Source organism: Serratia sp. B501 (genome assembly GCF_051172315.1).
Taxonomy (GTDB): domain Bacteria; phylum Pseudomonadota; class Gammaproteobacteria; order Enterobacterales; family Enterobacteriaceae; genus Serratia; species Serratia ureilytica.
Genome location: NZ_JBPIZB010000001.1, coordinates 55,225 through 108,625, shown reverse-complemented (window position 1 = coordinate 108,625; position 53,401 = coordinate 55,225). Strand labels below are relative to the sequence as shown.

At 56.8% G+C, this 53,401-nt stretch carries 69 protein-coding genes and 3 tRNA genes (2 of these 72 running past the window's edge); 50 read left to right on the top strand and 22 right to left on the bottom strand.

Annotated features, from left to right (window positions below; translation table 11 throughout):
* The 4 genes from proP to ACSBQV_RS00635 form a co-directional block, all read left to right on the top strand.
* Positions 1-704: the end of a glycine betaine/L-proline transporter ProP gene (gene proP, locus ACSBQV_RS00650; RefSeq protein ID WP_025302375.1), read on the top strand. Its footprint begins 799 nt before the window's first position; the window shows 704 of its 1,503 coding nt (coding positions 800-1,503); its start codon lies off the left edge, out of view; its stop codon occupies positions 702-704.
* A 98-nt stretch (positions 705-802) separates the two neighbouring features.
* On the top strand, positions 803-1,729 hold the full coding sequence (locus tag ACSBQV_RS00645) for a LysR family transcriptional regulator (RefSeq protein ID WP_099782726.1): 927 nt from the start codon (positions 803-805) through the stop codon (positions 1,727-1,729).
* A gap of 108 nt (positions 1,730-1,837) precedes the next feature.
* Complete coding sequence (locus ACSBQV_RS00640) at positions 1,838-3,463, top strand: GMC family oxidoreductase (protein WP_099782728.1); 1,626 nt, start codon at positions 1,838-1,840, stop codon at positions 3,461-3,463.
* Positions 3,464-3,715: 252 nt separating this feature from the next.
* Entirely contained in the window at positions 3,716-3,985 is a 270-nt protein-coding gene (locus tag ACSBQV_RS00635) for a hypothetical protein (RefSeq protein ID WP_033642645.1), read from the top strand.
* Positions 3,986-4,040: 55 nt separating this feature from the next.
* Here ACSBQV_RS00635 and ACSBQV_RS00630 read toward each other — a convergent pair whose 3' ends face one another.
* The 3 genes from ACSBQV_RS00630 to ACSBQV_RS00620 all read right to left on the bottom strand — a co-directional run bounded on the left by ACSBQV_RS00630 (position 4,041) and on the right by ACSBQV_RS00620 (position 5,434).
* Entirely contained in the window at positions 4,041-4,592 is a 552-nt protein-coding gene (locus ACSBQV_RS00630) for a hypothetical protein (RefSeq protein ID WP_033642644.1), read from the bottom strand.
* Positions 4,558-4,839, bottom strand: a complete 282-nt coding sequence (locus ACSBQV_RS00625; protein ID WP_033642643.1) for a hypothetical protein — start codon at positions 4,837-4,839, stop codon at positions 4,558-4,560. The genes ACSBQV_RS00630 and ACSBQV_RS00625 overlap by 35 nt, the downstream gene beginning before the upstream one ends.
* A gap of 142 nt (positions 4,840-4,981) precedes the next feature.
* Positions 4,982-5,434, bottom strand: a complete 453-nt coding sequence (locus ACSBQV_RS00620; RefSeq protein ID WP_047026312.1) for a PaaI family thioesterase — start codon at positions 5,432-5,434, stop codon at positions 4,982-4,984.
* Positions 5,435-5,671: 237 nt separating this feature from the next.
* On the opposite strand from ACSBQV_RS00620, the gene ACSBQV_RS00615 reads away from it, so the two are divergent.
* The gene (locus ACSBQV_RS00615; protein ID WP_033642641.1) at positions 5,672-7,012 is read left to right on the top strand and encodes an anaerobic C4-dicarboxylate transporter; all 1,341 of its coding nucleotides are present in this window, start codon (positions 5,672-5,674) and stop codon (positions 7,010-7,012) included.
* Positions 7,013-7,301: 289 nt separating this feature from the next.
* On the opposite strand, the gene ACSBQV_RS00610 is transcribed toward ACSBQV_RS00615, so the two are convergent.
* From ACSBQV_RS00610 to ACSBQV_RS00600, 3 genes are read right to left on the bottom strand one after another with little or no spacing between them, the layout of a single operon-like run.
* Entirely contained in the window at positions 7,302-8,348 is a 1,047-nt protein-coding gene (locus tag ACSBQV_RS00610; RefSeq protein ID WP_421087742.1) for a phage integrase, read from the bottom strand.
* Positions 8,338-8,760, bottom strand: coding sequence for a hypothetical protein (locus ACSBQV_RS00605; protein WP_434991404.1), 423 nt, complete (start codon positions 8,758-8,760; stop codon positions 8,338-8,340). Before ACSBQV_RS00605 ends, ACSBQV_RS00610 begins: the two co-directional genes overlap by 11 nt.
* Positions 8,757-9,125, bottom strand: coding sequence for a helix-turn-helix domain-containing protein (locus tag ACSBQV_RS00600; RefSeq protein WP_033654151.1), 369 nt, complete (start codon positions 9,123-9,125; stop codon positions 8,757-8,759). The genes ACSBQV_RS00605 and ACSBQV_RS00600 overlap by 4 nt, the downstream gene beginning before the upstream one ends.
* A gap of 60 nt (positions 9,126-9,185) precedes the next feature.
* Here ACSBQV_RS00600 and ACSBQV_RS00595 point away from each other — a divergent pair, with 60 nt between their 5' ends.
* The 16 genes from ACSBQV_RS00595 (at position 9,186) to ACSBQV_RS00520 (ending at position 18,018) form a co-directional block, all read left to right on the top strand.
* Positions 9,186-9,377 carry a hypothetical protein gene (locus ACSBQV_RS00595; protein ID WP_033654152.1) on the top strand — a complete coding sequence of 64 codons (192 nt, stop codon included), beginning with the start codon at positions 9,186-9,188 and terminating at the stop codon, positions 9,375-9,377.
* 11 nt (positions 9,378-9,388) lie between these two features.
* A complete protein-coding gene (locus ACSBQV_RS00590; protein ID WP_033654153.1) occupies positions 9,389-9,592 on the top strand; it encodes a hypothetical protein in 204 nt (67 codons plus the stop codon).
* A 9-nt stretch (positions 9,593-9,601) separates the two neighbouring features.
* The gene (locus ACSBQV_RS00585) at positions 9,602-9,814 is read left to right on the top strand and encodes a hypothetical protein (protein WP_072055815.1); all 213 of its coding nucleotides are present in this window, start codon (positions 9,602-9,604) and stop codon (positions 9,812-9,814) included.
* A complete protein-coding gene (locus ACSBQV_RS00580; RefSeq protein ID WP_197764807.1) occupies positions 9,811-10,083 on the top strand; it encodes a hypothetical protein in 273 nt (90 codons plus the stop codon). The genes ACSBQV_RS00585 and ACSBQV_RS00580 overlap by 4 nt, the downstream gene beginning before the upstream one ends.
* A gap of 286 nt (positions 10,084-10,369) precedes the next feature.
* A complete protein-coding gene (locus ACSBQV_RS00575; protein WP_033654155.1) occupies positions 10,370-10,567 on the top strand; it encodes a hypothetical protein in 198 nt (65 codons plus the stop codon).
* The gene (locus ACSBQV_RS00570) at positions 10,564-10,704 is read left to right on the top strand and encodes a hypothetical protein (protein WP_161801555.1); all 141 of its coding nucleotides are present in this window, start codon (positions 10,564-10,566) and stop codon (positions 10,702-10,704) included. Before ACSBQV_RS00575 ends, ACSBQV_RS00570 begins: the two co-directional genes overlap by 4 nt.
* Positions 10,705-10,713: 9 nt before the next feature.
* On the top strand, positions 10,714-10,932 hold the full coding sequence (locus ACSBQV_RS00565; protein WP_395756287.1) for a TraR/DksA family transcriptional regulator: 219 nt from the start codon (positions 10,714-10,716) through the stop codon (positions 10,930-10,932).
* Between the two features lie 3 nt (positions 10,933-10,935).
* Positions 10,936-11,787, top strand: a complete 852-nt coding sequence (locus tag ACSBQV_RS00560; RefSeq protein ID WP_434991403.1) for a 3'-5' exonuclease — start codon at positions 10,936-10,938, stop codon at positions 11,785-11,787.
* Positions 11,784-12,617: a Dam family site-specific DNA-(adenine-N6)-methyltransferase gene (locus tag ACSBQV_RS00555; RefSeq protein WP_434991402.1), complete on the top strand. Its 834-nt coding sequence runs from the start codon at positions 11,784-11,786 to the stop codon at positions 12,615-12,617. The genes ACSBQV_RS00560 and ACSBQV_RS00555 overlap by 4 nt, the downstream gene beginning before the upstream one ends.
* 5 nt (positions 12,618-12,622) lie before the next feature.
* Positions 12,623-12,877, top strand: coding sequence for a hypothetical protein (locus ACSBQV_RS00550; protein ID WP_434991401.1), 255 nt, complete (start codon positions 12,623-12,625; stop codon positions 12,875-12,877).
* Between the two features lie 9 nt (positions 12,878-12,886).
* Positions 12,887-13,069: a hypothetical protein gene (locus ACSBQV_RS00545; protein ID WP_434991400.1), complete on the top strand. Its 183-nt coding sequence runs from the start codon at positions 12,887-12,889 to the stop codon at positions 13,067-13,069.
* The gene (locus tag ACSBQV_RS00540) at positions 13,066-13,842 is read left to right on the top strand and encodes a hypothetical protein (protein ID WP_434991399.1); all 777 of its coding nucleotides are present in this window, start codon (positions 13,066-13,068) and stop codon (positions 13,840-13,842) included. Before ACSBQV_RS00545 ends, ACSBQV_RS00540 begins: the two co-directional genes overlap by 4 nt.
* Positions 13,835-14,752, top strand: a complete 918-nt coding sequence (locus ACSBQV_RS00535) for a DNA cytosine methyltransferase (RefSeq protein WP_434991398.1) — start codon at positions 13,835-13,837, stop codon at positions 14,750-14,752. Before ACSBQV_RS00540 ends, ACSBQV_RS00535 begins: the two co-directional genes overlap by 8 nt.
* The gene (locus ACSBQV_RS00530) at positions 14,749-15,147 is read left to right on the top strand and encodes a hypothetical protein (RefSeq protein WP_434991397.1); all 399 of its coding nucleotides are present in this window, start codon (positions 14,749-14,751) and stop codon (positions 15,145-15,147) included. The genes ACSBQV_RS00535 and ACSBQV_RS00530 overlap by 4 nt, the downstream gene beginning before the upstream one ends.
* A 38-nt stretch (positions 15,148-15,185) precedes the next feature.
* Entirely contained in the window at positions 15,186-17,672 is a 2,487-nt protein-coding gene (locus ACSBQV_RS00525; protein ID WP_434991429.1) for a replication endonuclease, read from the top strand.
* Position 17,673: 1 nt separating this feature from the next.
* Positions 17,674-18,018, top strand: coding sequence for a hypothetical protein (locus ACSBQV_RS00520; protein WP_434991396.1), 345 nt, complete (start codon positions 17,674-17,676; stop codon positions 18,016-18,018).
* 705 nt (positions 18,019-18,723) lie between these two features.
* On the opposite strand, the gene ACSBQV_RS00515 is transcribed toward ACSBQV_RS00520, so the two are convergent.
* Together ACSBQV_RS00515 and ACSBQV_RS00510 are read right to left on the bottom strand one after the other, a co-directional pair.
* Positions 18,724-19,761: a phage portal protein gene (locus ACSBQV_RS00515; protein ID WP_434991395.1), complete on the bottom strand. Its 1,038-nt coding sequence runs from the start codon at positions 19,759-19,761 to the stop codon at positions 18,724-18,726.
* Positions 19,762-21,531 carry a terminase large subunit domain-containing protein gene (locus tag ACSBQV_RS00510; protein WP_197835447.1) on the bottom strand — a complete coding sequence of 590 codons (1,770 nt, stop codon included), beginning with the start codon at positions 21,529-21,531 and terminating at the stop codon, positions 19,762-19,764.
* 187 nt (positions 21,532-21,718) lie between these two features.
* Between ACSBQV_RS00510 and ACSBQV_RS00505 the strand changes: the two genes are divergently transcribed.
* The 25 genes from ACSBQV_RS00505 (at position 21,719) to ACSBQV_RS00385 (ending at position 40,922) form a co-directional block, all read left to right on the top strand.
* Positions 21,719-22,519, top strand: coding sequence for a GPO family capsid scaffolding protein (locus ACSBQV_RS00505; protein ID WP_434991394.1), 801 nt, complete (start codon positions 21,719-21,721; stop codon positions 22,517-22,519).
* A 60-nt stretch (positions 22,520-22,579) separates the two neighbouring features.
* The gene (locus tag ACSBQV_RS00500; protein WP_434991393.1) at positions 22,580-23,674 is read left to right on the top strand and encodes a phage major capsid protein, P2 family; all 1,095 of its coding nucleotides are present in this window, start codon (positions 22,580-22,582) and stop codon (positions 23,672-23,674) included.
* A gap of 3 nt (positions 23,675-23,677) precedes the next feature.
* Positions 23,678-24,334 (top strand): phage terminase small subunit, encoded by a 657-nt coding sequence (gpM, locus tag ACSBQV_RS00495; RefSeq protein WP_060428442.1) that lies wholly within the window; start codon positions 23,678-23,680, stop codon positions 24,332-24,334.
* Positions 24,335-24,425: 91 nt separating this feature from the next.
* Entirely contained in the window at positions 24,426-24,947 is a 522-nt protein-coding gene (locus ACSBQV_RS00490; protein ID WP_080431102.1) for a head completion/stabilization protein, read from the top strand.
* Entirely contained in the window at positions 24,947-25,150 is a 204-nt protein-coding gene (locus tag ACSBQV_RS00485) for a tail protein X (RefSeq protein ID WP_033654167.1), read from the top strand. Before ACSBQV_RS00490 ends, ACSBQV_RS00485 begins: the two co-directional genes overlap by 1 nt.
* A gap of 23 nt (positions 25,151-25,173) precedes the next feature.
* Entirely contained in the window at positions 25,174-25,440 is a 267-nt protein-coding gene (locus ACSBQV_RS00480) for a phage holin (RefSeq protein WP_099817110.1), read from the top strand.
* The gene (locus tag ACSBQV_RS00475; protein ID WP_099817109.1) at positions 25,440-25,925 is read left to right on the top strand and encodes a lysozyme; all 486 of its coding nucleotides are present in this window, start codon (positions 25,440-25,442) and stop codon (positions 25,923-25,925) included. Before ACSBQV_RS00480 ends, ACSBQV_RS00475 begins: the two co-directional genes overlap by 1 nt.
* A complete protein-coding gene (locus ACSBQV_RS00470) occupies positions 25,922-26,359 on the top strand; it encodes a lysis protein (protein WP_434991392.1) in 438 nt (145 codons plus the stop codon). Before ACSBQV_RS00475 ends, ACSBQV_RS00470 begins: the two co-directional genes overlap by 4 nt.
* An 8-nt stretch (positions 26,360-26,367) precedes the next feature.
* On the top strand, positions 26,368-26,835 hold the full coding sequence (locus ACSBQV_RS00465; protein ID WP_308341351.1) for a phage tail protein: 468 nt from the start codon (positions 26,368-26,370) through the stop codon (positions 26,833-26,835).
* Positions 26,823-27,278 (top strand): phage virion morphogenesis protein, encoded by a 456-nt coding sequence (locus tag ACSBQV_RS00460; RefSeq protein ID WP_060428432.1) that lies wholly within the window; start codon positions 26,823-26,825, stop codon positions 27,276-27,278. The genes ACSBQV_RS00465 and ACSBQV_RS00460 overlap by 13 nt, the downstream gene beginning before the upstream one ends.
* Before the next feature lie 81 nt (positions 27,279-27,359).
* Entirely contained in the window at positions 27,360-27,998 is a 639-nt protein-coding gene (locus ACSBQV_RS00455; RefSeq protein WP_434991391.1) for a phage baseplate assembly protein V, read from the top strand.
* Positions 27,995-28,342: a GPW/gp25 family protein gene (locus ACSBQV_RS00450; RefSeq protein ID WP_049187581.1), complete on the top strand. Its 348-nt coding sequence runs from the start codon at positions 27,995-27,997 to the stop codon at positions 28,340-28,342. The genes ACSBQV_RS00455 and ACSBQV_RS00450 overlap by 4 nt, the downstream gene beginning before the upstream one ends.
* Positions 28,342-29,250 carry a baseplate assembly protein gene (locus tag ACSBQV_RS00445; RefSeq protein WP_049187580.1) on the top strand — a complete coding sequence of 303 codons (909 nt, stop codon included), beginning with the start codon at positions 28,342-28,344 and terminating at the stop codon, positions 29,248-29,250. The genes ACSBQV_RS00450 and ACSBQV_RS00445 overlap by 1 nt, the downstream gene beginning before the upstream one ends.
* On the top strand, positions 29,243-29,860 hold the full coding sequence (locus tag ACSBQV_RS00440) for a phage tail protein I (protein ID WP_308385966.1): 618 nt from the start codon (positions 29,243-29,245) through the stop codon (positions 29,858-29,860). Before ACSBQV_RS00445 ends, ACSBQV_RS00440 begins: the two co-directional genes overlap by 8 nt.
* On the top strand, positions 29,844-31,868 hold the full coding sequence (locus ACSBQV_RS00435; RefSeq protein ID WP_434991390.1) for a hypothetical protein: 2,025 nt from the start codon (positions 29,844-29,846) through the stop codon (positions 31,866-31,868). Before ACSBQV_RS00440 ends, ACSBQV_RS00435 begins: the two co-directional genes overlap by 17 nt.
* A 4-nt stretch (positions 31,869-31,872) precedes the next feature.
* Entirely contained in the window at positions 31,873-32,688 is an 816-nt protein-coding gene (locus ACSBQV_RS00430; RefSeq protein ID WP_434991389.1) for a hypothetical protein, read from the top strand.
* A 10-nt stretch (positions 32,689-32,698) separates the two neighbouring features.
* Positions 32,699-33,742, top strand: coding sequence for a phage tail-collar fiber domain-containing protein (locus tag ACSBQV_RS00425; protein ID WP_434991388.1), 1,044 nt, complete (start codon positions 32,699-32,701; stop codon positions 33,740-33,742).
* A gap of 178 nt (positions 33,743-33,920) precedes the next feature.
* A complete protein-coding gene (locus tag ACSBQV_RS00420; protein ID WP_166729800.1) occupies positions 33,921-35,093 on the top strand; it encodes a phage tail sheath protein in 1,173 nt (390 codons plus the stop codon).
* A gap of 10 nt (positions 35,094-35,103) precedes the next feature.
* Entirely contained in the window at positions 35,104-35,619 is a 516-nt protein-coding gene (locus ACSBQV_RS00415; protein ID WP_033654182.1) for a phage major tail tube protein, read from the top strand.
* A gap of 71 nt (positions 35,620-35,690) precedes the next feature.
* A complete protein-coding gene (locus ACSBQV_RS00410; RefSeq protein WP_434991387.1) occupies positions 35,691-36,017 on the top strand; it encodes a phage tail assembly protein in 327 nt (108 codons plus the stop codon).
* A gap of 11 nt (positions 36,018-36,028) precedes the next feature.
* Positions 36,029-36,151, top strand: a complete 123-nt coding sequence (locus ACSBQV_RS00405; RefSeq protein WP_072008420.1) for a GpE family phage tail protein — start codon at positions 36,029-36,031, stop codon at positions 36,149-36,151.
* Positions 36,144-39,062 (top strand): phage tail tape measure protein, encoded by a 2,919-nt coding sequence (locus ACSBQV_RS00400; RefSeq protein ID WP_434991386.1) that lies wholly within the window; start codon positions 36,144-36,146, stop codon positions 39,060-39,062. The genes ACSBQV_RS00405 and ACSBQV_RS00400 overlap by 8 nt, the downstream gene beginning before the upstream one ends.
* 11 nt (positions 39,063-39,073) lie before the next feature.
* Positions 39,074-39,538, top strand: coding sequence for a phage tail protein (locus ACSBQV_RS00395; protein ID WP_033654183.1), 465 nt, complete (start codon positions 39,074-39,076; stop codon positions 39,536-39,538).
* The gene (locus ACSBQV_RS00390) at positions 39,535-40,626 is read left to right on the top strand and encodes a phage late control D family protein (protein WP_434991385.1); all 1,092 of its coding nucleotides are present in this window, start codon (positions 39,535-39,537) and stop codon (positions 40,624-40,626) included. Before ACSBQV_RS00395 ends, ACSBQV_RS00390 begins: the two co-directional genes overlap by 4 nt.
* A gap of 74 nt (positions 40,627-40,700) precedes the next feature.
* A complete protein-coding gene (locus tag ACSBQV_RS00385; RefSeq protein ID WP_072008418.1) occupies positions 40,701-40,922 on the top strand; it encodes an ogr/Delta-like zinc finger family protein in 222 nt (73 codons plus the stop codon).
* On the opposite strand, the gene ACSBQV_RS00380 is transcribed toward ACSBQV_RS00385, so the two are convergent.
* The 8 genes from ACSBQV_RS00380 to uvrY form a co-directional block, all read right to left on the bottom strand.
* Positions 40,864-41,007, bottom strand: coding sequence for a hypothetical protein (locus ACSBQV_RS00380; RefSeq protein ID WP_162489630.1), 144 nt, complete (start codon positions 41,005-41,007; stop codon positions 40,864-40,866). The two genes, ACSBQV_RS00385 and ACSBQV_RS00380, sit on opposite strands and share 59 nt — an antisense overlap.
* 87 nt (positions 41,008-41,094) lie before the next feature.
* Positions 41,095-41,180 (bottom strand) — tRNA-Leu (locus ACSBQV_RS00375).
* 10 nt (positions 41,181-41,190) lie between these two features.
* Positions 41,191-41,264 (bottom strand) — tRNA-Cys (locus ACSBQV_RS00370).
* Positions 41,265-41,615: 351 nt separating this feature from the next.
* On the bottom strand, positions 41,616-42,068 hold the full coding sequence (locus ACSBQV_RS00365) for a hypothetical protein (RefSeq protein WP_047026313.1): 453 nt from the start codon (positions 42,066-42,068) through the stop codon (positions 41,616-41,618).
* A 357-nt stretch (positions 42,069-42,425) separates the two neighbouring features.
* Positions 42,426-42,501, bottom strand: a tRNA-Gly gene (locus tag ACSBQV_RS00360).
* A 144-nt stretch (positions 42,502-42,645) separates the two neighbouring features.
* Positions 42,646-43,194: a CDP-diacylglycerol--glycerol-3-phosphate 3-phosphatidyltransferase gene (pgsA, locus tag ACSBQV_RS00355; RefSeq protein ID WP_033642639.1), complete on the bottom strand. Its 549-nt coding sequence runs from the start codon at positions 43,192-43,194 to the stop codon at positions 42,646-42,648.
* Positions 43,195-43,252: 58 nt separating this feature from the next.
* Complete coding sequence (gene uvrC, locus ACSBQV_RS00350; protein WP_071883544.1) at positions 43,253-45,085, bottom strand: excinuclease ABC subunit UvrC; 1,833 nt, start codon at positions 45,083-45,085, stop codon at positions 43,253-43,255.
* Positions 45,078-45,734 (bottom strand): UvrY/SirA/GacA family response regulator transcription factor, encoded by a 657-nt coding sequence (gene uvrY, locus ACSBQV_RS00345; protein ID WP_004927947.1) that lies wholly within the window; start codon positions 45,732-45,734, stop codon positions 45,078-45,080. The genes uvrC and uvrY overlap by 8 nt, the downstream gene beginning before the upstream one ends.
* A gap of 694 nt (positions 45,735-46,428) precedes the next feature.
* On the opposite strand from uvrY, the gene ACSBQV_RS00340 reads away from it, so the two are divergent.
* Together ACSBQV_RS00340 and ACSBQV_RS00335 are read left to right on the top strand one after the other, a co-directional pair.
* Positions 46,429-46,653, top strand: coding sequence for a DUF2594 family protein (locus ACSBQV_RS00340; protein ID WP_004927950.1), 225 nt, complete (start codon positions 46,429-46,431; stop codon positions 46,651-46,653).
* A gap of 129 nt (positions 46,654-46,782) precedes the next feature.
* Positions 46,783-47,124 carry a GlpM family protein gene (locus tag ACSBQV_RS00335; RefSeq protein WP_025302360.1) on the top strand — a complete coding sequence of 114 codons (342 nt, stop codon included), beginning with the start codon at positions 46,783-46,785 and terminating at the stop codon, positions 47,122-47,124.
* Between the two features lie 17 nt (positions 47,125-47,141).
* Here ACSBQV_RS00335 and ACSBQV_RS00330 read toward each other — a convergent pair whose 3' ends face one another.
* Positions 47,142-47,573: a hypothetical protein gene (locus ACSBQV_RS00330; RefSeq protein WP_033642636.1), complete on the bottom strand. Its 432-nt coding sequence runs from the start codon at positions 47,571-47,573 to the stop codon at positions 47,142-47,144.
* A 174-nt stretch (positions 47,574-47,747) separates the two neighbouring features.
* On the bottom strand, positions 47,748-48,062 hold the full coding sequence (locus ACSBQV_RS00325) for a hypothetical protein (RefSeq protein ID WP_033642635.1): 315 nt from the start codon (positions 48,060-48,062) through the stop codon (positions 47,748-47,750).
* 542 nt (positions 48,063-48,604) lie between these two features.
* Here ACSBQV_RS00325 and ACSBQV_RS00320 point away from each other — a divergent pair.
* Entirely contained in the window at positions 48,605-48,964 is a 360-nt protein-coding gene (locus ACSBQV_RS00320; protein WP_033642634.1) for a hypothetical protein, read from the top strand.
* 47 nt (positions 48,965-49,011) lie between these two features.
* On the opposite strand, the gene ACSBQV_RS00315 is transcribed toward ACSBQV_RS00320, so the two are convergent.
* The 4 genes from ACSBQV_RS00315 to ACSBQV_RS00300 are packed head-to-tail and all read right to left on the bottom strand — an operon-like array spanning position 49,012 to position 52,601.
* A complete protein-coding gene (locus ACSBQV_RS00315) occupies positions 49,012-50,280 on the bottom strand; it encodes an NAD(P)/FAD-dependent oxidoreductase (RefSeq protein ID WP_099782732.1) in 1,269 nt (422 codons plus the stop codon).
* On the bottom strand, positions 50,273-50,533 hold the full coding sequence (locus tag ACSBQV_RS00310) for a (2Fe-2S)-binding protein (RefSeq protein WP_033642632.1): 261 nt from the start codon (positions 50,531-50,533) through the stop codon (positions 50,273-50,275). The genes ACSBQV_RS00315 and ACSBQV_RS00310 overlap by 8 nt, the downstream gene beginning before the upstream one ends.
* On the bottom strand, positions 50,530-51,654 hold the full coding sequence (locus tag ACSBQV_RS00305) for an NAD(P)/FAD-dependent oxidoreductase (RefSeq protein ID WP_099782734.1): 1,125 nt from the start codon (positions 51,652-51,654) through the stop codon (positions 50,530-50,532). The genes ACSBQV_RS00310 and ACSBQV_RS00305 overlap by 4 nt, the downstream gene beginning before the upstream one ends.
* The gene (locus tag ACSBQV_RS00300) at positions 51,654-52,601 is read right to left on the bottom strand and encodes a 4-hydroxyproline epimerase (RefSeq protein WP_033642630.1); all 948 of its coding nucleotides are present in this window, start codon (positions 52,599-52,601) and stop codon (positions 51,654-51,656) included. Before ACSBQV_RS00300 ends, ACSBQV_RS00305 begins: the two co-directional genes overlap by 1 nt.
* A gap of 387 nt (positions 52,602-52,988) precedes the next feature.
* Between ACSBQV_RS00300 and ACSBQV_RS00295 the strand changes: the two genes are divergently transcribed.
* On the top strand, positions 52,989-53,401 hold the start of the coding sequence (locus ACSBQV_RS00295) for an AraC family transcriptional regulator (protein WP_099782736.1). The gene runs 442 nt beyond the window's last position; 413 of the gene's 855 nt are visible here — the first part of the coding sequence; the start codon lies at positions 52,989-52,991; its stop codon lies off the right edge, out of view.

The window sequence follows — 53,401 nt, the reverse complement described above, 5'->3', positions numbered from 1 at the left end:
GTATCGTGATTTCCACCAACGTGACCTATTACATGCTGCTGACTTACATGCCGAGCTACCTGTCGCATAACCTGCACTACTCGGAAGATCACGGCGTTCTAATCATCATCGCCATCATGATCGGCATGCTGTTCGTGCAGCCGGTGATCGGCCTGACCAGTGACCGCATCGGCCGTAAGCCGTTTATCATCGGCGGCAGCATCGGCCTGTTGGCGTTGGCGATCCCGTGCTTCATTCTGATCAACAGCAACGTCATCGGCCTGATTTTCGTCGGCCTGCTGGTGCTGGCGGTGCTGCTCAACTCCTTCACCGGGGTGATGGCCTCCATCCTGCCGGCGATGTTCCCGACGCACATTCGCTACAGCGCGCTGGCGATTTCGTTCAACATTTCGGTATTGATCGCCGGTGCGACGCCGACCGTTGCCGCCTGGCTGGTGGAAGCAACCGGCAACCTGTACATGCCGGCCTACTACCTGATGGTTGTTGCGGTGATCGGTCTTATCACCGGTCTGTACATGAAAGAAACCGCCAACAAGCCGCTACGCGGCGCGACGCCGGCCGCCTCTGACCGCTCCGAGGCAAAAGAGCTGCTGCAGGAAACCTACGACAACATCGAACAGAAAGTCGAGGACATCAACGCGCAGATCGCCGAACTGGAAAAGAAAAAACAGATCCTGATCGACCAGCACCCCAAACTGGACTGATTCGCTCTGACAAGCAAAAACCACCCGCCCGGGTGGTTTTTTTTGCCTGGCGTGCACAGAGTGGTAACTTGACCCGGCGGATGCCGAAGGAGAGATGAATGAATCAGTTTCAGGAGATGGCGACCTATATCGCCGTGGTCGAGGCCGCCAACATCAGCGCCGCCGCCCGCCGCTTGGGCACCACCAAGTCGGTGGTCAGCAGACGCATCCAGCAGTTGGAGACGCGCCTTGGGACTGTGCTGTTCGAACGCGGGAAAACGCTTGGGCTGACCGACGCCGGCCACCTGTTCTATCAGCGCGCCGTTCTCATATTAAGCGAAGTGAGCGATGCCGAAGAGTCGGTGCGAACACTGCACGGCCAACTGCAGGGCCCATTGCGGTTAACCGCGCCGATGGCGTTCAGCATCCGCTATCTGGCGCCGCTGTTATCCGCCTTTATGGAACAATACCCGAACCTCAATCTGGACGTGGAGTACAGCGATCGCCTGGCCAATCTGAATCAGGAAAATTTCGACGTCGCCATCCGTATCGGCGCCTTGGCGGATTCCGACCTGATCGCGCAGCGCATCTGCGCCAACCGTCACTTGATTTGCGCCAGCCCAGCCTATCTTGCGCGTCAAGGCACGCCGACGCACCCGCAACATCTGCAACAGCATCAGGGGTTGCTGTATATTCACCGCGAGCCGACCGGCATGCTGCAACTCCCCATCGAAGGCGAGATCCGATCGTTTCGTATCGGCAGACGCCTGCGCACCGATAATGCTTTTCACCTGCTGGCGGCGGCGAAAGCCGGTTTGGGCCTCGCCATCCTGCCCGCATTTATCGCCGCCGACGCGATACGCGCAGGGGAACTGCGCATTGTGCTGGCCGCCTATTCACCCGACGGCGGCGACATTTCCGCCGTCTATCGCCGTTCAAAACGCGCATCCCCCAAGATCAAGGCGCTGGTGGACTTTCTGAGTGAGCACATTGGCCCTACGCCCAGTTGGGAAACCGCGCTGTCCCCTTTCCTGACGTCAACCTGAAAGGTTCGCAGAACGCGAACAGCAGGTTCGAATTTCGCCCGCTTGTCGCTTTTATCTCCGGGTTTTAGTCTGCAGAACACACCTTCCGCCCGCTCTGGAGACTACGCCATGAAAGACCTGTCACGCCGTCAGCTGATATCCCAAACGCTGGCCGTTTCTGCCGCCGCCACGCTCAGCGCTTGCGCATCAAGTTCCGCGTCGGCGGCGCAAACACAACCGGCCCAACGCGCCAGCGAGCCATCCACCTTCGACGTGATCATCGTCGGCGGCGGTTCCGCCGGCGCGGTGATGGCGGCTCGCCTCAGCGAAAACCCAACGCGCCGGGTCCTGCTGATAGAGGCCGGACACAGTTACGCGCCCTACGATTATCCGCGCCTCATCGCGAACAGCGACGTGCTCGGCGCCAATGGCGACCCGGAATTCGAATGGGGATACCGGACAGAACCCGGCTATGTCAGCCACGCGATCGGCGCCATCCGCGGTAAAGTCCTGGGTGGCAGTTCAGGCGTCAACGGCGCCGTGGCGATCCGCGCCCGCCCGGAAGATTTCAAACGCTGGGATCTGCCGGGATGGCGCTATCAGGATCTGCTGCCCTCCTTCAAAAAACTGGAGACTCGTCATGGCCTGCACGACCGCGCAATCCATGGCGATAGCGGTCCTTTCCCCGTCGTGCAACTCACATTGGATGACATCACGCCAATGCAACGCGCTTTCGTCGCCGCCACGCGCGCCAACGGCTATGACGCCATCGACGATTTTGACGGCCCTTCAGCGAATGGCGTCGGCCCCTACCCGATGAATATTGTCAACGCTGTGCGCGTTAACACCGGCATGGCCTATCTGGATGAGAAAACGCGCGCCAGAGACAATCTCATCCTGCGTGCCGATACGCTGGTCGACCGCGTGATATTTGACGGACAGCGCGCGATCGGCGTTCGCCTGGCCAGTGGCGAAGAAATCCATGCCGCTGAAGTGATCCTGAGCGCCGGAACCTACGGCAGCGCCGCCGTTTTGATGCGATCCGGCATTGCGCCTGCGCAACAGTCGAAGCGTCTGGGGATCCCCGTCGTTGCCGATTTGCCCGTCGGTGAAAACCTGGTCGATCACCCTTTTTATTACAATGCCTACGCAGCCCGCCCCGACGTCATCGGCAGCCAATCGCCGGTTATCGGCGCCAAGCTGTGGACCCGCAGCAGCCGGGCGGAACCGGGGGAGCTCGATCTGCACATTACCGCGACGCATCTGTTCCCACATGACCAAAGCCCCACCGGCGTCGGTTTTGTCCTGGCGGTGGCGCTGACCCGGCCGCAATCCACCGGACGCATCTGGCTGGAAAGCCGCGATCCAATGGCAGCCCCTCACATTGACCTTAACTTCCTGGCGCAAGAGAGCGACCGTGTTCGCTTGCTGGAGGGGGTTAAACTGGCGCGAAAAATAGGGCAAACCGCCCCGCTGTCTACACTTATCCACAGCGAGCTTGCGCCCGCCGCAGACAGCGACGAGGCCATTCTGGCCTCGATGACGGCGACGTTGGATACCTATCATCACCCGACCTCCTCCGCGCCGATGGGGAATGCCGGCGACCCGAAGACGGTCGTTGACCTTCAGGGCCGCGTGCACGGCGTGCACGGGCTTCGGGTTGTCGACGCCTCCATTTTCCCCGACGTGCCCTCCGTCGCCACTAATGTGACGACGATCGCCACCGCCGAGCATATCGCCCGCCACTATGCCTGACCGTTTGGCGGCAAGATAGGCTGTTGAAACCCGGCCGGTCACCCTGATGGCCGGCCTTCGCCATTCCGCAGCGGCGCGCTCTTCAACATCGGCGATCTCAGCCTTACCATTTCGCGCCTGTTTCACTGGTTCGAAAGCCAGCGTGGATAGCCTGGGTTCGCGATAACGCAGGCGGCGAGCAAACATCGGCTATGATTGATAGACGTTACGTCATTTTCCGAGATTGTCGCTCGCGATAAAGAGGACCGCATCATGACCGACTATGTGTTCTACAATCAGATCCTGACCCGACTGGCCGCCAATCATCCCGGCACGCTGGATGAGAAAACTTACGAACTGTGGAAGCAGGACGCCACCAGCCCGCACGCCTTCGCAGATCCCTTCGCCTATCTCAAAACCAAGGGGCTGATACAGGCCTACGTGATGAGCGACATCGACGAGAACAACTATGATATCGATCCGCACCAAACGCGGATCACCGCCGCCGGTCTCGACTTCATCCGCAGCGGCGGGTTCAAATAAGACGCAAAAACCGCCCAACGGCGGTTTTTTTACCCTAAAAAGCGTCCGGACCGTTTCAGGCGGGGAAAGGCCGATAAAAAATACGCAGCACTTCACTGTCGCCCTGGCGTAGAAAACCGCCTTCCGGCTGCCAGCGCAGATCGCGCGCCAGATTGAGATTTTCCCAGCCGACCGCGCCTCCCACGCCGATGCAAAGATTTTTATTGCCTGCGGCAAATCCCGCGCCGGTGCCGATCATGGCATGCAGCAATCGGGGCGAGGCCGCGTCGCGCATGGAGAATATCCCGATAAAACATCCCTGCGGGGCGCGCAGCATATCCGCCATGGTGCGGATCTCGGTATCGTCGGGGCTGACGAAATGTTTGTACTGCTTATCGAACACCGTCAGCCACAGCTGCTTGTATTTCGCCTTACTGAGCGCGCCGGAACGGTGGGCGCACAGCACCACCGCATCCCAACACATCTCCCCGCTGAGCGAAAGATACTCTTCCGTATTCTCCTGCGGCTTATCGGCATAATGCCGCGCAAATTCAGCGGCATTCAGATGCGGCGGCACGGCCTGTTTGGCGACGTCACTCTTGTAGCGCTTGAAATTCAACCAATGCATGGGAAGTCTCCTCTTCACCCGATAGATTAATAAATCCGCAGCCGTGAATGAGACGAGCCATCAAATCCAGCGCGTCGTCGGCAACGGCGGTGTCGTCGTCGTTCAGCCCCTGTTCCACCGCCCGCTCAATGGCGCTCATCACCGACGTCGCGCTGGTTTCTTCCCCTTGCGCTACCACGTCCAATACGGCCCTGCCGATCGCCAGACAAAGCTCATGATCAAACTCAACCTCTTTATACGGCTGCATACTCACCCCGATAAATTTTTACCCAAGAATACTAGACCACAATGACGCATCGCGCCTGCGGCCGTATCGCGGCGATCGGTGCAGCCGACAGAGAAATGCATCAGGCCCCGGATGGAAGAACCGGGGCCTGATAAATGGCAGGTTATTGTGGCGGCTGTTCGGTAGGGCGAATGATAAAGCAAGTGGCGGTTGCCGAAGCCAGCAGTTTCCCTTCCGCCGTTTTGAGCGTGCCTTCCGCGAAAGCGACGTTTTTCGACGCATAGACCAGACGCCCCTCGGCGATCAGATCAATCTCCTTCGGCACCGGGCGCAACATTTTCACCTGCAGATCGACGGTGCCATAACCCGTCCCTGCGCCCAGCGTACTGTGCACCGCGCAACCGGTCACCGAGTCCAAAACGGTGGCGGCGAAGCCGCCATGAACGCCGCCCAGCGGGTTAAGGTGGCGTTCGTCGGCCCGCGCCACGATGCGGATATATCCCTCTTCAACCGCGGCCGGTTTCATGGGCACCGTTTCAGCGATCGAAGCCGGTGGAATTTTGCCGGCCATCGCTGCCTGTAATAACGCCAGCCCCGTCATTTTTGTCGGATCCATAACTCTCTCCTCTGGTGGTAAATCCGTCATATAGGAGAGGTCTGACCTCTTGGCTTGCTTTTTCGTGCTAATGCCGCTTTCCACCCGCTCTCCATATTCTTTGAATGTGACCGACATCACTCTTTAAGGTTAATAACCACAATTTATTAATGCCTTTAGATTTAAAACAACTTTCTGCTGTAAACGCCGCCGGAAACTGAACGCAGTTAAGTTCAACATTATTAAGGCGTATCTATCATGGATTTCTTTCTGCAATTAGCGGTTATATTGGCATGCCTGCTGTATGGGGCGCGTAAGGGCGGCATTGCGCTGGGGTTGCTGGGCGGTATCGGTTTGATGATCCTGGTGTTCGGCTTTCACCTGCAGCCCGGCAAACCGCCGGTAGACGTGATGCTGGTGATCATCGCGGTGGTGGCGGCCTCCGCCACCCTGCAGGCCTCAGGCGGGTTGGACGTCATGCTTCAGATCGCCGAGCGGATGCTGCGGCGCAACCCGCGATATGTCTCGATCATCGCGCCGTTCGTCACCTGCATTCTCACTATCCTGTGCGGCACCGGCCATGTGGTGTACACCATCTTGCCGATCATCTATGACGTGGCGATCAAAAATAACATCCGCCCGGAACGGCCAATGGCAGCCAGCTCGATCGGCGCGCAGATGGGCATTATCGCCAGCCCGGTCTCGGTGGCGGTCGTTTCACTGGTGGCGATGCTCAGCAGCTACACCTTCAATGGCCGCCATCTGGAATTCCTCGATCTGCTGTCGATCACCATTCCTTCCACCCTGTGCGGCATTCTGGCGATCGGTATCTTCAGCTGGTTCCGCGGCAAAGACCTGGACAAAGATCCCGAGTTCCAGAAATTTATCTCGGTGCCGGAGAACCATCGCTACGTCTATGGCGACGCCGCCACCCTGCTGGACCGGGTATTGCCGCGCAGCAACTGGATCGCCATGTGGATTTTCCTCGCCACTATCGCCCTGGTGGCGGTGCTGGGGGCCTTTTCCGACCTGCGGCCCAGCTTCGGTGGCAAGCCACTTTCCATGGTCCTGGTGATCCAGATGTGCATGCTGATGGCCGGGGCGCTGATCGTCATCATTACCCGCACCAACCCGGCGTCTATCTCTAAAAACGAGGTGTTCCGTTCCGGCATGATTGCCATCGTGGCGGTGTATGGCGTCGCCTGGATGGCGGAAACCATGTTCGGCGCGCACCTGACGCAGATAGAAGCCACGCTGGGCGTGCTGGTGAAAGAGTACCCCTGGGCCTATGCGCTGATCCTGCTGCTGGTGTCGAAATTCGTCAATTCGCAGGCTGCCGCGCTGGCGGCGCTGGTGCCGGTGGCGCTGGCGATCGGCGTCAACCCGGCCTATATCGTCGCTTCGGCGCCGGCCTGCTACGGTTATTATATTTTGCCGACCTACCCCAGCGATCTGGCGGCAATTCAGTTCGACCGCTCCGGCACCACCCGCATCGGCCGCTTCGTGATCAACCACAGCTTCATTCTACCGGGCCTGATCGGCGTCAGCGTCTCCTGCGTCTTCGGCTGGATCCTCGCCGCGGCGTTCGGTTTCTTATGATCTGTACTGTGGAGCCCTGCGGGGCTCCCTGCAGGCAGGGGGGCGGCATGACAAGAAAGGAAAAAAATGCAGGCGTAATGCGAATTTCAGGCACAAAAAAACCGCCTCTCGGCGGTCTACGACATTACTACTTATTGCTTTGATTATTCGGTATTTTCGTTCCCTGGTACCCGGGGCGGGACTTGAACCCGCACAGCCATAAGCCGAGGGATTTTAAAAAGCTAGTATATGCTTTTAGTTTCAATAAGTTAAGTTTAATCAGTAGGTTAGAAATGCGCATCGTTGAGCATTATGACGCGTTGTGCGCTTCTGCTGCCATTAATTCAGGCCCTTTTTCGCCAGAAATCTTATCAAATGGATTCAACGTCAACGCTGCCTCAAGGTGATCGGGGGCGAAGTGTGCATATCGCATTGTCATCATAATCGTGCTGTGACCGAGTATCTGTTGAAGCACCAAAATATTGCCGCCCCCCATCATGAAATGGCTTGCGAACGTGTGCCGCAGAACGTGAGTACGCTGACCCGTTGGTAACTCGATGCCAGCCCGTTTAAGCGCGTGCTTAAACGCATCATATGATGTGCTGAAAAGCGCCCCTCGCGTTTTCGGCAGCAAATCCTGCAACCGTTTTGATATTGGAACCGTTCTGTTTTTGTTGCTTTTCGTGTTGATGAAAGACACGCGGCCAGGCAGAACCTGAGATTGCCGCATTGATTCAGCCTCACCCCAGCGTGCACCGGTTGCCAAACAGAGACGAACAATGATACCCAGGCTTTTATTATCCGACTCATCACAAGCTGCCAGCAGGCGCTTAATTTCGTCGGGGTAAAGGAAAGATAATTCCTGATCACCCTCCTTAAATTGGCGAATGCCATCCAAGGGGTTATTGCCTTCCCATTCCCCCAATCGCTTCAACTCGGAAAACACTGCGTGCAGATATGATTGCTCTCGGTTTACCGTTGCCTCTTTAATAGCCTTACGCCCCTTTGCCAGCCATTCACCAGCAAGCCGGCGTTCGCGATATACAGCAAACATATTCTTATCGACTTCATGCGCCAACGGATCGCCAAGACGTTCGCAGATAGCTTGCAGCTTCGAAAGCCGAGACTCACCGGAAGTCAACGTTTTGCCGTGCATGTCATACCAGCGCTGGATCAGATCGGCCAATTTGACCGCGCCATCACCAACTTCAACAGCTTTCTTATTTGCCAAAAGGCGGCGCTCGTAGGAAAGCGCCTCCCCTTTAGTGGCGAACTGCTTTCTAATGCGCTTTCCATCACGTCCGTAAGGGAAACACTGGCATAACCATTTGCCTGATGGAAGTTTGCTAACTGCCATTAGTATTTACCCACTTCATCATGATCATGAGCATCATCGCTGTCGATTTAACGGTTTGGTTAGCGAACATCTTTTCATTTTCCGCCTTATTCGGTTCTGGCTTAAAAGCGGAATCTAATTGTTTTACTAACTCAGCCGCATAAGGCTTGAAATCATCAACCGATTTCATTTTTCGGCTTATGTCATCTGATAATAAATTTTTGCTGTATAGCCCTGCAATAAAGTCAGCACAGGTTGCAAGTTTATTTTGCTGTGATGCTTTTTGCCACGTGAGAGCGTTAGCCTCATGCAGTGTTCCACCTTGATACCAACTGTTAGCAAATGCAGCGTTTGAACCAATCGCCATAATTGCCACGAAAACAAAGAAACCATATTTAAAAAAACATGCTGCCCGAGCATTAATTAATTTCATTGTCCCTCTACCTTTTTATTTGGTTTTGAATGCGCGAACGAATCGCCAACCGCCTGTATATTTAACCGTGCCGAGTCATCCATTGCTCGATAGTTATCAACTAGCTTTTGTTCTTCTGTTGATATATTTGATTCGGGGGTTTTTACCCCGGTCAATATATAGGCAACGTCTATCCCAAAATGGCTGTTAAGCAGCGCAAGAGTAACGGCGTCGGGCATGGTTTCCCCTCTCTCGTATTTACCCCAGGTGCGGGTAGATATGCCAAATGTGGAGGCGATGGACTCTTGGCTGTTACCTGATTTTTCCCTTTCTTCGCGCAGACGGCTACCGATCAGGAACAATAATTCCTCTTTCCCGGTTGACATAGGAACATTTCTTCCTTAGATTGTGTTGTACAGGAACTTAGTGGATCACAATATAACACTATGAAACAAGCCAATCATGCGCCGCGCTCACGTTTGCCTGGCGGAATTGCTGCAAAAAACCCGATCCCTATGCGCTTATCAGATGCAGAGCGCGCGGAGTTGGAAGCCATCGCAGCAAAAGAAAGTCGTTCGATTTCAAGCATGGCGCGCCTGGTGTATCTGCGCGGCATTGAATCCATCCAGGCGGAATGACGGGGTAAATCATGGCGAACACCACGATAAACATCACCGTTCCTACAGGTTATGTCGCTCTGGAAGCATACGCCGAAATGACAAAAATCCCGATCGGCACCTGCCGGCGGATGGTTAGGGATGGCCGGATAATCATTCGTCCGAAAGCGAACCCAAAGGACAAGATCGAGGTAAACCTTGTCGCCATGCTGAAAGACGCAATAGCCAACAGTTGAGGCAGAAACATGCAACCAATTGAACACGCTATAACCAAAATAAGCCGCAATTCTTCACGCTATCGCGGCTTTGTTATCACTTATCGTCCGCGCACTATCGTTAACCCAATAGCCAGATATGAAGTAAGCCAAGGCGATCAGTCTTATGGCTTATTCGATGCGCAAGCACAGGCGACTGGCTATATAGACCAACTTTACTCACAGCACCAGGCGGCAGCATGAAACAAGCATATATCACTTTAGTGGGCGACCTTCTGGCGCAGTACCACGCAAAAGCCAACAACATCAACGCCGCCACGGCGATTGCGCCAGCTGTACGAGCTGTTTCGCTGAACGATTACGCATACCGTCTGTGCATCGGCCTGACCGGTCTGCTGAGTACAGCGGAAGCCGCCGGCCACGCCCCGGACGCCGCCGTTATCGACAGTCTGATCATGCGCTGCAACAACGGCGATATTCCTCACCCGCGAGCGGTTGAACAGTCCGCATGAGCCGGGAAAGCCCGGCCCTATCTGAGAGCGCACCCTCCCATCAACGTGTGGGGGATTGGCGTCCGGGGTGTGCTCCCAGATAGGAAATGAAACCCGGTTGCGTCCTTACAAAAGAATGGGCTGCTTAGATCGGGCGATTACCTTCTCATGCGCCGGGCATGGCTAAAACCCGGCATATATTTCAGTGGGCACATTCAGCGCTTACTGAAATATATCCACCACCCGAAATAAAAAATGCCGCCTTTTTGGTGGCGGGTTTCCTACATCCTGAATTCAGGGGGTTTTTATGAACGAAGCCGAATTAATGAAGTTGCTTGCAGATGCCCGCTGCGTTTCACGGCTGCAACTTCTGGAGTTGTTGAGCACGAGGATTGAACGCCTTGAGGCCGACAACGCCACCCGCGATCAAATCCTTTCCATGCTGAAAAGCTGGATTTCCGCCCGCCAAAAGATCGGCACTCAACAAGAAGGTGCCGCGAAATGAACACCTTCATTGCTGTAATCGCAGTCTGGTTTGTCCTCGCCTTTGCGGTCGTGGGCTGGTTCGCATACCGCCAGTGCAAATGCTGCCGGGAGTTTAATCAACAGTGCATGCCGCCTGAATTGCGCAATTACGACTAAGGACGCCCAATGGCCGATCAAATCGACATGGCACAGGAACGGCATCAGCTAATCCTTGACGCCCAAATCAAAAACGCCCGCCCGCAACCTTGCGGGCCTTCTGCATTTCACTGCGAGGAATGCGGAGCACCTATCCCTGAGCAGCGCCGCTGCCTGATTCATGGCGTCAGCACCTGCGTGCACTGCCAGGCCACCAGAGAAGCAAAATCACGCCATTTCAAGGGGTAAAACATGACACCACAACAGCAAGCGCAGCAATGGTTGCGCGAAAACTGCCTGATTCTGGACACCGAAACCACCGGTCTTGGAGAAGATGCCGAGATCGTAGAAGTCACCATCATCGACACGGACGGCCAGGTTCTGCTGAACACGCTGGTAAAACCGCGAAGCGTGATCCCTGCCTCCGCGACAGCCATTCACGGCATTACAAACGAAATGGTAGCGACTGCGCCATCCTGGCCGCATGTGTGCCGCAGTCTTTACGACATTATCAGCGGGCGCAAAGTCGTGATTTACAACAGTGACTTCGACACCCGGATTCTTGATCAGACCAATGATGATTGGGGGATCACGATTCACTTTAAAATCGAGCGACCAACGTTTGAATGCGCAATGCTGGCCTACGCCGAATTCTACGGCCAGAACAGCGAGCGCGGCGGGTACAAATGGCAAAAGCTGACCGCCGCCGCTGAACAGCAAGACGTCATTATCGAAGGAACGCCGCATCGCGCTCTTTCTGACTGCCTGACCACTCTCGGCGTGATTAAGGCAATGGCAGCCGGAGGTGTTCGCCGCGCATCGCACGGAATAACGGCACAGAAAGCTGTCGATATCCTTAACGGGTTATTTCAGGTAGACCCAGATGCGATCACAGCTCTGGTTGATAATCGCGTTAAGTGCTCTGAATATTTCGCCAAAAAGACAGCGGCAACGGTAGGTATCTGCGACAGCACCTATATCATCGGCATGATTGGCGTCATCAATGCGCTGATTGCCCCTGAAGTGATAGCAGCAATTTATGATGGTAATGAGCTGAAGGGTTTCGCTGTAGCTGATGTCGTTTTTGCAGGCGGTGACGCATGAACCGCCCAGCGCTGAAATGGCTGGGCAGCAAGGCCAGCATAATAGACACGCTGCGCCAGCACCTGCCAGCCGGAAAGCGGCTGGTTGAACCGTTCGTCGGCAGTGGCGCGGTGTTTCTCAACACCGACTATGAAAGCTATCTGCTGTGCGATATCAACAGCGATCTGATCAACTTCCACAACGTCGCCAAAAACCTGCCGGACGTCCTGATCCGCGAAGCGCGCAACCTGTTCACGGAGCACGCCAGCGAAGCCGGATATTACGCTGTACGCGCCGATTTCAATCTGGGATGCGACAGTAATTTCCTGTACCGCGCCGCACAATTTCTTTACCTGAACCGCCACGGCTTCAATGGCGTTTGCCGCTACAACCTGCGCGGCGAGTTTAATGTGCCGTTCGGTCATCGAAAAGCACCCTATTTCCCCGAAGACGAGATCCGAGCTTTCTCTGAGAAGGCGCGGGCAACAAAAGCGATTTTCCTGTGCTGCACATTCCAGGAAGCGATCAGGATGGCACAGGCCGGCGACGTGATTTATTGCGATCCGCCCTACATCCCGGCCAGCGCCACCGCCAATTTCACAAGCTACCACACTGACGGCTTTACCAGCGAACAGCAGAGAAAGCTGGCGCGCATGCTGCGCATTGCGGCAAAACGCGGCCGCCACGTCGTAGCCTCGAACAGCGAAACCGACGCCGCGCGGGAGCTGTATTCCGATTTCATCATCACAACCGCCACCGCACGCCGTTCTGTCAGCGCCAAAGCTGCCAGCCGCGCAACAGCTGGCGAGATCATCGCAACTATGAAGGCATCAACCGTAGAGGGGGGATGAGTAGGATGGCAAAGCTGAACAAGAAAGAGCGCGCCTGGCTTGACGAGCTGCAAGAGATTCTGAACCGCTGCCCGTCCGAGCGTCTGGGATTCTTCACCATCGGCGACCCGCGCATATACGTCTATGACCGTAGCAAGGATAAGGAAATTGACGCCCATCAGGATCGCAATGGGCGCGAGTTCTGCCATAGCGTTAATGCGCTGAATGCTGGTTTCTGCGACCTGGATTTCCCAGCCGCCATTCACTCTACAGCCGGTTAAGGGGGAAGCATGACACGTCTGATTAACTTCATCGGGAAATGGCTTCTCATTGCAGCTGTAATTCTCGGCCTCAAGCAACTGCTAATTTTTTCTGGCTTGGCCCCTGTCGAGCCAACCTTGTCCGAGTTAATGAAACCAGAGCCTGCGCCGATTGTGTTCACGATTCAGGACTATAGGAGCAACCAGAAATGACACTAACGACTGAGCAATTGAGAGCACGCGCTAAGATCTGGCGCAAAAAAGCAGTAGATGCGAAGTGGCAATCCGTGAGCATCGCGCAGGACATGCTGCTGAATGCTGAGGCATTTGACGAGCTGGCGGATAACCGGGAGGCGCGGCCGGTGTATCAGTACCGCATGCGAAACCCGTACAACGGCCAGGTGACAGATTGGGAAACCATCAAGCCTGAAAAGGTAGATTTCATCCTGAAGGAAACCATTGCGGCCAACGTTGAGTTTCGAATCATTGCCGCCCCGCCAGCGCCAGCCAATGCAAAAGCTACGGGCTATTTCTTACGCTATCGCGTGGAATGGCATACCCCGTCGAAGTGGTCAGCGTGGGCCGAAATTGATGAAGCCACATACGATAAAGCCGTCAAAATAATCGCTACGGGCGAGGCCGACGCAGGGCGGTTCTATGAGGCTCGCATTCTGTACGATGCGCCGCCAGCGCCAGCAGTGCCGCCGGAGGTGTCGCCTGCCGACATTCCGCAAGAACACAATATCAACACGTACTCCGGCATTACGTGGGCAGCATCATGGAACGCCTGCCGCGCCGCAATGCTGGCTCAATCTGTAAGTCGCGGTTACAAGTTTGTTCCGGTAGAACCGACAGAAGACATGATCGCCGCTGCCATGAACTGCGACGACGTGACATTCACCAACCCAGAAACCTTCTGCGTTAACTTCGGCAACATCTACGCCGCCATGCTGGCGGCAGCACCAGAGGGCCGCTCAAATGATTAAAGTGAGTGATCTCTTTGCCGGCCTGGGTGGTTCATCTACCGGCGCAGAAATGGCGGGTGCTGAAGTGGTTTGGGCCGGCAATCACTGGCCGGCCGCCGTCGAAGCCCATAAGGCGAATCATCCCGGCGCAATCCACGTTTGCCAAGACCTGCACCAGGCTGACTGGTCATTGATGCCTCAGCACGATCTGATGATGGCCTCGCCGTGCTGCCAAGGCCACAGCAAAGCACGCGGCAAGAAGGCAGGAAACCCGCAGCACGACGCCAGCCGTTCCACGGCGTGGGCGGTGGTATCTGCTGCCGAATTCCACAGAATGCCGAAAGTCATCATCGAAAACGTGCCGGAGTTCCTTCAGTGGGGGCTTTACCCAGCATGGGAAGCGGCGATGCAAGCCCTGGGATATTCTCTTGCGCCGCACATCGTGGATTGTGCTGATCTCGGTGTTCCGCAAAACCGCGTGCGACTGTTCATTATCTGCACCCGTAGCAAAAAACCACTGTTCCTGAAGTTACCAAAAATGCCGCATGTGCCGGCCAGCACCTTTATCGACTTCGACGCCGGCAAATGGCAGCCGATTGAAAAACCGGGGCGCGCAGCTGCAACGCTGGAGCGCGTTAAAAATGGCCGCGCACAGTTCGGTGATCGTTTCCTTTTCAGCTACTACGGCAACACCAAAACAGGCCGCTCTCTTTCCCGTCCGATTGGCACGATCACCACGCGCGATCGCTGGGCGGTTGTCGACGGCGATCGCATGCGCATTTTGACCCGCGACGAAAACTTGCTGGCGATGACGTTCCCGGAGGACTACATCAAACCGCCATCGCACAAGCTGTGCGTACACATGGCGGGCAATGCTGTGCCGCCAAAAGCTATGTGTGAATTCATCACAGCATTGGAGGCTCAGGGATGAAAAAGCCTATTGCCATCGCCATTGCGGCTCTCTACCCACGACACAATCACATTCAAGATCTTCATGTGTTGGCGCATCTCAATCGAGTGCTTGCCTTCGCCCGGTGCGGCCGTCGTTGCGGGAAAACCTACGCAGCCAGCCAACAGGAGCTGATCCGCGCTGCGTTCAAGCTCTCCGCAGGCGCGACGCTGCGACTTCTTCATGCCAGAAGAAAGCAGCCTCTTAGGGACAGGATGGTCAGTTATGACCCTGCCAGCGGCCCAGACCAGTCAGTTGAGTGCGTATATAAACGCAACTACGCCACAGGCGGTTTAACACTGGTATCGGTCAATATTTTGTCGCGTAAGTGGCAAAACTCGCCGTGGTTTTACTTAGACGAGTGGCCGTGGGCGTGAGTAAACCCATTCGCGGCCGTCACCAACCATCACCGCCGTTGCCATACCCTGGCAGCGGCGCGCCTGCTTTTGAATGGGCCTTTCCGTGGAACGCCCCACGCCCGGCGATCGATCCACCTGTAGACCTGCTGGCAGAAAGCCAAAAACAGACCGAAGAACAGATCGCCGCCACCCTGCGCGCGCATCATCTGCTTGAGCAGCAGCCGCAACTGATACAGCGCGACGTGCGTTACCACATCAGCCAGCTGGAAGAATCACAGGGTACCCGCCGGGGCAATGCGTACTTGACGAAAAACTTTGTCGAGCGCGTATTGCCACGGCTTGATCTCGTCCACGAGAAATACCGCATTTCAGAAAACAACATCGACGCCGATCTGTGCCAGCGGTTCAATCGGTTGCCAGATGCCAGCCGCGCCGACGTCGAGCTGTTGGCCAAGGATATCGCGATCACCATCAAGCGCGAGTTAAGCGTGATCGATGAAGATGCCGGCGGTGCCTCAGAGTTCCTGAGCGTGCTGGAGCTATACCTGGGCGCAGCTGCCTTGACCCGCAGATTCAAACAGACCCCGCCGCTATGGGATACCTATCAGTCTGACGGCGAAAAAATGACGGTCGAGAATACCGGGCCGGCGGTGCGGCGCATGCTGTCCGAAAACTGGTGGCTGCGCCGCCTGCGCCGGCATGCTGACCGCTGGAAAGAGCACTTGCATATCGCGATCGGCCACGTCAGCAAGAAGGCAACGCCATACGCCAGCCGGCCAACGGTCGGAGACTGGCGGGAGCAGAAGCGGCGCACACGCGAATTTCTCAAGTCGATGGAACTTGAGGACGACGAGGGCAACCGCATTTCGCTGATCGACAAATACGATCACAGCGTGGCGAACCCAGCGATCCGCCGTTGCGAGCTGATGGCGCGCATCCGCGGCTTTGAGAATATCTGCAATGAAATGGGCTTTGTGGGAGAGTTTTACACCCTGACGGCCCCTTCTCGCTTCCACGCCACCAACAAGCACGGCCACCGCAATAAAAAATGGCGCGGGGCCAGCCCGGACGAAACGCAGCGCTACCTGCGCGGCGTCTGGGAGCGCGCCCGCGCCAAGCTGCACCGCGAAGACGTTCGAATTTTTGGGATCCGCGTGGCCGAGCCGCATGCCGACGGTACGCCGCATTGGCATATGTTGCTGTTCATGCGTCCTGAAGCCGTGGAACAGGTGCGCAGTATTCTGCGCAGCTACGCCTGCGAGGAAGACGCCGGCGAGCTGTACAGCGAGCGCACCAGAAAGGCCCGTTTCCACGCTGAAGCCATCGACCCAGAGAAAGGCAGCGCCACCGGCTACATCGCTAAATACATCAGCAAAAACATCGACGGTTACGCGCTGGATGGTGAGCTGGACGACGACAGCGGCAAAGAGTTGAAGGAAGTCGCCCCGGCCGTGTCTGCCTGGGCGGCCCGCTGGCGTATTCGTCAGTTTCAGTTTATCGGCGGCGCGCCGGTAACGGTTTATCGTGAGTTGCGCCGCATGGCCGATCATGAAACCGCCGTCGGCCTCAGCGTCGAATTCGCTGCCGTGCACGATGCCGCCGACTGCGGGAAGTGGGCGGAGTACGTCAACGCCCAGGGCGGGCCGTTTGTCCGCCGCGATGATCTGGTCGTGCGCACCTACTACGAGCCGGCAGAAACACCGAACGATTACGGCGAAGACGTGATCCGGATCCGTGGGGTTTTCTCTCCACCGGTCGGCATCGACACGCCAATCATCACCCGCACGACAGAATGGAAATTTGTGCCGGCGCGTGCCGTTGACCTGGCCGTTGACCTTAAGGGCGCGCCTGCGCCCTCTCGGAGTTCTGTCAATAACTGTACGGCATCGCCGGAAAGGTTAAAAACCAAACAGCCACCGGAGCCACCGCCACCACCTGAAAACCTCAATTTTGAGCAATTAACCGACAAAGAGCGGCGGTTGTTGCTCCGGCGGATACGCAGCGAATCGCCAGAAAGAGTGAAAAACCCATACGCGGCAGTCGCCGAGGGCTTCACCTTGCCTGATGAAGGGGATTATCTGCCCCAAATCCGGGCAAAACAGCCAGATCCAGACAGCCTGGCACGCTGGCGCGAACAGATTCGCCAGGAACAGCAGCAGCGCGCGCTGGCGTATTTCTACCTGGGCGACATTCAGGATGCGGCAGCTGACAGACCGGCGGGCGCGAGCGAGGGGATCGGCACACTCCGCCGGCCACTCAGTCCGCAGGAACGCCGGATAGAAAGCTTCGCTGAGTCGATAGGCTTCAGCCTGGACGACAACATTTTGAAGGCGGCGGCCAAAGGAGCAACGGTGATCATTGACGGGAAGCGATATAGAGCGCGGGCTGACGGTTGCTTGTACCTGCAACCGATGCCAGCGGCCACACCAAACGCGCTGAATCGCCTTACTGCGCTATGGAAACGGCAGGTATCCGAGAAGGAAAGGCTTGTCGGCAATCATTTGAGAAAAGAAGCGGCAAAACAACAGAAATCGGAGGAATAGCATGACTACATCAGCAGAACGTAAACGCAGCCAGCGCCAGCGCGACAAGGCCAACGGCATCACCACGATAACCCTGCGCGTCGATAGCCAGGAAATGGCGATGATCCTGGAAGGTTGCCAGCAGCGCCGGATCGCGAGGGAGCCTTACGAGGTGACGGAATACCTGATAGGCCTCATACGGCAAGACAATAAGCTGTTGCATAAACAACTGACCGAGCTGCGTAAAAGTAGCTGTGGGAAATGCGGCGACACGTTGCCGGGCGATCCGGGCGGGTGCTGCATGCAAGGTGATTCGCAATGCTGGCAGACCACCGGCTACAAGAAGCTGATGCTGACAACGCTGTAGAACCTTCGCCAGTCGAGAATAGCAGTACCGGGGAAATGACGCAATCAAAATGAATGAATATTCACAAAAATGAATAACACCAGCCCAGCAACATAGAAACCCGCATATTACCGCCCCCACCAAAGCGCCTATACGCCACACAGCGAGGCGCTTTTTCTTTGCACCAACGATCGCACATCAAATCTGATCGCCTCGCAGCGATGCGCAAGTGAATGCGGTGCGGGGTTTGCGGGGGATAGGCAGGAAAAACGATCCCCATCGATCCCCTGTTCCGTGCCGTCCCCCCCGCCCCCACGCTGCATGCTTAACAATTCACTTTTTATGCAGTAGGAAAAAGGCGCTAAAGCCTTGTCTGGTGCGGTCTTGAGGGGTGATTAGGTATGCAATGAACTATGCGGATTGTTGCACTTAGGATATGCGGTGTTTTTTTGGCAAAGAATCACTTTCGATCTCTGCAAAAACCGCGTTTGCGGGTTGAGTGCCGACATTGAGCATGGCGGGCGACTTGGCGTTATCCTGCCACGTCACATTTTAATTTTCAACAGCCGTGTGACGCGACATTTTAATGAAAAAAAACGCCTGTGACATGTCACAGTAGCGCACGGATAAAAAATGCAACATGAATAGCGCCGCATAAGAATGCAAAAACCGCCTTTCGGCGGTTCACATTACACACATCAGCCACTAACTTAATAAGCTAGTAACTTATTGGTCATTCTTGAGTAGTTCATACGGGTTGAAGCTGATCACTTCCTCCCCTACCCAGTCGTTTAGCTCGCAAAGGCGCTCCTGCAACGGGGCCAGCTCATTAATCGCAAATACCCGCGCGGCCTTTTCCACATCCCCGAATCCGCCGGTGTTATTCGGCAAAATCCCCATCAACTGCGGCGGCGTGCGCTGGGACGCTAACTGATCGTCGCGCGTCACGTTCTTGATGTTCAAAAACTCATCTTTCGCTGCCACTTCGGCGAGCGGGATCAGCTGCAAGCCGTCCGGCTTACCGCCAGGCGCATACATGAACAGATTGCGGAAGTTGCCAGGCCCTTTCGATTCCTTCAGCGCTTTGCGCAGGTTGTCGATATCCTCCTGTTTGTGCGCGGCATCGTTCATGTACAGGATAAAGCCGGCATGGCTGCCGTTGAGGTAGTATTTCCGGCGAAACAGCGTTGCGGCCTCGTTCAGCCAGATGGAGTTAAGCGAGGAAAGATATTCAGGAACGCCGTAGATCTCCTGATTAATGTCCGGGTCAAGCAGGTGGAAAATGGTGCCATCTTCAAACTGATGCGGCTCCGCCCACGATTGCACGAACCAATAAGAATCAGTATTGACGCCGCGCCGGGTATATTTCGCCAGGCTGGGAACCAGCTTCATTATCCCGCCGAGGCGGTTGTAACGCGCCTCCATAAAGCTGTTGCCGAACACCATGAAATCCTGCGCATAGCGGCTGAAATCCTGCTTTGACAGCAGCCGGTGGGGCTTGAACATGCTCACTAAGATGTTGCGCTTCATCGTGATCGGTGAACTGTGATGAACCGCCGCGCGGAACGTCTTCGCCAGGCCGTTGAACGAGATAGGCGGTTCATACCAGCGATCGACGACGCAGCACTCCAGATAATCCAGAATTTCGCGCCGATCCAGCATCGGGATCGGGTCGCCGAAGGTGAACGCCTCGACGTGTTGCGCGCCAGTCTGTTTTTGTGTCGTCGGCTGGGCGTGCTTGCGGCCCCGGTTGCGCTTGCTCATTTAGTAGATCTCCATAAAACCTGTATTGCTACCGGTTGCCCCTTCGAGCGGTTCATTGAATAAGGCGTGCATGACGGCCCAGGCCACATCGCCGTGGCTGACGCCTTCGGCGCGGCTGGTGACATAGGTTGCCCGGCGGCCGGTAGCCGTCATTTGCTTGCGGATGGACATAAACGCCTGGGCGATATCCAGCGCGCCGGCATCAAACTCCAGGCGGCCGGAGCGGATCACGTCGCGGGCCTTCAGCACGAGGTCAGTTTTCATTTCCAGGCTGTAGTTGATGGCGTTCACCGCAGGGAAGAATTGGCGCACCAGTTGCGACACCGCGCGGCCCAGGCCGGTGTTGTCGATACCGATATAGCTCACGTTGTAACGTTCGGTCAGCGCCTTGATGTTGCGGGCCTGCGCCGCAAAATCCATCCCGCGCCACTGATGGCGCTCCAGCACCCGGAATTTTCCGCCGGCAACCAGCGGCGGCAGGATGACCGCGCACCCGGCGCTGTCGCCATCTTCAGAGCTGGCAGGGTCATAACCGATCCAGACTTCGCGCGAGGCTACCGGGCGCAACGCAAACGGCTTAACGTCCGTCCAGTGCTCCCAGCTGTCCACCATGCAGCGCTGCATTTCGCCCATCGGGAAGACGGACGATGTATCGTCGATGAAGTTGCACATGAACAGGTTGTCAAAATCTTCATCGCTGTTTTCCTCGCGCAGCTCGTCGAGGTCAAACAGGTCGCAGCCGCCGCGCAACGCATCTTCAATGTTGACGATCTGGCGGAATTGCTTGTCCTCGCAGAGCACGCCGCCGGCCAGGCGTTTATAGCTAACGTCAATTTCACGGCGGCGATCCTTGGATTTCCCCTTGTTGAAGAACGTGCCATTCCAGAAGGAATAGGCCTCATGCGTCATGCTCGACGGGGTGGAAAAGTAGGTCGAACGGTAGCGGGTTTGCGACGCCATACCCGATGCGGCGCGGCGCAGTTTCTTGAAGCCGGGGATCCAGAAATATTCATCCAGATACAGATTGCCGGGCCGGCCCTGGGCGGTGTTGGAGTTGGTGCCGAGGAAATGCAATTCCGCCGCGTTTGGCAGGATGATGGTTTCCCCACGCAGTTCCACATCGACCTCTTGCGCAAAGGCGGTGATGTAGTTTTTGAACTGGTGCGCCTGCGCCTTGGATGCGGAAACAAACATCTGATTGCGCCCCGTGTCCAGGGCGTCGATCAGGGCTTCGCGTGCAAAATAGTACGTCGCGCCGATCTGGCGCGATTTCAGGATGTTGCGGATACGAAAATCTTTTGACAGCCCCGCCTCATACCAGCGCCGCTGATATGCAAACATCTGTTCGAGAAAGATTTCTTTCAGCCGGGCATGCTGTTCGTCGGTGAAAACGTTCTTTTGCGTGCGCTGGCGAGGCCCGGCGTTTCGGCTCCCAATGTTGGGATTGAGATCGGCCTCATTGCCGCCGCCGTTGTATTTGCCGATGCGTGCGTGCCGTTCCGCCTGGCGCGCCAGCAGGTCAATTTCCTTGAGGTCGCGCCCTTCTTTCTCCGGCTTCAGTATCAGCTGGCAATAGCGTGCGGCGGTGGTGATCTGCATCTGATCGAGCGGGCCGTAATCGTCCCACTTGTCGCGGCGTTTCCAACTGTGTACCGTGACGGGATTCTCCCCGATCATTTCGGCGATGCGAGTGACGCGAAGCCCCTGCCAATACAGGTACATGGCCTGACGGCGGGGATCAAGATCGGTGCTGATAGTAATAGCGCTCATGCTTTATCGGCCTGAATTTCAACGTTTCAATACCGAAAGGCTACCTACGCGCCACAACCAACACCCCTAAAGCGCCTTGTGCCATCGACCACACAAAGCCGCCGCGTTGTCCCGCCATCCCGCCCCAGCCAACATAGGCCAAACACGGCCAATCCCGGCCCATCTGCTGACTGATCGGGGCTTACCCATGCCAATATCAAAATTTTTCCGCGTCGCCGTTGAAGGCGCGACCAGTGACGGCCGCAAAATCGAACGCCGTCATATCGAAGAAATGGCGGAAACGTTCTCGCCAGCATTCCGCCCGGCGCGCGCCAACCTTGAGCACTACCTGAGCATTTTCCCAAACAGCGATTTTAAGGCCCAGGGCGACGTCGTCGCGTTGAAGGCGCAGGAAATCACATCCGGCCAATTGAAAGGCAAGCTGGCGCTGCTGGCGCAGGTCGATGCGACGGATGGGCTGGTGAAGCTGAACAACGATCGGCAAAAAATTTACACCAGTATCGAGTATTACCCGCAATTTGCCGACACCGGTAAAGCCTATCTGACCGGGCTGGCGTTTACCGACAATCCGGCGTCGCTGGGTAGTGAAGTCATGAAATTCACCGCCAACAACCTGGCCGAAACCAGCGGATTGCACTTCGGGGCGATGGAAGAAACCGTGATGGAATTTGACGCGCCAGAAACCGACAAACCGAACCTTCTGACCCAAATCAAGACCATGTTCAGCAAAAAACAGCACTCCGATGACGGCCGTTTTTCCGACGTTCATCAGGCGGTGGAATTTGTCGCTGAACGCCAGCAAGGGCTTGAAACCAAAATCGAAGCATTTTCCGGCCTGAAAACCACCGTCGAATCGCTGGAAAGCCAGCTGAAAGACGCGAAAACCGAGCTTTCCGAGCTGAAAACCACCCTCAGCACTTCTGACCGTTCTACCCATCGCCGCGACCTGTCTACCGGCAGTGGCGATAGCGTCTTAACCGACTGCTGACGGACTAACGGCGAAAACAGGCATCGCATCGACATAAACGACCGGAACAAGGAACAATCAATGAAACCGAATACCCGCAAGCAATATAAAATGCTGCTGAGCCAGGTCGCGAACCTGAACCACATCGAACCTGAAGACGTAGCCGCAAAATTCACCGTTGATCCGACGGTAACGCAGCGTCTGGAAGACAAGATTCAGGAAAGCAGCAGCTTTCTGAAACAGATCAACATCATTCCCGTTGACGAACAGAGCGGCTCTAAAGTCGGTCTGGGCATTGACCGCCCTATCGCCAGTACGACCAATACCGACGACAAAGAACGTGAACCGATGGATCCAAGCAGCCTGGACGAAGTGGGCTATGTGTGTACCCAGACCAACTTTGACACCGCGCTGAAATATTCCAAGCTGGACGCCTGGGCCAAGTTCAAAGACTTCCAGATCCGTATTCGCAACCAGATCGTGAAGCGCCAAGGCCTCGACCGCATCATGATCGGCTGGAACGGCATCAGCCGGGCTAAAACCTCGGATATCACCGTCAATAAGCTGTTACAGGACGTTAACATCGGCTGGTTGCAGAAAGTTCGCAAAGGTGCGCCAGAGCAGGTGATGGATAAGGTGCTGGGCGAGGACGGCAGCGTCGTGTCGGAAAAAATCCGCATCGGTATCGATGGCGACTATCACAACCTCGATGCACTGGTCATGGATGCCGTCAACGAGCTGATCGCGCCCTGGTTCCAGGACGACACCGAGCTGGTCGCCGTTGTCGGCCGTTCCCTGTTGGCGGACAAATATTTCCCGCTCGTCAACCAGGAACAGCCAAACACTGAAGCCCTGGCCGCCGATATCATTATCAGCCAGAAGCGGCTGGGCGGCTTGCAGGCGGTGCGTGTTCCGTCCTTCCCTGACAACACCATTTTCATCACCCGACTGGATAACCTGTCGATCTACTGGCAAGACGGCACGCGCCGCCGCCACATCATCGACAACCCGAAACGCGACCGCATCGAAAACTACGAGTCCGTCAACGAAGCCTATGTCGTTGAAGACTACGAGGGCGTGGCGCTGATCGAAAATATCCAGATCCTGAAAGCGAAAGCCCCAGCGCCAACCGGCCAGCAGCCAGAGCAGCAGCCAACGGAAAACCAGGAGGGCTAATCCATGAGCAGCCCGGCACGCAGACACAAGCACTACATTGCCGCGCAGCAGTCCGCCTCACTGGATGAGGCGGCCAGCCTGAGCCATCTGGGCAACTATGACCTGCTGCTGTTCAAGATGCAGCAGGATCTGGCGCGGCTGAGCGGCGTCGAGTCCCACGAAACCAAAGCCGAGTTGAAGCGCGGCATGCTGCCTACCTATATGCCGTGGGTGGCCGGTGTGCTGCAAAGCGACGCAGGCCGGCAGGATGCGATCCTGATGCGTGTGCTGGTCTGGTTTCTGGATATTGGCAACCTGGAATATGCCCTTGATATCGGCGAGTACGCCATTCGGCACGATCTGGTTGCGCCCGACGGTTTCGACCGCTCGACCAGTTGCCTGCTCGCTGAAGAGATCGCCGCCGCTGCACAGCGCGATCTTTCCGCCGGCCGGCCACTGAACACGGCGCAGCTGCAACGCGCGCATCAACTGCTGGCAAATCAGGACATGCCCGATCGGGTGAAAGCCCGTCTGTTCAAGTTTGTTGGCTATGCATTGCGACAGGACGGCGACGCCGTGCTGGCACTGGACATGCTGAAAAAAGCCCTGCTGAAAGATGAAAACTCCGGCGTAAAAACGGATATCAAGCAGCTGGAAAAAGTCATTCAGGCAGGAAGTTAACCGAATCGCCCCCGGCGAGGGCGGCACGGGAGCCGCGACAGGTTTAAACCGCATCAACGCTCCCGTCCACCGCCCACCTACAGGAAAACGTATGGTCAGCATCGCAATAGAACCCGCACCCGGCGACAAGAAACCCAGCAACGCGCTGGAAATCGACATCGCCAAGCAGCCGACGCCGCCGGCCAGCACCGTCATCAAAAATACGGAATTTTGGCCGGATATCGACCTGAAACAGTACCGCGAAGACATGCGGCAGGACGGCACCATCACCCAGCCGCGTCTGCTTGAGGCGGCGCGGAACGCCATCAACGAAGTCAACGATCGGCTGGCAGGCTGGCGCAAGCAGCAACAGCGCGCGGGCTACAGCGAACTGGAACAGGTTCCCGCCGATCACCTGGACGACGAGAGTACCCGCGTGCAGCTGTATCGCCGCGCCGTGTTCTGCCTGACTCAGGCCAGCGTTACCGAGCGTTTTCGCAGCTTCGATGCCACAGCATCCGGTTCAAAGCGCGCCGACGCTATCGAACCGTCGATCGATGATCTCCGCCGCGATGCAGATTGGGCCATCAATGACCTGCAATCGCTGCCGCGCATGACGGTAGAGCTGATCTGATGAAGGTGTATGCACACCAGGGTGACACCGTTGATGCGCTGTGCCAGCGCTATTACGGCAAGACGCAGGACGTGACCGAGCAAGTATTGCTGAATAATCCAGGTCTGGCAGACCAGGGGCCGATATTGCCGCACGGCTACCCGGTCGACATGCCGGACATTGTTCAATCCGAATCGGTTCAGACCCTGCAACTGTGGGATTAATCCCAGCGCGCGGGAGGTGGAGAATGAAACTCATGACTGAAAAGATTGCCGCCGGTATTAACTATTGCATTGCCGGCGGCTTATGCACTGGCGGGCTGATCGACTGGTTTCGCCACGTTGACTGGAATCAGGTAGCCGTGATCGGCGGTTTTCTCCTGGGCCTGATCACCTATCTCACGCAGACCTATTTCGACTGGCGGCGCACGCGGGCCTATGAGAAAGGCGTCAGCGCCGGGATCATTACCGAGCCGCCGGCGAAACGCGGGCTTTTTAATAAGGAAGCCGATTAATGGCAATGTCATCTGCCCTGCGTAAAAAGCTGTTCGGTGCTGCCGGCACTGGCGCGCTGGCGATCGCCACGTTGATGATCCCGGAGCTTGAGGGCGTCAGATTTGAACCCTATCGCGACGTGGCCGGCGTGCTGACCGTATGTTACGGCCATACCGGGGCCGATATCGTGCCGGGCAAGCGCTACACCCAGGCGGAATGCAAGGCAATTCTGGACAAAGACCTGATCCCCTTTGCGCGATCGGTCAATCGTTCGGTAAAAGTGCCGGCGACAGAGTACCAAAAAGCCGCCCTGATCAGTTTCAGCTATAACGTGGGCGTCAGCGCCTTTGAGCGCTCGTCCCTGCTGCGCAAGCTGAACGCCGGCGACTATGCCGGCGCATGCGACGGCCTGCGCCAGTGGATTTATGCCGGCGGTAAGCCGTGGAAAGGCTTAATGAATCGCCGCGATATTGAACACGAGGTCTGCACCTGGGGGCAGAAATGACCCGCCTGACCGCCTGCGCCACGCTGATCGCGCTTTGTGCGCTGGCGTTTCTGGTTTACAGCAATCAGGGGCTGCGCCAGGAACGCGAAACGTTGCAACGCGACAACAAGAGACTGGCCGGCCAGATCGAGTGGCAGAATAAAACACAAATAGCCGTCGCCACTATCGACGAAAACCGAAGCCGAGAGCTGACCGATGCAAAAAATAAAATTGATGATCTGCAACGCGATATTGATGCTGGCCGCCGCCGGCTGCGCCTCAACGCCTCATGCCCGACCTCCGGCACCGCCGGCATGGTTGATGCAACCGCCGCCCGACTTACTGACGCCGCTCAACGGGATTATTTCACCCTCAGAAAGCGAATAGAAACCGCCAATAGCCAGATCGCCGGGCTGCAAGACTACATTCGCGACGTCTGCCTGACGCAACCGTAGGAGCTGCCATGTTAAAACCCGACTCCCTGCGCGCCGCCCTGGGCGACGCCGTCAATCACATCAGAGAAAACCCTGATTTCCTGCGTATTTTTATTGATAAGGGCACGATTTACAGCACCTTCGCCCCGTCGCTGTCGTTTGAGTATCAATACACCCTCAATATGATCGTGACCAACTACGCCGACGACGCCAATCTGTTGATCGTCCCTATTCTGCATTGGCTACGCACCAATCAGCCGGACATTATGGCGAACCCGGACAAGCGCGGCGACGGCTTCACCTTCGAGGCGGATTTCTTGAATAACGGGGTGAGGGATATCAGCATTGATCTGAAACTGACGGAGCGCGTGATCGTCAAAGAGGAGAACGGCAAGCTGCACGTCAGCCACGTCGAGGAACCGCCACCGCCGCCGAATAACGTCACCGAGTTTGAAATCTGGATGCAGGGCCGGAAGGTGGCAGCATGGGCCGCTTAGATGATTTCCAGACGCTGGACGATACCCTTTCTGTCTTGCTCCAACAGCTTTCCCCGCAGTCGCGGCGCGTATTCACGCGCCAAGTGGCGAAAGAATTGCGCCAGCGCCAGCAAAAGCATATTCAAGAGCAAAAAAACCCGGACGGATCCCCCTACGTTCCGCGCAAGAGCAAGCGCCGGGACAAACAGGGACGCATCCGCCGCAAGATGTTCACGCGCTTGCGCACCGCGCGCTTTATGAAAACGGAATCCGGCCCCGATGAAGCCGCCGTCACCTTCGCCGCCGGCGTGACGAATTTGTCCGCCGTCCACCATTACGGCCTGCGTGATAAAGTCAGCCGGAACGGCCCGACAGTGCGCTATGAGCGCCGGCAACTGCTCGGCTTTACTGACGACGATATCGAATGGATCAAGGATCTGGCCTTGACCCACATAGCCAAATAACTACATCCCCGCCGCCTTGTGCCAGCGATGGCACAAGGCGCATCGCATGCCCCCCGCGCCCGCACGCGTCACACTGGCGGTATGAATGCAATCCTCACTGAACTACGCCGCCGCCTGGCTAACATTGTGCGCATCGGCACCGTGTCCGACGTGGATACGGCGAAAGGCTTATGCCGCGTATTAACCGGCGCAAATGAAACCGACTGGCTGAACTGGCTGACGCTGCGCGCCGGCCGGGTGCGCTGCTGGTCGGCCCCGTCGGTGGGCGAACAAGTGATCGTGTTGAGCATTTTCGGTGAGCTGACCACCGGCTTTGTGCTGCCGGCTGTGTTCTCCGACCAGCACCCTGCACCATCCGCTTCACCTGACGCCGTCCGCATTGATTTTCCCGACGGCGCAGTCATTGAGTACGAGCCGGAAAACAGCACGCTAACGGCGCGCGGCATGAAATACGCCGATATCCAGGCCGCTGAGAAAATCAGCGCCACGTCAAACGTCGTCGTCGTTACCGCCAGCCAGATGATCACGCTGGATGCGCCCGTCGTGGAATGCACAAACAAGCTGATCGCCGGATCGCTGCTGCTGAAGTACGGCGGCGAGATGTACGGCAACATCACCCACACCGGCGGAGGCTTTAACTCCAACGGCGTGATCGTCCATCTGCATTATCACGGCAACGTGCAGAACGGCGGCGGCAACACCGGGGGGCCAACATCATGATGTATCTCGGCATGAACCGTAACAGCGGCGAGTCTATCAGCGAGATCGACCACATCCGCCAGTCTGTCAGCGACATTTTGATCACCCCCGTCGGTAGCCGCGTCATGCGTCGCAAATACGGCTCGCAGCTGTCGGCCCTGATCGACCAGCCGCAAAATCCGGCGCTCAAGCTTCAGATGATGGCCGCTGTTTATGGTGCGGTGCTGCGCTGGGAAGACCGCATATCCCTGACCGCCGTCAACATCACATCGAACATGGACGGGGAAATGGTTGTTGACCTGGTCGGCAACCGAACCGATACCGCCGGCCGCGTTCAATTTTCATTACCGATCAGGGGGCAATAATGGCGACGATTGACCTGAGTCAGCTACCCCGCCCCAATGTCATTGAAGAACTGGACTATGAAACGCTCTTTGATGCGCGTAAAGAGCGATTGATCAGCCTGTACCCGGAGGAAGAACGGGAAGCAGTGCGCCGCACGCTGGGCTATGAGTCCGAGCCGATCGTCAAAGTCCTGCAAGAATCCGCCTACCGTGAAGTTTTGTTGCGCCAGCGCGTCAATGAGGCGGCGCAGGCCGTAATGGTGGCCTACGCCATGAGCAGCGACCTCGACCAACTGGCCGCAAACAACGACGTGAAGCGATTGGTGATCGATCAGGGTGATCCGGGTGCTGTCCCACCCGTACCGCCGACGATGGAAAGCGATGCCGACCTGCGCCAGCGCGTCCCCGCCGCCTTCGAAGGTATGAGCGTCGCCGGCCCGACCGGGGCCTATGAATTTCATGCGCAGAGCGCTGACGGCAAAGTCGCCGACGCCTCGGCGATCAGCCCTGCGCCGGCAGAAGTCACCATCAGCGTGCTATCCCGCGACGGCGACGGCACAGCATCGCCGGAACTGCTCGCCGCCGTCAGCGCCGCGCTGAATGACGAGGAAGTCCGCCCGGTGGCCGACCGCCTGACCGTGCAGTCTGCAAAAATTGTTAACTATCAAATTGATGCCACGCTCTACGTTTACCCCGGCCCGGCGATTGAGCCGATCATGGCCGATGCCGAACTGCGTCTAAAAAACTACATCAACGAGCAGCGCCGGCTGGGCCGCGATATTCGGCTATCAGCCATCTATGCCGCCCTGCATACCCAGGGCGTGCAGCGCGTTGAACTGGCCGCGCCGCTCGCTGACGTGGTGCTAGATCGTACTCAGGCCGCCAACTGCACCGATTACCACATCAGGATCGGCGGTTCAGATGAATAGCCTGTTGCCGCCTGGTTCATCGCAGCTTGAGCGGCGAGCAGCGGAGGCGTGCGCGGGCATCAGCGATCTGAACGTCCCGCTGCGTGACCTGTGGAACCCGGCGCGCTGCCCGGTAAAGTTTTTGCCCTATCTGGCCTGGGCGTTTTCGGTAGACCGCTGGGACGAGAAATGGACGGCGGCAGAGAAGCGCAAGGCCGTGACGGATGCCTTTTACATACATCGCCGAAAGGGAACGGTTGCCGCCATCCGGCGTGTCATTGAGGCAATGGGCTATTCAATGTCGATCGCCGAGTGGTGGGAAATCGCCGACCCGCGCGGCACGTTCCGTCTCACCATCGACGTGAACGACGTCGGGATCACTGACGAAATCGTCCGTGAGCTTGAGCGTTTGATCGGTGACGCAAAACCAGTCAGCAGGCATATCAACGGGATCAACATCCAGACGAGAACATCAGGCCACATTTTTTCAGCCGCCTGTGGATACATGGGCGAAATACTGACCGTGTACCCAGCAGGCTATCGCCCAAATCCCGTCAGCCGATATGACGGCACGCTGAGTTACAACGGGCAAGTTTCTTTCACCGGGGAGCAGTATGACCAAAATCAATGAGCAATCACTCTGGGTGTCGGATATCTACCAGATTGACAGGGCCGACACTGTCGAAGGCGGGGAAAGCGGCGTCGCCAATATCCAGGCCCGGCAGCTTGCCGACCGCACCACCTTCTTACGTAACCAGGCTGACGCGCTGGCCGGTATGGCATTACTCGGCGAAGGGCCGTACACCAGCGCAGCCCAGGCGCAGGCAGATATTACCGCCGGCCGTATCCCGTTAGGGACAAAATTTGGTGTTCGCTCCACGGTTTCCGGTCAGTGGGTGCAGGAATATCAAAACGTCGACGGCGTGGCGACGCCAACGGGTGAATGGCTACCGAGCGGCAAAGGGCTGACGGATGCCGTTGACAGTATCAAGCGCAAGGTGCGCAACGTACCATCCCGGCTGGCCGGGCTGCCGCCCGAGTTTACGGCCGGTGTTCGGGCGCCGTCCGGGCGCGTTGCGCCATTCCTCGATAAAAAAGGCCGTTTGTGCTGGATTGACGGCCGCCGGCGAGGGCGCGCACAGCTGGCCGCCGCCGAATCAGAGTTGCCGGCGCGCTTCATGTATAAGTCGCTGCCGGTCGCGCTGCCGGATGGCGCGGTATGCACGCGCATCTATCTGAACAAAAAGCGCCAGATCACCGAGGCGTACACGCAGGACGGCGCGCACTATATCGCCACCGACAAAGGGCTAAAGCGCATCGCTGGCGATACGCAGGCACCGGCAAAGAACATCAACTACAGCAGCTCGTCCGCCGGCGGCGTGTGCGGTATCACCCGCACGCGGCTCTCTGTCGATCCTGATCCTAACATTTGCTACATCATCGTTATCTGGGGGCAGAGCCTGGCGCAGGGCTGGAACACAATGAACGGCGACGTTTTGATCGCCACCGACCCGCTCTATCCGGATCAATGCTGGATGTTCAAGTCAAGCCGTGGCGCGGGCAAGGAAAACCCCAACCGAGGCAGCGCGCCGATCAGCGAGCTGGAACCGCTGCGGGAAACCATTAACAGCGGCTGGAAAGAGACGGCAGCAAGCAGCATGGCCGCCCACGTAGTCAGCGAAGTGGAAAAACAGACCGGCCACCGTATCCGCACGCTGTCATTCATTGCGGCAGAAGGCGGCAAACCGTACATGGAACTGACCAAGGGCACGCAGACCTGGCAGGCGCTGATCCAGGGGCTGATCGATGCGCGGGATATTTGCGACCGGAACGGCTGGAAACCGGTATTCCTGGCCGTCGACGTGATGGCCGGTGAGTCTGACAGCGATCAGGTGACGTTTATGACGACCGAGCGCTACAGCCGACAGTTGCAGCAGTTTGATGGCAATATCCAGGCCGAGGCGCGCCGTATTTTCAATCAGTCAGCCAATGTGCCGATCATCATCTCGCAAAGCGCGTTCACACCCACCTCGCGCAAAATCTGGGATCAGCCTGTGCGCCAGGCGCAATTTGATGTTGATGGGATCGGTAATCTGCGCCTGGCCGGGCCGGTTTACCCTCACCCGTCCGGTGACACCATCCACATCAACTCGCTCGGCCAGAACCGACGCGGCCAGGCTGTGGCGCGCGCCATTGTGTGGGAGTGTTTCGGCACCGGCTGGCGCACCGTTCGCCCAACCGGCTACGTCTGGAAGTCCGACACCGTGTTTCAGTTAACGCATGAAGTCCCACGGCCACCGCTGGTGATTGACAGGACGGACGAGGTGATCAAGACAGCCGGACTGGGTGCCGGCATGGGCTATGTTTTTGACGACTTCACCGACAGCCCGCCGACCATCACCAGCGTGAAAGTGGTATCCAACACGCTGATTGAAATTGAGCTATCCAAGCCCCCTGCCGGCCCATCGTGCCGCCTGGGGTACGCCATCAAGCGCAATGACGATAACACGTCAAATCAGGACGGGCCGATCATCGGCGCGCGCGGGGTGCTGTGTGACAGCACGGCGCACATTTCGCTTTACGAAAACAAGGCGCACCCGAACTGGTGCCCGGCTTACATCATGAACATGACGAGGTAGAAAAATGCTGGTATTTGAAGGACAAGACGAATTTGAAAACGGCTATCTGCCATCGTATGACCTGACAGAACAGGAAGAAAACATTCTGTACATGGATCCGTCGCTGTGGATCGAATCGACCAGCGGCGTGAATGTCAGCGGGACAAATGTCACGTCAATTGATGACCGTTCCGGCAATGCGTCATGGCTACCGCTGAACCCCAGCGTATTCCCGCGTGTGATCAACTCGGAAAAAGGCACTCCGGTGCTCAATTTCGGGCTGGGCCGTGGCCCGTCAGCACCCGGCGCGGTGCTGGCGGCCGGTGAATACGAAGCCATTCCGCAGCATGGCGTTTTTGTGCTGGCAATGGTTTACCGTATCCCGTTGCGCTTGCAAGGGGGATATCAGGGCACCGGGGGTAATATCCTCGGCAACAACGACACATCACCCAACCTGATGGCCCTGCGCTTTCGCGATGATGCGTACACCGGCACAGCGCTGTGGATGAACCACGGCACTAACTCACCAGTGACGGACAACAACTACCCGCTGAATACGACGTTTGTTGACGATGGGATTTGGCACACGGCCTACATCGAGATCACGCCAGAGCATCACCTGATTGAGATCGACGGCGTATTGCGACAGAAAAAAGCGGTTCCCGCCATTCCGTTCAACACGCCAGCATCACGGCAGCTGATTATCGGCGGTGCCGGTAGTCCATTCAGAAACGGTTTCTTTGGCGATCTCGCTATGATGCTGATCGTGCCGGGGCTGGCGAGTCTGGACGAGCGCGCAATCATCTATGACCGCCTGAACGCCGTCAAAGCGAAGCTGTAAAGGGGGACGTATGCCGATCTACAGCAGCCAATTAACCGCCGCCGGCGAACGGAAGATCGCCGAGGCCATCGCCAACGGCACACGGCTGAACATCACGCACATGACCGTCACCGATGGCGAAACCGAAATGTACCGCGCCGAGGTTAACACGCTGTCCGTGGTGGAAGATGGCGTGCTGTTCGTGGAAATGGTGATCCCTGAAAACGTCGGCGGATTCTGGATCCACGGAACGGCGATTTATGACGACACCGGCGAGCGCATCGCCGATGGCAGTCTGCCGGCAACCTACAAACCGATGCTGGAGGAAGGCTCCGGGCGGATTTCCACGGTGCGCATGCTGCTGCGCGTCAGCAGCACCGAGGCCGTGACGCTGAAGGTGGATCCGTCCGTGGTGCTGGCAACCGTCGAATATGTGAATAACCAGGTGAGGCAGGCCGTACAGCGTGCAAACGACGCCTACGAGCTGGCGCGCCAGAAGGTCACGTTTGATGAAATGTATCCCATCGGCGACGTGAAATTTTTCGCGACGTTCCTCAACCCTAACAAGCAGTGGCCAGGAACGCTTTGGTATTACACCGGCGAAAATAAGTCTATCCGAATCGCTAAAGAAGACGGCTCCGATGTGATGGGAACGGGCGGCGCAGATACGGCGACGCTGAACGTCGGGAACATGCCGAAGCACAACCACGGCGTCAGCGGCCAGGTGGGCGAGTTCGACCACGGCACCAAATGGGCGTCGGAATTTGACCACGGTACGAAATGGACGTCAGAAGGCGGCGATCACGCGCATCAGGGCGGCATGGTGGCCCCGGGTGAGGCGTGGGATGGCGATTACGTCGTCGGTTCGGACAATGACAGCCACCGCACCCGGAACTGGACAAGTCAGAACGGCAAGCACAGTCACACCGTCGATATTGGCAAGCACAATCACACGGTAAACATTGGTAAGCACAGCCACAGCCTCGAAATAACATCTGCCGAGGTCGGCGGCGGCCAGGCATTCAGCATTGTTGAAAGTCATATCAAGCTAATGTGCTGGTATCGCGCCGCATAAAAACGCCCTGCATGGCAGGGCTTTATTTTTACGGCAAATACCGTCATTGTAATCACCATCCATCCTGCCGCGCTGATTGGCGCGCCACCTTGTGCCAGCCACCACACAAAGCCCACCGCATGCATTAACCGCGCACCGCCGCCACCATAGGGGAACACCGTTACAGGAGATCCGCCTAATGGCTCAAGACTATCACCACGGCGTGCGCGTGCAGGAAATCAACGAAGGCACCCGCACCATCACCACTGTCAGCACCGCCATCGTCGGTATGGTCTGTACCGGTGACGACGCCGACGCAAAAGCATTCCCGTTAAACACCCCTGTGCTAATTACCGACGTCCTGACCGCCAGCGGCAAGGCCGGCGAAACCGGCACCCTCGCCCGCTCGCTGGATGCCATCGCCAATCAGGCAAAGCCCGTCACTGTTGTGGTGCGTGTCGCCCAGGGCGAAACCGAAGCCGAGACGACAACCAATATCATCGGCGGCGTGACCACCGAGGGCAAGAAAACCGGCATGAAAGCCTTGCTCGCCGCACAAAGCCAGCTTGGCGTTAAACCCCGCATTCTGGGTGTGCCGGGCCACGATAACGAGGCGGTTGCTTCCGAATTACTGGCCGTGGCGCAAAGCCTCCGCGCCTTCGCCTACCTCAGCGCCTATGGTTGTAAGACGGTATCCGAGGCGATCGACTACCGCAAAAACTTCAGCCAGCGCGAAGCTATGTTGATTTGGCCGGATTTCCTGAGCTGGGATACCACGACCAATGCATCCGCAACCGCGTTTGCAACAGCCCGCGCGCTCGGGCTGCGCGCCAAGTTGGATCAGCAGGTCGGCTGGCACAAAACCCTGTCCAACGTCGGCGTTAACGGCGTGACCGGTATCAGCGCCGACGTCTATTGGGATTTGCAGGATACGGCCACCGATGCCAACCTGCTGAACCAAAATGACGTTACCACGCTGATCCGAAAAGACGGATTTCGCTTCTGGGGGTCGCGCACCTGCTCCGATGATCCGCTGTTCCAGTTTGAAAACTACACCCGCACCGCGCAAGTGCTGGCCGACACGATGGCCGAGGCGCAGATGTGGGCAGTAGATCAGCCGCTGCACCCTTCCCTTGCAAAAGACATTATCGAGGGCATCAACGCCAAATTCCGCGAGCTGAAAAACGGCGGTTACATCGTTGACGGGAATTGCTGGATTGATGAAGCGGCCAACCATAAGGACGTCCTGGCATCCGGCAAGCTGGTGCTGGATTACGATTACACGCCTGTGCCGCCGCTCGAAAACCTGCTGCTGCGCCAGCGCATCACCGATCAGTATCTGATGAACTTCACTCAGAACGTGAACAGTTAAGGGGGACGCGATGGCCTTACCACGCAAACTGAAGTACCTGAATCTGTTCAATGACGCCAACAGCTACCAGGGCGTTATTGAAGAAATCACCCTGCCGAAGCTGACGCGAAAGCTTGAAGCATTCCGGGGCGGCGGCATGAACGGCAGCGCCAGCGTTGATCTGGGGCTGGATGATGGCGCACTGGATGCCGAGATCACTCTTGGCGGCATTGAGGCGCAGATTTACAAGCAATGGGGCATCGCCAAAGTTGACGGCGTACTCCTGCGCTTTGCCGGTTCATTCCAGCGTGACGACACCGCCGAGATCATTGCCGTCGAAGTGGTCATGCGCGGGCGTTTCTCCGAGTTTGATCATGGCAACTATAAGCAGGGCGACAACACGCAGACCAAGCTGAGCGCCAAAAACACCTATTTCAAGCTGACATGGGACGGCAGCGTCCTGATGGAAATCGACACCGTGAACATGGTCGAGATCGTTGATGGCGTTGACCGCCTGGCGGAGCACCGCCGCGCCATCGGCTTGTAATCGCCTGCTGACAGGTATTTCATGCGGCCCGCAGGGGCCGCCTAAACAGCACCAATCATTAGGATAACGTGATGAAAGAAAAACAGACGACAGACGGCGCAGAACTGGCGACCAACCAGCCGATCACCCTTGACGTTCCGATCGTGCGCGGCACTACGCAGATCACCGAAGTGACCGTCAACAAGCCGAATTCCGGCGCGCTGCGCGGCACCCGTTTGCAGGCACTGATCGAAACCGACGTCGATTCCCTGATCAGAGTATTGCCGCGTATCACCACGCCGAACCTGACGGCGGCCGAGGTTGCCAACCTCGATCCGGCTGACCTTTATCAGCTGTCGCAAGCTGTGGCGATTTTTTTCTTACCGAGTTCGGTCAGGTCAGATTTCCTGAACATCTGACAGTAGAAGATCTGACGGCGGATATTGCCGCCGTCTTCCATTGGCCGCCGACCGTCACCGACTCAATGCCGCTGGCCGAGCTGCTGGAGTGGCGGCATAAAGCCATAATCCGCAGTGGGGCAAGTGATGAGTGACAAAAACCTCCGATTGCAGGTTTTACTGAGCGCGGTCGATAAAGTCACCCGCCCGTTTAAATCCATGCAGGCCAGCAATAAAGCGCTGGCCGCTTCTGTTAAAGCCACCAAAGACCAATTAAAACAGCTGGATAATCAGGCTGGGAAAATTGACGGTTTCCGTAAGACAAAAGCCCAGGTAGCCGCCGCCGCTCAGGCGCTAAGCACTGCCCGCGATAAAGCGCGCAATCTGGCTATCGCCATGAAATCAACGGAAACCCCGACGGCGAAGCAGGCGCGCCAATTTCAGAAGGCCAGGGAGGAAGCGGCCCGCCTTCAGCAAAAATATTCCGATCTCCGGCTGTCACTGCAAAACCAGCGCACCGCACTGCAAAACAGCGGCATGGCGACTAACCGACTTGGTGAGGCCCAGCGATCGCTGCGCGCCAATATCAGCGGGACAACCGGCGCACTTGCAGCACAGCAGCGAAGACTTGAGCAGCAGGCCCAGCAGCAAAAACGGCTGAATGCTGCGCGCCATCAATTCGACGAGAGTAATCAGCGAAAAGTTATGGCTGCCGGGGTGGGTTACACCTCGATGGCCACCGGGCGCGCGATGGGCCGCGGGCTGGCCAATGCCTTGCACGTCGGTTATGACTTTGACGCGATGATGAGCAAAACACAGGCTGTAACGCGTATCCCGTCCAAGTCAGATCCCGCAATGATGGCTATGCGCCATCAGGCGAGAACCCTGCCGCTATCGTCAAAATTTACCGATCTCCAGGTTGCCGAGGGGCAATACTTCCTCGGGAGGACGGGTTATTCTCCGGAGCAGGTATTGAAAGCCATGCCGGGGATGCTGAATCTGGCATCGGCCGGCGACATTGACCTGGGCACGACAGCCGATATTGCGTCAAACATTCAAACCGCGATGGGGATCCCAGCGGAAAAAATGGACAGAGTGGCGGATGTGCTTACCGCGCTGTTCACACGGAACAACGTTGATATTCCGATGCTGGGCGAGTCATTGAAATATTCCGCCGGCGTCGGCCGCGAATATGGGCAAAGCCTGGAAACCGTTTCAGCCGCCACGGCGATCATGGGGAACGCGGGCATTCAAGGTAGCCAAGCTGGTACAGCAATGCGCGCTATTCTCAGCAGAATTGGCAACAGCCCCACCGTCAGAAAACTAGGCGTCGAAACCAAAGACAAAGACGGCAATATGCGCGACCTGGTCGATATTTTGAAAGATATCGACAAGAAGACGTCAAAAATGGGGAACGTCGATCGCGGTAAGATTTTCAAAGATATTGCCGGCATGTATGCGGTCACTGGATTCGGTGAGTTGATGCGTGCGGTATCAGATGGCAAGCTGCAAAAAATGCGCGGCGCGCCGGGCGAGTATGATGGCGAGGCCGCGCGCGTCTCCGGCACCATGCTGGATAACATGAAAGGCGACATGACGATGCTGCATGCCGCCCTGGAAAATATCAGCGTTGAACTGTTTGAAAAAAACGACGCCTGGCTACGAAAAACGGCCAAAGGCATCAGCAACGTTTTGCACGGCGTTGCTGAGTTTTTAAAAGCGCACCCCAACATAAGCGCCGCCATTGTTAAGATAGGGGCAGCAGCCGCTATTGCAACGACCGTTTTCGGTACGCTGGCGATCGCCGTAGTCGGGCTGCTCGGCCCGTTTGCCCTGCTCCGGTTCAGCACCCGCATGTTAGGTATTCGCCTGCTGCCTAACCTCTCACTCAGCATGCTGAAATTCGCCAGTACGACGCCTATCACTAAAAAGCAAGTCGGGAGCTTCAGCCGTTCATTACTTGAAGCAGGGAAAAGCGCGCTGACATTCACTAAGCAAGGCTTAGGGAACGCCAGCCGCGCAGTGATGACATTTGCATCATCACCACTACAGACAGCCGCCAAGGGGATGAAAGGAGTTGGGCGCGTATTTACCTGGCTGGCAACCTCACCACTGAGATTCCTCCGCTTCGCCCTCGGCGGCTTGGCGAGTATGTTCGGCATTCTACTCAGCCCGCTGGGACTGATTGCGGCCGCGATCGTCGGCGCTGGTGTGCTGATTTACAAATACTGGAAGCCTATCAAGGCGTTTCTCGGCGGTGTTGTCGAAGGATTCAAAAGCGCCGCCGCACCGATCAAAGACGCTTTTGCACCATTGATGCCAGTATTCAACTGGATCGGCGACAAGGTTAAAGCGTTGTGGGGCTGGTTCACAGATTTGCTGACGCCAGTGAAATCGACAAAAGACAATTTGGAAAGCGCGGCATCGGCCGGGAAGACCTTCGGCGAATTTCTGGCGGCAGGCATTGAGATGGCGCTAACCCCACTGAAACTGCTGACGGACTCAATCAAGTGGGTACTGGATAAGCTGGACGAAATTAAAGTACGGTCGGCAGAAACGCGCAAACTGGCGCAGGAAAACCCGGCTGTTGCCGCCGCAGCCCGCCGCGCTGGTGTCATGATGACGCCAGGGCCGACAGGAAATTCAGCTGATGCAATACGCTATCGCTACACCGGAGAGCATGACAACGGCGGCCGTATCCCGCTGGGTAAATTCGGCATTGTCGGAGAGTATGGGCCGGAAATCGTCAGTGGGCCGGTAAACGTCACCAGCCGCCGAAACACCGCAGCAATGGCCGCCGTTGCCGCCCTGTTCATGAATGGTGCAACAGCAGCAGACGCCCCGCTACACCCACACAGCCTGGCCGGGAACCAATATCGCTCCGCCGGTAGCGCATCATATCAGCGTACCAATGCGCCAATTGTCGAGATCCACGCGCCGATAACCATCAATCCGCAGCCAGGACAGAGCGCGTTGGATATCGCGCGGGAAGTTGCCAGACAACTTGACGCGAGAGAACGGCAGGCGCGCGCCAAGGTGAACAGCAGTTACAACGATTTCGAGTGAGGATAATCATTATGATGATGGCATTAGGCATGTTCGTGTTCATGCTGCAAACCGTTCCATACCAGGAATTTCAGCACCAAATGTCATGGCGACACCCGACAAACAGCCGCGTCGGGCTTCGACCGCAAAGCCAGTTTTTGGGGCCGGACGATGAAACGATCACATTGAGCGGCGTCCTATTGCCGGAACTGACCGGCGGCCGAGTGTCGCTAATGGCGATCCAGTTGATGGCGGAAACAGGCAAGGCGTGGTCGCTTATCGAAGGCAGTGGCGCGATTCATGGCATGTTCGTGATCGAGAGTCTGACCCGAAGCAAAACCGTTTTCTTTCAGGACGGATCCGCCAGGCGCATCGAGTTTACCATCACGCTGAAGCGCACGGATGAAGGGTTAAAAGATATGTTCGGCGATTTATCCCAGCAATTTGAAGACCTCGCCACTCAGGTATCTGACACTGTCGGGGGGCTTTTATCATGAGCCTACTCGACACCCTGGACAAGATCGGCGGCAGCAATACGCCGGCCTTTACGTTGAAAATCGACGGCGTCGATATTACCGGGAAGGTGAGCGAAAAACTGCTTGGCTTGACCCTGACCGATAACCGGGGCTTTGAGGCTGACCAGCTGGAGATCGAGCTTGACGACAGCGACGGCAGCCTGATGCTACCCCGTCGCGGCGTCAGCATCGCCGTGGCTATCGGCTGGAAAGATACCGGCACGATCGACAAAGGGCTGTTTGTGGTGGATGAAATAGGGCATTCCGGCGCGCCGGATAAGTTGACGATCACGGCACGCAGCGCTGATTTTCGACAAACGCTAAACGTACAGCGCGACAACTCCTATCACAAGAAAACCCTGGGCGATATCGTGAAAAGCGTCGCCACTCGCAACAAGCTAACGCCGGTCATCAATAAAAATATGGCTGATATAGCGATTCCTCACATCGACCAGACCAACGAGTCGGACGGGAGTTTCATCACCCGCATAGCGAAAGAAAATGGCGCAGTGGCCGCTGTTAAGAACGGTAATCTGCTGTTCTTCAAACAAGGCCAAAATCAGACCGTCAACGGCAAACAGATCCCAGAAATGCTAATCAATCGCCAGTCGGGCGACAGTCATCAATTCACGTTGACCGATCGCGGGGCATATACGGGCGTGGTAGCGAACTGGTTAAACACTCGCGCCGCGAAAAGCGAGCCGGTCAAGGTCAAGCGCCGCCGCAAGAAAAAGCCAATGGTTGAGGAAGAAAAACAGGGGGAATATTTAGTCGGCAGCGATGAAAACGTCCTGGTGTTACGCCATACCTACGCAACAAAATACAATGCCCAGCGCGCGGCAAAGGCCAATTGGGAACGGATACAGCGCGGCGTCGCCACTTTCTCGATCCAGCTGGCGCGCGGCCGTGCAGAGCTTTACCCGGAAGCACCCGTCACAGTCAAAGGCTTTAAGCGTGAGATCGACGAAGCAAAGTGGACGCTGGTCACAGTAACGCACAGTTTGAACGGCAGCGGGTTTACGACGTCGCTGGATCTTGAGGTAAAAATCGACGAGCTGGAAATGGAATAATGCAAACGGCCAATATTTGTGCATAATTACCAGCAATACTGGCCTTAGCCGGGAACATGACGGAGAACCCCGCCATGATGCATTGTCCTGAATGCGGCCAAGCCGCACACACCAGATCATCGAGCTACATCACCAATACGACCAAAGAGCGCTACAACCAGTGCACAAACATCAATTGTGGATGCACGTTTGTCAGCCATGAAACCTTTACCCGCGTAATTTCAAAGCCGCATAACGTTAATCCGGTTCCCCCTCACCCACAAAGCGGCGGTCAAGCTTCGCTGATTTTTGGATAGCTACAAGAAAAACGCCCGCAAATGCGGGCGTTACTTTTGCATAGAGAAAATCTGCGCTGCCATCGCGCTGCCATTTTGCTGCCATTTGGTGATTTTAAGGCACAAAAAAACCGCCTCTCGGCGGTTACGACATTACTACTTATTGCTTTGATTATTCGGTATTTTTGTTCCCTGGTACCCGGGGCGGGACTTGAACCCGCACAGCCATAAGCCGAGGGATTTTAAATCCCTTGTGTCTACCGATTTCACCACCCGGGCTCGGGAAAGTTGGAGGCGCGTTCCGGAGTCGAACCGGACTGGACGGATTTGCAATCCGCTACATAACCGCTTTGTTAACGCGCCTTTATTCTGTTTTGCCTTTTCAGGCCAAAGCCGGTGAATCACCCACTTCGTTTTGTTCTTCGGGATTGCGATGATAAAATCGCTTACCCTAATCATCTGATTCTTAAGTAATTTATTTCGTTACTGCCGAATCGATGGACTGCATTATGGACTAAACCCCCCACCTTGGCAACCCCCCGAAATAGCAAAAAGTTCTCTAACGCTTTCAACTGCTTATTTTGTGGGCGCACTGTTCACAATGCCAACGAAAAGGCAAGCGGAATGTTGATATTATATGCATCGGCTCAGGAATTCACGGGCAAAACGGTTCTTTTTCTCGACAGGAATGGCCCTCCCCGGCTTTTTGCTTGCTTATGGCGAAGGGCTATCGTGCAAAACCTCATCAGTCGGGGCATCACGCAATCTCCGGCGCCACCATAAAAACCCGGCGAACATTCCCGGTAAGACCGCGATCGCGCCAAAAATACGTTGATCGGCATTCAGCAAACCGGGGGCAATGGCGGACACCACCGCACACAACAGCAGAAACCACCGCAATTGGCGAATGCCTGAATGGGCGATACCGGCAATAGCCCCCGCCAAACATGCCGGCAAAAAACCGAGCGCATAAGAAAAAATGCCGATAAACCCGGCCATGCCCAGCAAGTCGCCGGCATCGAGAAGACTTATTCCCACCCACTCACCGCTGCCGAACGCCATCAGCAGAAACATGAGCACGCCCCCCAACGGCGGGGCGACCAGGCCGAAGAACAGCGCACATCCCGCCGCCGTTCTTATCAGATGCTTTAAAGCACCAGATTCCATACATCCTCCTATGCCCGGTTCCAAAAGACCGACCTACCGCTTCACTTTGCCGATAACCCAGCGATTTGGCGAGGCGACAGCGCAGCATGGCTGTGCCTGAGTGCTCGGATGGTGTCATACGCCGCGTTATTTTCTTCTTGCATGGCGAACCGCCCGACGTATCAAATTATTGTTTCACCGTTTAACGGCTGCATCCAGCAGTATGACAACGACAGGAAAGATACGTGAGGAGAGTCAATAATCGATATGGGAAGATGAAGAAAGGTTTCGCCGAATGGCGCAGAAGCAGAAAACGAAAAAGGGGCCGAAGCCCCTTTTCCTTACCAGCCGAATCACGGGATTCAACAGGCTAATGTTTGGAGCGGGAAACGAGGCTCGAACTCGCGACCTCAACCTTGGCAAGGTTGCGCTCTACCAACTGAGCTATTCCCGCATTACCAGAACCGACTGATTTCTTTGCTATCTTTCGGCAATTCATCGTTGTCGTCTGATGCGATGCATTCTACTTACCTGACGTGATGAGTCAATAAAATTGTTGGCCCACCACGATCGTTTGCCGCTTTTTGCAGCGTATCGATCACGGTTCCAGCAAATCGTTACGCGCCGCGTTCAAATATTGGAACATCGACCAGAAAGTCAGCACCGCCGCAATATACAGCAAGCCGATCGCCACATATTCCACAGAGCGATCCGGGCGCCACAGCAAACCCACCAGCGACATCATCTGCGCCATGGTCTTCACTTTGCCGATCCAGGACACCGCCACGCTGCTGCGTTTGCCAATTTCCGCCATCCACTCGCGCAGCGACGAAATGATGATTTCGCGGGCGATCATGGTGGCCGCCGGCAGCGTGATCCACCAGCTGTGGTAGTGCTCCGCCACCAGCACCAGCGCTACCGCCACCATCACTTTGTCCGCGACCGGATCCAAAAACGCCCCGAAGCGCGTCGTTTGTTTCCAGCGGCGCGCCAGGAAACCGTCAAACCAGTCGGTGACAGCGGCAAACACAAAGATAACGGCGCAAACCATCGGAGCCCAGCTGAACGGCAGGTAAAACGCCAGCACAAAGAATGGGATCAGAACTACGCGAAACAGGGTAAGCCAAGTCGGTATATTCAATTGCATAATGCTACGGTAACTATCTGGCTAAAGTGGAAATTAAGAGTATGTTGCTACATTGCCCTCAGTGTTTCAATGCATTGTAGATCTTTTCTGCCAATGCTTGTGAAATACCCGGCACTTTTGCAATTTCCTCCACGCTGGCGTTCAACAAAGGTTGCAGTCCGCCCATATACTTCAACAGCATCTGGCGCCGTTTCGGCCCTACGCCCTCAATCAGTTCCAGTGCGCTGGTGTTTCTGACTTTCGCCCTTCTCTGCCGGTGACCGGTAATCGCATGATTATGTGAATCATCGCGGATGTGTTGGATCACATGCAGCGCCGGCGAATCCGGCGGCAACGAAATCCCTTCGCCTTCCGGCACGAAGAACAACGTTTCTAACCCGGCCTTGCGATCGGCGCCTTTGGCGATGCCGATCAGCAACGGTTTATTCTTGTCCCAGGTGACGTTCAGCGAGTTGAACACGTCGATCGCCATGCCGAGCTGCCCTTTGCCGCCGTCGATGAAAATGACATCCGGGATTTTTTTCTCTTCCAGCGCTTTGCCGTAACGGCGTTTCAGCACCTGCGTCATCGCCGCGTAGTCATCGCCGGGGGTGATGCCGCTAATATTGTAGCGCCGATACTCCGAACGCACCGGGCCGTTTCCGTCGAACACCACGCACGAAGCTACGGTCTGTTCGCCCATGGTATGGCTGATGTCGAAGCATTCCATACGGTTGATTTCCGCCAGATTCAGCACTTTGGCCAATTCCGCCAGCCGCTGATGGATCGTCGACTGTTGCGAAAGCTTGGTCGTCAACGCCGTTGCCGCGTTGGTGCGGGCCAGCTTCAGATAACGGGCGCGGTCGCCGCGCGGCTTGCTTTGAATTTGGATCTTGCGCCCCGCCAACTCGGAGAGCGATTCTGCGAGCAGGTCCTTTTCCGGCAAGCTGAAATCCAACAGGATCTCGCCGGGCAGCGTGCGCGCCTGGCTGCCCTGCAGGTAAAATTGGCCGACGAAAGTCTGCACCACTTCGCTCATATCCGTACCGCCCGGCACCTTAGGGAAATAGCTGCGGCTGCCCAACACCTTGCCCTGACGGATGAACAGCACGTGCAGGCATGCCATACCGGCGTCGAACGCCACGCCGATGACATCCAGATCGTCACTGTCGCCCGAGACGAACTGCCGCTCGGTAACGCGGCGCACGGCCTGAATTTGATCGCGTATGCGCGCCGCCTCTTCGAAATTGAGCAGCTTGCTGGCTTCTTCCATGCGGGCAATCAGCTGGTGCAACACCTGTTGATCTTTGCCCGAAAGAAACAGCCGCACATAGTCCACCTGTTGCCGGTACTCTTCTTCACTCACCAGGCCGGCGACGCAAGGGCCCAGACAGCGGCCGATCTGATACTGCAGACACGGGCGCGAGCGGTTGCGATACACGCTGTTTTCGCACTGGCGGATCGGGAACAGCTTCTGCAGCAGCGCCAGCGTTTCGCGCACGGCGTAAGAGTTGGGAAAAGGACCGAAATATTCGCCCTTGGCGTGTTTGGCGCCGCGATGCACCGCTAAACGGGGATGGGTATCGGCGCTGAGAAAAATCAGCGGATAAGATTTATCGTCTCGCAAAAGAACATTATATCGCGGTTGGTACAATTTAATGTAGTTATGTTCCAACAACAGCGCTTCTGTTTCGGTATGGGTAACCGTTACGTCTATTTGCGCGATATTTTTAACCAGCGTTTCGGTTTTACGGCTGCTGACCTGTTGCCGAAAATAGCTGGCGAGACGTTTTTTCAGGTCTTTGGCTTTACCGACGTAGATCACCGTGCCAGTGGCGTCATACATACGATAGACGCCAGGTTGGCTGGTGACGGTACTCAGGAAAGCTTTGGCATCAAAACGGTCATTCACTGCTTAACAACGTCTCCGCATTGAACAATCCATGTCGGATGGCCAGGTGGGTCAGTTCGACGTCGCCGCTGATATTCAATTTGCTGAACATACGGTAACGGTAACTGTTCACCGTTTTCGGGCTGAGACTCAGTTGCTCCGAGATCTCATTCACTTTTTTGCCTTTGGTGATCATCAACATGATCTGCAGCTCGCGCTCAGACAGGCAGCTGAACGGCGTTTCGGCCTGCGGCTCCAGCTGGCTCAGAGCCATTTGCTGGGCGATGTCAGACGCGATGTAGCGCTGCCCCGCATGCACGGAACGCAAGGCGTTAATCACTTCCTGCGGCGCGGCGCCCTTGCTCAGGTAGCCGGCGGCACCCGCCTGCATCACCTTCGCGGGCAAGGGATTTTCGGTATGGATAGTCAGCATGATGACTTTGACGTCGGGTGCATAACGCACAATCTTGCGCGTGGCTTCCAGCCCGCCAATGCCCGGCATATTCATGTCCATCAGCACGATATCGACAGCGTTGCCACGGCACCATTTTACGGCGTCTTCACCGCACTGGGCCTCACCGACAACTTTTATACCTTTGATATCTTCAAGAATGCGTCGTATCCCTGCGCGCACCAGTTCGTGGTCATCAACAAGAAGAACGCTAATCAAGGAAAATTCTCCAAAAAAAGGGAGTAACGCAATCAGCCTCTGTTTTCGCCAGAGATATTACTTGTTTTTCAGACAAGAATGAACACAGATTAATACATACTTCCGAATAACTTTGCGGAGCATAGCTGATTTTTCAATTTTAGCCGTCTATGCCGCCGATAAATCGTCACGTCGGAAAAGATCGAGCGACGAAAATAATTTCGTCGCGCTGCGTCAGACACAGGATAGCGCGACAATCATGCCGCGAGGGAGAAATCTGTGTAAGCAATCACGACATGAATAATATTAACACGGCTGTTGGCTGTTTGTAATCATTTGATATTTAAAGCCGCGGCCAACGCGAACCTGACAGCCGGCGTACAAAACTATTATTACCGACCAACGCCGGCAAAATCAGTGCCACCCGCCCCTAATAATTATAATAACCCCGATTGTTCAACAATAACGAGCCGGGCAAATACTTGTTAACCGCCTCGAAATAACTGGCCGACAATGGATGACCCGGGCGTGCAATGAGCAAACTTCACCCACCAGCGCCGCCAGAGCAAGCCCGGTGCAGATGGCTGACGCATGCTATGCTATACTCCGCGCCCAGTTAAATTCGCCGCCGTGCGTGGGCAACTTGCCTATAGTCCGCGCGCGGTGCGCTAAAGCAGCTTGTATCAGGCTACGGCCTCAAAAATCAGGAGAGAAAATGAGCAACGTTGATTTCACTACGTCTGCAAACCCGGAGATCTTGGCGACCGAGGTTGCCTGCCTCAAAGCCACGCTGACGCTGATCCTGAAGTCGATCGGCCAGGCCGATGCCGGGAAAGTCATCATCAACATGGAACGTTTCATCGCCCAGATTGAAGATCCGACTCAGGCGGAAATCTTCAAGAACAGCATTCAGCAAATCAAGCACGCTTACCGCCAGTAAACGTTGCCGCTCAGACCCGCGATTCATGCGGGTCTGTTTTTCTCCGCACTACGCAATACGCAATACGCCATTGATTCTGCTCAGGCTTTCGGGCAGTGTGTTGGCTTTCCCCCGACACCCGAGACCGTTATGGGCATCCTTGTCAAAGCGCTGATAGGCGCGCTGGTCGTGGTTCTGATCGGCCTGCTGGCCAAAACGCGCAACTATTATATCGCCGGTTTAGTCCCGCTCTTCCCCACTTTCGCTTTGATTGCGCATTATGTTGTCGGCAGCGAACGTTCAATAGCGGCGCTGAAAACGACGCTGATTTTCGGCATGTGGGCGGTGTTGCCCTATCTGGTGTATTTGATTTCGCTGTATTTCCTGATTAACAGTCTGCGGCTGTCGTTAGCGCTGGGTGCGGCGGTACTGTGCTGGATTGCGGCGGCGTGGCTATTAATTACACTGTGGGGATGGTGGCAAGGGCGTTAACGCCCTTGCCTGGGCGGTTACGGCCGCCCAGCCTGCAAAACGAAGCCTCGCTGCCGATCGCCGGCGATCCGCAGATAGCGGCTTTCACCGGCGCGCAGCGTCATCGGCACGCTGCCGCTGGTATCTCGCCAAATACACAGAGAGTTCTCTATCATATCTTGCCCGATGCTCACCGAAGTATTGCCCGGCGGCACGCGAAACTCCGCTTTTTCTTTCGCGCCCAGCGAAGCGGCGAACTCCCCATTCACATAAACGCCGGTGCGGCAGCTACCCGCCAGCATTCCACTGTCGCGCACCACCACCACCGTGGCGTATGGCGTATCCGGGATATTCTGATAAAGCATCAGACGGCTTGGGGGCGGTAATTCAGCCTGTTGCGGTGGTACGGCTTGGGTCGCACATCCCGTCAACAGTGCAGAGGCGAACAACAACGCGGCGTAATGCTTCATCCTTGGCTCCTGAAAAAAATAATGCTTATCGTAACAAGAGAATAGCTGCTGTCAGTAGCCTTCATGTCGCAAAGACGAAAAAATCGGATAACTTCCCACTCATCGCCCAGCGCGTCTTTCATGATAAGAAGATTCTGCATTAAAGACCTTGAAATAAAGGCGATTTTTACAAATTTAAAACTTTACCATGCCGCGTTGGATATCTGCCGCAAACGCATCACTGACATAGCTGAAGCCATCCGGCGTGACGTAAACCCGGGTATGACCGGTCTCTGACAGCACCGCCACCATATATCCCAGACTGAGCATTTCATGCGAAGGAACATTCATCGGCGTTAGAAATCCGCGTCCGCGGCACCACTGATAAAAGCGAGTTCGCCCATATCCCAACACGGTGCCAACATCGGAAAGGTGCTTAAAATTATCATAATCCCCTGATGGTGAAGGCAAACCGCCATGGCTTTCAGGCGTTTTCTTTATCCCAGACAAAATAAACTCCTTTTTTGAACCTGTCGCTAACGGTTATCCCTCATCTGAGCTGAATTTAAAAAATCCAAATTTAAAATGCAAATGAATTCCCTGTAACTAAAAAGTATTTAATAGAAGAATTCCGAAAATAAAGGCACAATAAAAAAACAGAAATAAAAAAATAGAGCATTAATACCGTGCATTAAAACTTGGCCATGGGTAAATATCTTAATTCAAAATTCCATTTAAACAGGATAAGAAAATACTTAGCTTGCATACTGTTCTTCCCTCTCATAACGCTGAGATAATGACCAGGCCATGCAGCAAAAAGAGAAAAGATATAAAATCGCTCTGCCCACACACTCTCATCGTCAGATCTGCCCCTTGTAAGCCTCTCCCCTATCGCCGACGGCGCATTTCAGGGTGCCGTTGCCTCAATCACACCTAAACAATAACCATTATCATTTCCAATTGTGACGTCAGTTGATTACACTTTTTCGCATCGCTGGTTGGGAAGATTCCTAGTCAGTGATCACCAGGATAGAGGAAGAGTTAGGGACACCATGAAGAATTACCGTTGTTTGATTGTTTTGCCGTTATTGATGATGACTGCCTGTACCCAATGGGAAAGACCCGGCGCAGTTGAGAGCACCCGAAATGCCGAATATGCCGAATGCCGCAGTCGGGGCTACGATCGCTTCCCGCCAGACGTCGTGCGGGACGTAGAGTTCAGCTACGAAAACAAATACATCCCTTGCGAGAAGAATAAGAAAGATTGTCCATCGGGATATCGCTATGACAAAGAGCCGTCGATCAAAACGGTACAGACCGATCGCAATCAGTCAGCCCGAAACGCCACCATCGAGGCTTGCATGTACGGCAAGGGCTGGCGAGAGAAAACCTACTATTGGCCGCAGTGGTGATGCAGCGAAATCGATTTGGACTGAAACGCCACTGCCGCGATGCCCCATCAATTATCGTCGTCGCTGCAATGCCTTCCCAGAGCAACCAGCGTTTCCGTCCGCACCGGCGTTAAAGGGACGCGTGGCGGCGGCAAAGGCCACCCCAACAGGTGCCGCGCCGCCGTCGCGCAAACCTTGCCCTGACAGGCTCCCATACCACAGCGGCTGCTCAGCTTGGCCGTGTTCCAGTCAGGTTGATGGCATACCTGTTCCAGCGTGACGTCTTCGCAGCGGCACAGCAGCGTCTGCGGTTTGGCCAGATAACTCATGCGTTCATCAAGCGCAAAAGCGGCCGCTGTCGACGTGGCGAAACGCCGCCATCGCCGCCGCTGCGCCGTCAGGGATTCGGCTTTTGCCTTTTGTCCCGTGGCGGCATAACCGGCGATGGCGCCGGTGGTGAGCGCCAATTCACTGCCGCCGATACCGGTACACTCCCCGGCGGCATAAATTTGCGCCTGGCTGGTTTGCTGCCAATAATCCACCGCTACGGCGTCGTGTGCGATCCGGCATCCCAGCAGCATCGCCAGTTCAATATTCGCCACCAAACCGAAGCCGCAGGCCAGCCTGTCACAGGCCACCGTACTTTCCCGCCCGCCGTTGCCGACGCGCACTGACGTCAAGCGCTCTTGCCCCAATGCCGCCAATACTCGGCTATCGGCACGGTAATGAGGCTGAATCAGAGAAAACGACTGACGCAGCTTGGACGGCCAACGCCACAGGCCGCCGGCGAATGCCGCCAATCGCCGCAGCACCGCCTGTTCCGCGACCAGCACGACCTCGCCACCGGCCTGTTTCACACTTTTCGCCACCGCCAACAGCAACGGACCGCTGCCGGCTATCACCACCCGCTCGCCGCGGATCGCCAGCCCCTGCTTGATTTGCGCCTGTAGACCACCGGCGCCGCTCACTCCCGGCAACGTCCAGCCAGGAAACGGCAGCAGCAGTTCACGGGCGCCATTGCATAGAATCAGCTTTTGATAGCGAATCACGCCGCAGCCTTCAGCGTCTTCATACGCCAATCGGTTAGCGCCACACTGCGCCACCAGCTTGCAGCCGGAGTGCCGCACAATATTTTCCCGCGCCGCCATCGCCTGCCGATATCGTCTCGCCGCTTCAGGCAAAGCCACCTGCGGCCCATCACGCCAGATTTGCCCACCGGGGTGCGGATTATCATCGATCACCCGTATCTGCCCCCCGTTTTCCGCCGCCGCCAGCGCTGCCGCCATGCCGGCCGGCCCGGCGCCGACGATCAGCACCTCGCAATCGAAGTCACTCATCATCGCTCCTCTCAATCCGCATGCCGGATTGGCACAACGTCTGGCACGCCAGGCGGCGCAGACCGTTAATGGTTACCCGGCATTCCTGACAAACGCCCATGCCGCAAAATGGTGCGCGCGGCTGGCGTGAAATCGACAACCGGCAATGATCCCCGCCGCACAAACTGAGCGCCGCGGCAACGCTGATGCCAACCGGCACCCGGTAGGGTTTGCCGTCGATGCTCAACGCGAGCGTGTTTTGCCTCTCTTTCATACGGGCAGCTCCTCGGCGGCAAACGCCCGCGCCGCCAAATACGGGGAATCATCAATCTCCGGCGCCTGCCGGCCGATCTGCGCAGCAAGCAGCGCGGCGCTGCCGAGGGCGGTCGTGACGCCCAGCCCCTCGTGCCCCAACGCCAACCACAACCAGGTATGCCGCGGATGTGCGCCCAACAGCGGCAATCCATCGGCAGAGGCGGCGCGCAGCCCGGTCCAACAGCGAATGATGTTCAGCTGCGCCAGTGTGGGCAAGAAATGCTGCGCGCGCATGAGCATCGCCGCCAACAGCGGCATATCCAATGACGAATCGACGGAATCGAACTGGCGGGAAGAACCGATCAGCCATTGCCCGGTGGGCCGCGCCTGCATATTGAACGCCACGGAAGCGCCGTCGCTGGCATGCGCGCTGGCGCCATACCCCAGCTCCACCAACTGATGCCGCACCCGCGGCGGATAACGATCGGTGATCGCCAGGTGGCCCTTCTTGGCACGCAGCAACGGCTGCGACAACAAATCATTGGCCCGCAGGCCGCAGGCCAAGACGACCACCGGCGCCGCCAGCTCTCTGCCGTCCGCCAACCGCACCGCCGCCTCGTCCAGCGCGATCGCTTCACCCTGCACCACATCGATCGCCATGCCAGCGTCGGCCAACAGCCAACGCGCCGCGTGCGGCGCATACAAAATGCCGTCGCCCGGCACCCGCAGCCCACCGGCAAGCCCCTGCCGCAGCATCGGCTCCATGGCGGCAACCTGCTCCGCCGTCAGCAGTTCCGCCGCCACGCCCTGCTCCGCCAGCCGCGCCCGCTTTTGTTCGGCGATGGCCATTTCATTCGCTTGCTCCGCTAACCACAGCGTTCCGCAGCCGCGCCAGGCGCAGGCTTGCGGCATCCGGCCCGTCACTTCACGCCATAACCGCAGCGAATAAGCGCTCAACGCCAGCTCGGCCGGGTTGTCGTCCATGCATACCAGGTGCCCCATGCCGGCGGCGGTGGCGCCGGCGCGACAGTCGTCCACCACCGAGACGCGGTACCCCTCCCTCGCCAACCGCCAGGCGCAGGCGGCGCCGATGATGCCGGCACCCACCACGATGGCATCAACTCCCCGTCCGCCGCCCATCAGCGTATGCCCCAGACAAAAGGATCGCGTTCGTCGAGCAGCAGTTGGCTATCGGCGCATACATAAGCCTGCCCACGAATAAAGGGGGTGATGCGCTCGCCGTTCCAGCGGTAATAAGCCTGGAATTCGCTGCCGATGACGCTGGCCTGGCGCCAGTGCATATCGGGCGCCAGTTTGCCGTCCGCCGCCAGACACGCCAGCTTGGCGCTGGTGCCGGTGCCGCACGGCGATCGATCGTAGGCTTTGCCGGGGCACAGCACGAAGCTGCGGCTGTCGGCCTGCGGATCGTCACCGAACAGCTCGATATGGTCGATCGCCCCGCCGTCTTCGCCACGAATGCCCGCCTGTTCAAGCGCCTGCCGGACCGCCCAGGTGAACGCGGTCAGCGCCTCCAGATTGTGTTTATCGATGGTCAACGGCGACTCGCCGATGAGAAAAAACCAGTTTCCCCCCCAGGCAATGTCCCCCGTCACCGGGCCGTAACCGGCCACCTCAACTCGCACCTGGTGGCGATAACGATAAGCCGCCACGTTCTCTACGGTAACGCTGCCGTCATCATGCAGCGTGGCGTTCACCGGGCCGACCGGGGTCTCGATCAGATGACGCCCGGCGCGGATGCGCCCGAGATGCGCCAACGAAGCAATCAGCCCGATAGTGCCGTGGCCGCACATGCCCAGATAGCCGGTGTTGTTGAAAAAGATCACCCCGGCGGTAGCCTGCGGCGAACAAGGCCGACACAGCAACGCCCCCACCAACACGTCATTGCCGCGGGGTTCGAGCATCACCGCGCAGCGCCAATCGTCATAATGTTGCGCGAAATGCGCCCGCCGTTCCGCCATGCTGCCTTCGCCAAGGTCGGGGAAGCCTTCGACGATCAGCCGGGTCGGCTCCCCGCCGGTATGAGAATCAATCGCCCGCAAAGCGGTGATATGCGCAGAAAGTGCCATCGGCGTCTCCAGGGTTAATGAGATGTTACCAATGACGTTAGCCTGAACGAATGCGCGCATGACGGCTTGATGCGTTTCGGCGTGGCGAATGAAGAAATCAGCACAATGACGACAGGCTAGCCTGGCCCATCACGGGCATACGTTTAACGCAACCATAACAATAACTTATTTATCATGACGTTACTTTCATGCTAAACCACCGCGTAGCGAGAAATGCCGCAGTTTTCAAGCAACCGGCGCGCGCCGTCCGGCAAAAGTATGCGGCGATCCGCATATTTGGTAGCCAGCCGGAAATAGCGCTTGATTCGTTACAAAAAAGTTAATATTGATGCGAAAGCGCCAACCTGGCCGCCTGTTTTTCCGGCTAACGACCGAAAAGGGACTGCTATGCGATCCATTTCAGACCATCAACATCAGATTTCTCTCTCGCCGCCTGCCCTGGTGGAGCTGCCGGATCAGGAGGACGTTTTTGCCGTCGAACATTTGTCGCGCCTGTGCGACGGGCTGGCGCAGCAGCGTCCGAACAACCTGCGCGATCTGCTCAATACGCTGGCGCTGATCGCGCCGTTGCTGAACGCGATTCCCAATGTGGTGTTCTTTATCAAAGACGCCCAGGCGCGCTACCTGTTGGCCAACCTGACGCTGGCCAGGCGCTGCGGTTTCAAGACCGTCGCGCCGCTGCTGGGCAAGACGTCCGCCGACGTTTTCCCCGCGCAGCTCGGATCCGGCTACACCGAGCAAGACCTGCGGGTATTGCGCCACGGCGTGCTGATCCAGGATCAGCTGGAAATGCACCTGTA

What these genes read in the sequence shown, in the direction of transcription:
- ACSBQV_RS00645 (WP_099782726.1), top strand. Translation starts at nt 803, where the DNA reads ATGAATCAGTTTCAGGAGATGGCGACCTATATCGCCGTGGTCGAGGCC.
- ACSBQV_RS00640 (WP_099782728.1), top strand. Translation starts at nt 1,838, where the DNA reads ATGAAAGACCTGTCACGCCGTCAGCTGATATCCCAAACGCTGGCCGTT.
- ACSBQV_RS00635 (WP_033642645.1), top strand. Translation starts at nt 3,716, where the DNA reads ATGACCGACTATGTGTTCTACAATCAGATCCTGACCCGACTGGCCGCC.
- ACSBQV_RS00630 (WP_033642644.1), bottom strand. Translation starts at nt 4,592, where the DNA reads ATGCATTGGTTGAATTTCAAGCGCTACAAGAGTGACGTCGCCAAACAG.
- ACSBQV_RS00625 (WP_033642643.1), bottom strand. Translation starts at nt 4,839, where the DNA reads ATGCAGCCGTATAAAGAGGTTGAGTTTGATCATGAGCTTTGTCTGGCG.
- ACSBQV_RS00620 (WP_047026312.1), bottom strand. Translation starts at nt 5,434, where the DNA reads ATGGATCCGACAAAAATGACGGGGCTGGCGTTATTACAGGCAGCGATG.
- ACSBQV_RS00615 (WP_033642641.1), top strand. Translation starts at nt 5,672, where the DNA reads ATGGATTTCTTTCTGCAATTAGCGGTTATATTGGCATGCCTGCTGTAT.
- ACSBQV_RS00610 (WP_421087742.1), bottom strand. Translation starts at nt 8,348, where the DNA reads ATGGCAGTTAGCAAACTTCCATCAGGCAAATGGTTATGCCAGTGTTTC.
- ACSBQV_RS00605 (WP_434991404.1), bottom strand. Translation starts at nt 8,760, where the DNA reads ATGAAATTAATTAATGCTCGGGCAGCATGTTTTTTTAAATATGGTTTC.
- ACSBQV_RS00600 (WP_033654151.1), bottom strand. Translation starts at nt 9,125, where the DNA reads ATGTCAACCGGGAAAGAGGAATTATTGTTCCTGATCGGTAGCCGTCTG.
- ACSBQV_RS00595 (WP_033654152.1), top strand. Translation starts at nt 9,186, where the DNA reads ATGAAACAAGCCAATCATGCGCCGCGCTCACGTTTGCCTGGCGGAATT.
- ACSBQV_RS00590 (WP_033654153.1), top strand. Translation starts at nt 9,389, where the DNA reads ATGGCGAACACCACGATAAACATCACCGTTCCTACAGGTTATGTCGCT.
- ACSBQV_RS00585 (WP_072055815.1), top strand. Translation starts at nt 9,602, where the DNA reads ATGCAACCAATTGAACACGCTATAACCAAAATAAGCCGCAATTCTTCA.
- ACSBQV_RS00580 (WP_197764807.1), top strand. Translation starts at nt 9,811, where the DNA reads ATGAAACAAGCATATATCACTTTAGTGGGCGACCTTCTGGCGCAGTAC.
- ACSBQV_RS00575 (WP_033654155.1), top strand. Translation starts at nt 10,370, where the DNA reads ATGAACGAAGCCGAATTAATGAAGTTGCTTGCAGATGCCCGCTGCGTT.
- ACSBQV_RS00570 (WP_161801555.1), top strand. Translation starts at nt 10,564, where the DNA reads ATGAACACCTTCATTGCTGTAATCGCAGTCTGGTTTGTCCTCGCCTTT.
- ACSBQV_RS00565 (WP_395756287.1), top strand. Translation starts at nt 10,714, where the DNA reads ATGGCCGATCAAATCGACATGGCACAGGAACGGCATCAGCTAATCCTT.
- ACSBQV_RS00560 (WP_434991403.1), top strand. Translation starts at nt 10,936, where the DNA reads ATGACACCACAACAGCAAGCGCAGCAATGGTTGCGCGAAAACTGCCTG.
- ACSBQV_RS00555 (WP_434991402.1), top strand. Translation starts at nt 11,784, where the DNA reads ATGAACCGCCCAGCGCTGAAATGGCTGGGCAGCAAGGCCAGCATAATA.
- ACSBQV_RS00550 (WP_434991401.1), top strand. Translation starts at nt 12,623, where the DNA reads ATGGCAAAGCTGAACAAGAAAGAGCGCGCCTGGCTTGACGAGCTGCAA.
- ACSBQV_RS00545 (WP_434991400.1), top strand. Translation starts at nt 12,887, where the DNA reads ATGACACGTCTGATTAACTTCATCGGGAAATGGCTTCTCATTGCAGCT.
- ACSBQV_RS00540 (WP_434991399.1), top strand. Translation starts at nt 13,066, where the DNA reads ATGACACTAACGACTGAGCAATTGAGAGCACGCGCTAAGATCTGGCGC.
- ACSBQV_RS00535 (WP_434991398.1), top strand. Translation starts at nt 13,835, where the DNA reads ATGATTAAAGTGAGTGATCTCTTTGCCGGCCTGGGTGGTTCATCTACC.
- ACSBQV_RS00530 (WP_434991397.1), top strand. Translation starts at nt 14,749, where the DNA reads ATGAAAAAGCCTATTGCCATCGCCATTGCGGCTCTCTACCCACGACAC.
- ACSBQV_RS00520 (WP_434991396.1), top strand. Translation starts at nt 17,674, where the DNA reads ATGACTACATCAGCAGAACGTAAACGCAGCCAGCGCCAGCGCGACAAG.
- ACSBQV_RS00515 (WP_434991395.1), bottom strand. Translation starts at nt 19,761, where the DNA reads ATGAGCAAGCGCAACCGGGGCCGCAAGCACGCCCAGCCGACGACACAA.
- ACSBQV_RS00510 (WP_197835447.1), bottom strand. Translation starts at nt 21,531, where the DNA reads ATGAGCGCTATTACTATCAGCACCGATCTTGATCCCCGCCGTCAGGCC.
- ACSBQV_RS00505 (WP_434991394.1), top strand. Translation starts at nt 21,719, where the DNA reads ATGCCAATATCAAAATTTTTCCGCGTCGCCGTTGAAGGCGCGACCAGT.
- ACSBQV_RS00500 (WP_434991393.1), top strand. Translation starts at nt 22,580, where the DNA reads ATGAAACCGAATACCCGCAAGCAATATAAAATGCTGCTGAGCCAGGTC.
- gpM (WP_060428442.1), top strand. Translation starts at nt 23,678, where the DNA reads ATGAGCAGCCCGGCACGCAGACACAAGCACTACATTGCCGCGCAGCAG.
- ACSBQV_RS00490 (WP_080431102.1), top strand. Translation starts at nt 24,426, where the DNA reads ATGGTCAGCATCGCAATAGAACCCGCACCCGGCGACAAGAAACCCAGC.
- ACSBQV_RS00485 (WP_033654167.1), top strand. Translation starts at nt 24,947, where the DNA reads ATGAAGGTGTATGCACACCAGGGTGACACCGTTGATGCGCTGTGCCAG.
- ACSBQV_RS00480 (WP_099817110.1), top strand. Translation starts at nt 25,174, where the DNA reads ATGAAACTCATGACTGAAAAGATTGCCGCCGGTATTAACTATTGCATT.
- ACSBQV_RS00475 (WP_099817109.1), top strand. Translation starts at nt 25,440, where the DNA reads ATGGCAATGTCATCTGCCCTGCGTAAAAAGCTGTTCGGTGCTGCCGGC.
- ACSBQV_RS00470 (WP_434991392.1), top strand. Translation starts at nt 25,922, where the DNA reads ATGACCCGCCTGACCGCCTGCGCCACGCTGATCGCGCTTTGTGCGCTG.
- ACSBQV_RS00465 (WP_308341351.1), top strand. Translation starts at nt 26,368, where the DNA reads ATGTTAAAACCCGACTCCCTGCGCGCCGCCCTGGGCGACGCCGTCAAT.
- ACSBQV_RS00460 (WP_060428432.1), top strand. Translation starts at nt 26,823, where the DNA reads ATGGGCCGCTTAGATGATTTCCAGACGCTGGACGATACCCTTTCTGTC.
- ACSBQV_RS00455 (WP_434991391.1), top strand. Translation starts at nt 27,360, where the DNA reads ATGAATGCAATCCTCACTGAACTACGCCGCCGCCTGGCTAACATTGTG.
- ACSBQV_RS00450 (WP_049187581.1), top strand. Translation starts at nt 27,995, where the DNA reads ATGATGTATCTCGGCATGAACCGTAACAGCGGCGAGTCTATCAGCGAG.
- ACSBQV_RS00445 (WP_049187580.1), top strand. Translation starts at nt 28,342, where the DNA reads ATGGCGACGATTGACCTGAGTCAGCTACCCCGCCCCAATGTCATTGAA.
- ACSBQV_RS00440 (WP_308385966.1), top strand. Translation starts at nt 29,243, where the DNA reads ATGAATAGCCTGTTGCCGCCTGGTTCATCGCAGCTTGAGCGGCGAGCA.
- ACSBQV_RS00435 (WP_434991390.1), top strand. Translation starts at nt 29,844, where the DNA reads ATGACCAAAATCAATGAGCAATCACTCTGGGTGTCGGATATCTACCAG.
- ACSBQV_RS00430 (WP_434991389.1), top strand. Translation starts at nt 31,873, where the DNA reads ATGCTGGTATTTGAAGGACAAGACGAATTTGAAAACGGCTATCTGCCA.
- ACSBQV_RS00425 (WP_434991388.1), top strand. Translation starts at nt 32,699, where the DNA reads ATGCCGATCTACAGCAGCCAATTAACCGCCGCCGGCGAACGGAAGATC.
- ACSBQV_RS00420 (WP_166729800.1), top strand. Translation starts at nt 33,921, where the DNA reads ATGGCTCAAGACTATCACCACGGCGTGCGCGTGCAGGAAATCAACGAA.
- ACSBQV_RS00415 (WP_033654182.1), top strand. Translation starts at nt 35,104, where the DNA reads ATGGCCTTACCACGCAAACTGAAGTACCTGAATCTGTTCAATGACGCC.
- ACSBQV_RS00410 (WP_434991387.1), top strand. Translation starts at nt 35,691, where the DNA reads ATGAAAGAAAAACAGACGACAGACGGCGCAGAACTGGCGACCAACCAG.
- ACSBQV_RS00400 (WP_434991386.1), top strand. Translation starts at nt 36,144, where the DNA reads ATGAGTGACAAAAACCTCCGATTGCAGGTTTTACTGAGCGCGGTCGAT.
- ACSBQV_RS00395 (WP_033654183.1), top strand. Translation starts at nt 39,074, where the DNA reads ATGATGATGGCATTAGGCATGTTCGTGTTCATGCTGCAAACCGTTCCA.
- ACSBQV_RS00390 (WP_434991385.1), top strand. Translation starts at nt 39,535, where the DNA reads ATGAGCCTACTCGACACCCTGGACAAGATCGGCGGCAGCAATACGCCG.
- ACSBQV_RS00385 (WP_072008418.1), top strand. Translation starts at nt 40,701, where the DNA reads ATGATGCATTGTCCTGAATGCGGCCAAGCCGCACACACCAGATCATCG.
- ACSBQV_RS00380 (WP_162489630.1), bottom strand. Translation starts at nt 41,007, where the DNA reads ATGGCAGCAAAATGGCAGCGCGATGGCAGCGCAGATTTTCTCTATGCA.
- ACSBQV_RS00365 (WP_047026313.1), bottom strand. Translation starts at nt 42,068, where the DNA reads ATGGAATCTGGTGCTTTAAAGCATCTGATAAGAACGGCGGCGGGATGT.
- pgsA (WP_033642639.1), bottom strand. Translation starts at nt 43,194, where the DNA reads ATGCAATTGAATATACCGACTTGGCTTACCCTGTTTCGCGTAGTTCTG.
- ACSBQV_RS00340 (WP_004927950.1), top strand. Translation starts at nt 46,429, where the DNA reads ATGAGCAACGTTGATTTCACTACGTCTGCAAACCCGGAGATCTTGGCG.
- ACSBQV_RS00335 (WP_025302360.1), top strand. Translation starts at nt 46,783, where the DNA reads ATGGGCATCCTTGTCAAAGCGCTGATAGGCGCGCTGGTCGTGGTTCTG.
- ACSBQV_RS00330 (WP_033642636.1), bottom strand. Translation starts at nt 47,573, where the DNA reads ATGAAGCATTACGCCGCGTTGTTGTTCGCCTCTGCACTGTTGACGGGA.
- ACSBQV_RS00320 (WP_033642634.1), top strand. Translation starts at nt 48,605, where the DNA reads ATGAAGAATTACCGTTGTTTGATTGTTTTGCCGTTATTGATGATGACT.
- ACSBQV_RS00315 (WP_099782732.1), bottom strand. Translation starts at nt 50,280, where the DNA reads ATGAGTGACTTCGATTGCGAGGTGCTGATCGTCGGCGCCGGGCCGGCC.
- ACSBQV_RS00310 (WP_033642632.1), bottom strand. Translation starts at nt 50,533, where the DNA reads ATGAAAGAGAGGCAAAACACGCTCGCGTTGAGCATCGACGGCAAACCC.
- ACSBQV_RS00305 (WP_099782734.1), bottom strand. Translation starts at nt 51,654, where the DNA reads ATGGGCGGCGGACGGGGAGTTGATGCCATCGTGGTGGGTGCCGGCATC.
- ACSBQV_RS00300 (WP_033642630.1), bottom strand. Translation starts at nt 52,601, where the DNA reads ATGGCACTTTCTGCGCATATCACCGCTTTGCGGGCGATTGATTCTCAT.